This is a genomic window from Paenibacillus pedocola, assembly GCF_031599675.1.
Lineage (GTDB): Bacteria > Bacillota > Bacilli > Paenibacillales > Paenibacillaceae > Paenibacillus_AQ > Paenibacillus_AQ pedocola.
The window spans coordinates 1,902,221-1,959,891 of the sequence record NZ_CP134223.1; the positions used below are offsets into that span (position 1 = coordinate 1,902,221).

Annotated in this window: 45 protein-coding genes, 1 tRNA gene and 1 other annotated feature (2 of these 47 running past the window's edge); of the genes, 38 read left to right on the forward strand and 8 right to left on the reverse strand. The window is 50.2% G+C overall.

Features of this window, described 5'->3' with window-relative positions:
* Positions 1 to 641 carry the 5' portion of an ABC transporter ATP-binding protein gene (locus tag QU597_RS08185; protein ID WP_310832190.1) on the reverse strand. It extends 247 nt beyond the left edge of the window, so the window shows 641 of its 888 coding nt (coding positions 1-641); it begins with the start codon at positions 639 to 641; its stop codon lies off the left edge, out of view.
* 189 nt (positions 642 to 830) lie between these two features.
* On the opposite strand from QU597_RS08185, the gene QU597_RS08190 reads away from it, so the two are divergent.
* Positions 831 to 1,409 carry a TetR/AcrR family transcriptional regulator gene (locus QU597_RS08190; RefSeq protein ID WP_310832191.1) on the forward strand — a complete coding sequence of 193 codons (579 nt, stop codon included), beginning with the start codon at positions 831 to 833 and terminating at the stop codon, positions 1,407 to 1,409.
* A 164-nt stretch (positions 1,410 to 1,573) separates the two neighbouring features.
* Here QU597_RS08190 and QU597_RS08195 read toward each other — a convergent pair whose 3' ends face one another.
* A complete protein-coding gene (locus QU597_RS08195) occupies positions 1,574 to 2,029 on the reverse strand; it encodes a CBS domain-containing protein (RefSeq protein ID WP_310832192.1) in 456 nt (151 codons plus the stop codon).
* Positions 2,030 to 2,201: 172 nt separating this feature from the next.
* On the opposite strand from QU597_RS08195, the gene QU597_RS08200 reads away from it, so the two are divergent.
* The 9 genes from QU597_RS08200 (at position 2,202) to QU597_RS08240 (ending at position 10,449) form a co-directional block, all read left to right on the forward strand.
* Positions 2,202 to 2,633, forward strand: a complete 432-nt coding sequence (locus QU597_RS08200) for a MarR family winged helix-turn-helix transcriptional regulator (protein ID WP_310832194.1) — start codon at positions 2,202 to 2,204, stop codon at positions 2,631 to 2,633.
* Positions 2,634 to 2,669: 36 nt separating this feature from the next.
* Positions 2,670 to 3,188, forward strand: coding sequence for a MarR family winged helix-turn-helix transcriptional regulator (locus QU597_RS08205; protein ID WP_310832195.1), 519 nt, complete (start codon positions 2,670 to 2,672; stop codon positions 3,186 to 3,188).
* 169 nt (positions 3,189 to 3,357) lie between these two features.
* On the forward strand, positions 3,358 to 5,415 hold the full coding sequence (locus tag QU597_RS08210) for an alkaline phosphatase family protein (protein WP_310832196.1): 2,058 nt from the start codon (positions 3,358 to 3,360) through the stop codon (positions 5,413 to 5,415).
* 7 nt (positions 5,416 to 5,422) lie between these two features.
* Positions 5,423 to 5,767: a thioredoxin family protein gene (locus QU597_RS08215; RefSeq protein ID WP_310832197.1), complete on the forward strand. Its 345-nt coding sequence runs from the start codon at positions 5,423 to 5,425 to the stop codon at positions 5,765 to 5,767.
* A 100-nt stretch (positions 5,768 to 5,867) separates the two neighbouring features.
* Positions 5,868 to 6,776 carry a LysR family transcriptional regulator gene (locus tag QU597_RS08220; protein ID WP_310832198.1) on the forward strand — a complete coding sequence of 303 codons (909 nt, stop codon included), beginning with the start codon at positions 5,868 to 5,870 and terminating at the stop codon, positions 6,774 to 6,776.
* A 117-nt stretch (positions 6,777 to 6,893) separates the two neighbouring features.
* Positions 6,894 to 7,739: an ABC transporter permease subunit gene (locus QU597_RS08225; protein WP_310832199.1), complete on the forward strand. Its 846-nt coding sequence runs from the start codon at positions 6,894 to 6,896 to the stop codon at positions 7,737 to 7,739.
* 31 nt (positions 7,740 to 7,770) lie between these two features.
* Entirely contained in the window at positions 7,771 to 8,898 is a 1,128-nt protein-coding gene (locus QU597_RS08230) for a taurine ABC transporter substrate-binding protein (protein ID WP_310832200.1), read from the forward strand.
* A gap of 31 nt (positions 8,899 to 8,929) precedes the next feature.
* Entirely contained in the window at positions 8,930 to 9,838 is a 909-nt protein-coding gene (locus tag QU597_RS08235; RefSeq protein ID WP_310832201.1) for an ABC transporter ATP-binding protein, read from the forward strand.
* A gap of 140 nt (positions 9,839 to 9,978) precedes the next feature.
* Positions 9,979 to 10,449 carry a GNAT family N-acetyltransferase gene (locus QU597_RS08240; RefSeq protein WP_310832202.1) on the forward strand — a complete coding sequence of 157 codons (471 nt, stop codon included), beginning with the start codon at positions 9,979 to 9,981 and terminating at the stop codon, positions 10,447 to 10,449.
* Positions 10,450 to 10,526: 77 nt separating this feature from the next.
* On the opposite strand, the gene QU597_RS08245 is transcribed toward QU597_RS08240, so the two are convergent.
* Positions 10,527 to 11,045, reverse strand: coding sequence for a hypothetical protein (locus QU597_RS08245; RefSeq protein WP_310832203.1), 519 nt, complete (start codon positions 11,043 to 11,045; stop codon positions 10,527 to 10,529).
* A gap of 144 nt (positions 11,046 to 11,189) precedes the next feature.
* Positions 11,190 to 11,414 (forward strand) — a binding site (T-box leader).
* Positions 11,415 to 11,531: 117 nt separating this feature from the next.
* Here QU597_RS08245 and tyrS point away from each other — a divergent pair.
* From tyrS to QU597_RS08265, 4 genes are all read left to right on the forward strand, one after another.
* A complete protein-coding gene (gene tyrS, locus QU597_RS08250) occupies positions 11,532 to 12,794 on the forward strand; it encodes a tyrosine--tRNA ligase (protein WP_310833259.1) in 1,263 nt (420 codons plus the stop codon).
* Positions 12,795 to 12,974: 180 nt separating this feature from the next.
* Positions 12,975 to 14,012 (forward strand): helix-turn-helix domain-containing protein, encoded by a 1,038-nt coding sequence (locus QU597_RS08255; protein ID WP_310832204.1) that lies wholly within the window; start codon positions 12,975 to 12,977, stop codon positions 14,010 to 14,012.
* A gap of 6 nt (positions 14,013 to 14,018) precedes the next feature.
* Positions 14,019 to 15,278, forward strand: a complete 1,260-nt coding sequence (locus QU597_RS08260) for an FAD-dependent oxidoreductase (protein ID WP_310832205.1) — start codon at positions 14,019 to 14,021, stop codon at positions 15,276 to 15,278.
* A 300-nt stretch (positions 15,279 to 15,578) separates the two neighbouring features.
* Positions 15,579 to 16,493: a DUF5692 family protein gene (locus QU597_RS08265; protein ID WP_310832206.1), complete on the forward strand. Its 915-nt coding sequence runs from the start codon at positions 15,579 to 15,581 to the stop codon at positions 16,491 to 16,493.
* Positions 16,494 to 16,579: 86 nt separating this feature from the next.
* Here the strand turns inward: QU597_RS08265 and QU597_RS08270 are convergent, their stop codons facing one another.
* Both QU597_RS08270 and QU597_RS08275 read right to left on the reverse strand, forming a co-directional pair.
* A complete protein-coding gene (locus tag QU597_RS08270) occupies positions 16,580 to 16,867 on the reverse strand; it encodes a hypothetical protein (protein WP_310832207.1) in 288 nt (95 codons plus the stop codon).
* A gap of 68 nt (positions 16,868 to 16,935) precedes the next feature.
* On the reverse strand, positions 16,936 to 17,793 hold the full coding sequence (locus QU597_RS08275) for a CPBP family intramembrane glutamic endopeptidase (protein WP_310832208.1): 858 nt from the start codon (positions 17,791 to 17,793) through the stop codon (positions 16,936 to 16,938).
* A 257-nt stretch (positions 17,794 to 18,050) separates the two neighbouring features.
* Here QU597_RS08275 and QU597_RS08280 point away from each other — a divergent pair, with 257 nt between their 5' ends.
* From QU597_RS08280 to QU597_RS08295, 4 genes are all read left to right on the forward strand, one after another.
* Entirely contained in the window at positions 18,051 to 18,773 is a 723-nt protein-coding gene (locus QU597_RS08280) for a GntR family transcriptional regulator (protein ID WP_310832209.1), read from the forward strand.
* A 289-nt stretch (positions 18,774 to 19,062) separates the two neighbouring features.
* Positions 19,063 to 21,450 carry a phosphoketolase family protein gene (locus tag QU597_RS08285; protein WP_206103862.1) on the forward strand — a complete coding sequence of 796 codons (2,388 nt, stop codon included), beginning with the start codon at positions 19,063 to 19,065 and terminating at the stop codon, positions 21,448 to 21,450.
* 143 nt (positions 21,451 to 21,593) lie between these two features.
* A complete protein-coding gene (locus tag QU597_RS08290; RefSeq protein WP_310832210.1) occupies positions 21,594 to 23,474 on the forward strand; it encodes a serine hydrolase domain-containing protein in 1,881 nt (626 codons plus the stop codon).
* A 237-nt stretch (positions 23,475 to 23,711) separates the two neighbouring features.
* Complete coding sequence (locus QU597_RS08295; RefSeq protein ID WP_310832211.1) at positions 23,712 to 27,725, forward strand: glycoside hydrolase family 10 protein; 4,014 nt, start codon at positions 23,712 to 23,714, stop codon at positions 27,723 to 27,725.
* Between the two features lie 264 nt (positions 27,726 to 27,989).
* Here the strand turns inward: QU597_RS08295 and QU597_RS08300 are convergent, their stop codons facing one another.
* Positions 27,990 to 28,835: an SDR family oxidoreductase gene (locus QU597_RS08300; RefSeq protein WP_310832212.1), complete on the reverse strand. Its 846-nt coding sequence runs from the start codon at positions 28,833 to 28,835 to the stop codon at positions 27,990 to 27,992.
* An 88-nt stretch (positions 28,836 to 28,923) separates the two neighbouring features.
* On the opposite strand from QU597_RS08300, the gene QU597_RS08305 reads away from it, so the two are divergent.
* Positions 28,924 to 29,343, forward strand: a complete 420-nt coding sequence (locus QU597_RS08305) for a MerR family transcriptional regulator (protein WP_310832213.1) — start codon at positions 28,924 to 28,926, stop codon at positions 29,341 to 29,343.
* 518 nt (positions 29,344 to 29,861) lie between these two features.
* On the opposite strand, the gene QU597_RS08310 is transcribed toward QU597_RS08305, so the two are convergent.
* Complete coding sequence (locus QU597_RS08310; protein ID WP_310832214.1) at positions 29,862 to 30,443, reverse strand: TetR/AcrR family transcriptional regulator; 582 nt, start codon at positions 30,441 to 30,443, stop codon at positions 29,862 to 29,864.
* A gap of 432 nt (positions 30,444 to 30,875) precedes the next feature.
* Here QU597_RS08310 and QU597_RS08315 point away from each other — a divergent pair, with 432 nt between their 5' ends.
* Positions 30,876 to 32,066, forward strand: a complete 1,191-nt coding sequence (locus tag QU597_RS08315) for an MFS transporter (RefSeq protein ID WP_370656256.1) — start codon at positions 30,876 to 30,878, stop codon at positions 32,064 to 32,066.
* A gap of 525 nt (positions 32,067 to 32,591) precedes the next feature.
* Here QU597_RS08315 and QU597_RS08320 read toward each other — a convergent pair.
* A tRNA-Pro gene (locus QU597_RS08320) sits at positions 32,592 to 32,665 on the reverse strand.
* Positions 32,666 to 33,152: 487 nt separating this feature from the next.
* Between QU597_RS08320 and alaS the strand changes: the two genes are divergently transcribed.
* The 18 genes from alaS to QU597_RS08410 all read left to right on the forward strand — a co-directional run.
* Entirely contained in the window at positions 33,153 to 35,786 is a 2,634-nt protein-coding gene (alaS, locus tag QU597_RS08325) for an alanine--tRNA ligase (RefSeq protein ID WP_310833261.1), read from the forward strand.
* Positions 35,787 to 36,135: 349 nt separating this feature from the next.
* On the forward strand, positions 36,136 to 36,411 hold the full coding sequence (locus QU597_RS08330) for an IreB family regulatory phosphoprotein (RefSeq protein ID WP_189032318.1): 276 nt from the start codon (positions 36,136 to 36,138) through the stop codon (positions 36,409 to 36,411).
* Positions 36,408 to 36,824 carry a Holliday junction resolvase RuvX gene (ruvX, locus tag QU597_RS08335; protein WP_310832215.1) on the forward strand — a complete coding sequence of 139 codons (417 nt, stop codon included), beginning with the start codon at positions 36,408 to 36,410 and terminating at the stop codon, positions 36,822 to 36,824. Before QU597_RS08330 ends, ruvX begins: the two co-directional genes overlap by 4 nt.
* 15 nt (positions 36,825 to 36,839) lie before the next feature.
* On the forward strand, positions 36,840 to 37,148 hold the full coding sequence (locus QU597_RS08340) for a DUF1292 domain-containing protein (RefSeq protein ID WP_038588104.1): 309 nt from the start codon (positions 36,840 to 36,842) through the stop codon (positions 37,146 to 37,148).
* Complete coding sequence (locus QU597_RS08345; RefSeq protein WP_054939602.1) at positions 37,141 to 37,449, forward strand: DUF1292 domain-containing protein; 309 nt, start codon at positions 37,141 to 37,143, stop codon at positions 37,447 to 37,449. The genes QU597_RS08340 and QU597_RS08345 overlap by 8 nt, the downstream gene beginning before the upstream one ends.
* A 156-nt stretch (positions 37,450 to 37,605) precedes the next feature.
* On the forward strand, positions 37,606 to 38,655 hold the full coding sequence (gene mltG, locus QU597_RS08350) for an endolytic transglycosylase MltG (protein ID WP_310832216.1): 1,050 nt from the start codon (positions 37,606 to 37,608) through the stop codon (positions 38,653 to 38,655).
* 57 nt (positions 38,656 to 38,712) lie between these two features.
* The gene (locus tag QU597_RS08355) at positions 38,713 to 39,645 is read left to right on the forward strand and encodes a peptidase U32 family protein (RefSeq protein ID WP_236333924.1); all 933 of its coding nucleotides are present in this window, start codon (positions 38,713 to 38,715) and stop codon (positions 39,643 to 39,645) included.
* Between the two features lie 276 nt (positions 39,646 to 39,921).
* On the forward strand, positions 39,922 to 41,256 hold the full coding sequence (locus QU597_RS08360) for a peptidase U32 family protein (protein WP_310832217.1): 1,335 nt from the start codon (positions 39,922 to 39,924) through the stop codon (positions 41,254 to 41,256).
* Between the two features lie 258 nt (positions 41,257 to 41,514).
* Positions 41,515 to 43,737, forward strand: a complete 2,223-nt coding sequence (locus tag QU597_RS08365; RefSeq protein ID WP_310832218.1) for a methyl-accepting chemotaxis protein — start codon at positions 41,515 to 41,517, stop codon at positions 43,735 to 43,737.
* A gap of 191 nt (positions 43,738 to 43,928) precedes the next feature.
* On the forward strand, positions 43,929 to 45,827 hold the full coding sequence (locus QU597_RS08370; RefSeq protein WP_310832219.1) for a cache domain-containing sensor histidine kinase: 1,899 nt from the start codon (positions 43,929 to 43,931) through the stop codon (positions 45,825 to 45,827).
* A gap of 2 nt (positions 45,828 to 45,829) precedes the next feature.
* Positions 45,830 to 47,134 (forward strand): ABC transporter substrate-binding protein, encoded by a 1,305-nt coding sequence (locus QU597_RS08375; RefSeq protein WP_310833262.1) that lies wholly within the window; start codon positions 45,830 to 45,832, stop codon positions 47,132 to 47,134.
* Positions 47,135 to 47,176: 42 nt separating this feature from the next.
* Positions 47,177 to 48,241: a LacI family DNA-binding transcriptional regulator gene (locus QU597_RS08380; RefSeq protein ID WP_310832220.1), complete on the forward strand. Its 1,065-nt coding sequence runs from the start codon at positions 47,177 to 47,179 to the stop codon at positions 48,239 to 48,241.
* A gap of 53 nt (positions 48,242 to 48,294) precedes the next feature.
* Positions 48,295 to 48,621 carry a hypothetical protein gene (locus QU597_RS08385; protein ID WP_310832221.1) on the forward strand — a complete coding sequence of 109 codons (327 nt, stop codon included), beginning with the start codon at positions 48,295 to 48,297 and terminating at the stop codon, positions 48,619 to 48,621.
* Between the two features lie 21 nt (positions 48,622 to 48,642).
* Positions 48,643 to 49,005: a DUF6547 family protein gene (locus QU597_RS08390; RefSeq protein WP_310832222.1), complete on the forward strand. Its 363-nt coding sequence runs from the start codon at positions 48,643 to 48,645 to the stop codon at positions 49,003 to 49,005.
* 371 nt (positions 49,006 to 49,376) lie between these two features.
* The gene (locus QU597_RS08395) at positions 49,377 to 53,480 is read left to right on the forward strand and encodes a X2-like carbohydrate binding domain-containing protein (RefSeq protein WP_310832223.1); all 4,104 of its coding nucleotides are present in this window, start codon (positions 49,377 to 49,379) and stop codon (positions 53,478 to 53,480) included.
* Positions 53,481 to 53,833: 353 nt separating this feature from the next.
* Positions 53,834 to 56,116 (forward strand): helix-turn-helix domain-containing protein, encoded by a 2,283-nt coding sequence (locus QU597_RS08400; RefSeq protein ID WP_310832224.1) that lies wholly within the window; start codon positions 53,834 to 53,836, stop codon positions 56,114 to 56,116.
* 318 nt (positions 56,117 to 56,434) lie between these two features.
* Positions 56,435 to 57,316, forward strand: a complete 882-nt coding sequence (locus tag QU597_RS08405; protein ID WP_310832225.1) for an ABC transporter permease — start codon at positions 56,435 to 56,437, stop codon at positions 57,314 to 57,316.
* Positions 57,317 to 57,330: 14 nt separating this feature from the next.
* Positions 57,331 to 57,671 carry the start of a carbohydrate ABC transporter permease gene (locus tag QU597_RS08410; RefSeq protein WP_310832226.1) on the forward strand. Its footprint extends 577 nt past the window's final position, so 341 of the gene's 918 nt are visible here — the first part of the coding sequence; it begins with the start codon at positions 57,331 to 57,333; its stop codon lies off the right edge, out of view.

Consider the following 57,671-nt stretch of genomic DNA (forward strand, 5'->3'; position numbering starts at 1 on the left):
AGCTCATGAATATTGTTAATTGCGATAATTTTCCCGTCCTTGATAATGGCCGCCCGGTCACAGGTACGTTCGATCTCCTGAAAGCTGTGGGACGACATCAGGAAGGTGGTGCCTGCGGCTTTTTCCTCCAGTACGAGTTCAATGAAGATCTTCTGCATCAGCGGGTCCAGCCCTGAGGTAGGTTCATCCAGAATGATTACGTCGGGGCTATGCATGAACGCGGCAACAATGCCGACCTTCTGCTTCATGCCTTTAGACATTTTGCGGATTGGAGTGGCGGCATCAAACTGCAGCCGGTCGATCAGCGCATTACGTTTAGCGGTATTCTTCACACCTTGCATGGAGGCCATGAAATCAAGAAAGCCCTTGCCGGTCATGCCGTCAATGAAGTTAATCTCGCCCGGCAGGTATCCGGTGTGCTTCTGTACGGTTCCCTGACCGCTCCAGGCATCCAGCCCGTTAATCGTGACCGAACCCCGGTCCGGTTTCATGAATCCCATAATATGCCGGATGGTGGTCGATTTTCCCGCCCCGTTGGGCCCCAGGAAACCGAACACCTCGCCCCTTGCTACTGTGAATGATACATCTTCAATCCCCCGGCCGTTTGAAAACCGTTTGGTTAAACCCTCTACCTTCAGCATGCTGCACCCCCGTGCGAATAATGAAATATTATTGGTTATATATTTCATATGTTATAATAGTCCCGGGATTACACGAAGTCAATATAATTATGAACTCATATATATATTATATTTCATTATTTTCGTAGCAGTACATTAAAGCGTCAAGTTAGGGTGAAGAATATGAACGGCTTTGAGAAGAGAAGGGCAATGATCAAGGGGCAAATCATGAAGACAACCATGGACATGCTCCAGACCTGGGAACCGAAGCGGCTGCGGATTGCAGACATTGCTAAGGCAGCCGGGGTGTCGCAGGTGACGATATATAATTATTTTGGCAGCAAGGAGGAGCTGATCAAGGAATCGTTCAAGGATTTTGTACAGCGCTCGATTACGGAATTTGAGGCGGAAATGCTCAAGCAGCAATCGCTGAAGGAGCTGATCGGCTACATGGTTTTTAAGGAGAAGGAGACGTACCGCGGACTTGCCCCGGCTGTGATCAAGGAGCTGATGGTGGATGATCCGCAGATGTCTGCCTACATTCAGGAGCAGTATAACAAAAGAATCATTCCGCTGATGGTTAAAATGGTGGAGGACGGCAAGGCGCATGGTGAAATTTCCGGTAAGGTGTCGGTGGAGGCGGTTCTGCTGCTGATTCAGGTGTATATGAAGAGTTCCGGGGAGATGCTGGATGCGGTGGGAAAACATGAAGACAGGGAGCAGATTCTGGAGGAGCTGCTGCATCTGTTCTTTTACGGGCTTTGCGGGCAGGAGCTTCCGAATGGATAGCTAATGGTTTGAATTGAGTAAGCATAAGCTGTCTTCAGATTTCTACCGATTATAGCGGACATAATCAAGAAATCTGAAGACGGGCAGCGGCCGGAAGTCCAAACTTCTCTGTAGTTACGGCCATGCTAAATATAACAATCGCAATTTGTATCTAAATACAATAACTATAACAGCGATTTAAACGAATGGCGGATGACGTCACCCCGGCTGATAATGCCCATGAGGACACGGTTTCGTTCAACAGGTACTTTTTTGATCTGCTTCTTGCCCAGAATGGCGGCAATCCGTTCGATATCCTCGTCCCAGGGAACCGTGATGACTTTCTTTTTGGCGATGGCCATTACATTAAGATTCAGCAGCCGCCGGGTCCGTTCCTCGAATTCATCCTCATCGCCCTTGATCACATTCACTTGAAAAAAAGAGTCGACAATGAGGTCATCATGTTTGCCGATATAGCGCATAATGTCCCCATCGCTTAAATAAGCAACAATTTCATTGCGGTCGTTAATGACCGGCATGCCGCTGATCCGGTGCTCGATGCATTTTTCGATAAAGGTCCGTACAGTGTCATATTCCTTGACCTTATAGACCTGTCTGATCATGAATTCATGCGCTTTCATAAGGTTCCCCCAAGTAAGAATAGACTAGCTTTTGTAAAAATAACTTGTATAATGAAAGTATATACTTGTATTATACAAGTTGCATGTGCGAAGTCAATGACCGCTGCATCTTACAACTAATTTAAGCTGTTATTCATAGAGAAAAGAGTGGAAAGAAAGGTTGCTGCACACCATGGACAAACGCCCGTTAGAAACGATTGAACTGGAGATGGCCATTCTCAGCCGCCGGCTGACTTCGATCAGCACCTACAAAAAATACGGTATCCTGGACCACTCTGCCTATCTGCTGCTGCATCAGATTGCCTCGAACGGCTCCGCCGGGGTGAAGGCGCTGGCCGATGAGTTTCACCTTGATATTTCCACGATCAGCAGGCAGGCCTCGGCACTTGAGCAGAAGGGGTATGTGATCCGTGTACCAGATCCTTTGGACGGCAGGGCCTATTCGCTGCAAATCTCTGAGTTAGGATCGGACATGCTGAAGAAGGACACGGACATACGGCAGGACAAAATCGGACAGCTGCTCGAGGACTGGAGCGAAGAGGAACGCGAACAATTCGGTCAGCTGCTGCAGAAACTGAATGAAGCAATTTTCCGGGTGATGTAATCGTAATTGTCTGACTTTTATAACCGGAGGTGTCTTATGAATCCCCAGGATCTTCAAGAAGAAAAGCTGCTTATCGCATTCGAGAACATCAAACGCCTGGCCACACGCACCAAATGGAATGATTCTATTCCCCATGGGGAATTTCTCATGATGTTCGTCATCCATGTCATGATGAAGAAGGAACGGTTAGAACCGGATGCGCCGGAATACCCGGGGGTGATGGTCTCCAAATTAAGCGAGCTGCTGCAAATCAGCAGACCCACCGCTTCACAGGCTGTCAGCTCTCTGGAAGAGAAGGGTTATGTCGAGCGCGCCATGTCCGAAACAGACCGGCGGGTGATCTATATCAGCCTGACGGAGCAGGGGCGGCTGGTTTTTGAACAAAAAATGGAACGGTATTCCTGTATCCTGAACGAGATTATTGAAAAGGTTGGCCGGGAAGAGGTCGACCAGCTGATTGCCACTTGCGAGCGTCTGCGGACTGTAATGGATGAAGTAAGATTGCGGTTGGCGGATGAGCTTATCCCGGAGCATGAGGCAGCAGTGTCATATTAAGTTTACATTTCGGACTAATGAATAAGATACGGGGATAGACGCTGCTTATACTGGTATAAGCAGCGTCTATTTAACATTTGTACCTGCGTCTGTCTATAATGGCTTCAGAGATCAATTCCGAGTTGTCTCATTGGAATATCTACAATATTATGGACGGAGTGAAGTTATAATGGCAGGCAGCAATGGCACAGCAAAAAAAGTAATGCTGCTGGGACTTGACGGGGCAGACCCGTCAGTGATCCGGCGATATGTAGCGGAGGGCAAGCTTCCTAATTTCAAAAGAGCCATTGAAGCCGGTTCGACGACAAGTGATTTGGGCATGCAAAGTGTGCTTCCAGCCATCACTCCACCGAACTGGGCGTCGATTGCCACCGGAGCCTATCCGGCCACCCACGGCATCACCTGCTTCTGGAACCATACACTGGGCAATGAGCTGGACGTGCTGGATTATGGTTTTGACTCTGGCCTGCTGAAGGCCGAGACCATCTGGCAAGCTTATGCCCGGGCGGGCAAGAAGAGCATTATTTTTAATTACCCGACCTCCTGGCCGGCGCAGGTGGAGGATGCGATTTATGTCGACGGGACCAGCATCTATACCAATCTGCGCGGTTATATTGATTATGAGAAAGTGTACGAAGGCAGAGCAGGCGACTTTGAGCTGATCGAGATCCCGCATGTGGTCGATAATACGGGAGCCAACTGCCGGTTTGAAGGCGAAGAAACAACCCAGAAAGCGGAGATCAGTAAGGAGACGTATGAGGGGTACGGCTATACACAGCCCGGACTGGTAACTACGGCGCAGGATGGAGAATTATCAGCGGATATCCCGACTGCGGATCAGATCCTGACCCCCCTGAAGCCTGCTGCCGGCTGGAATTCTGCTCCGGCTGGTGCGCGTGAGTTCGTACTGCCGGTGAACAATGGCCAAGCCAGACGCTGGGGTCTGCTTGTAGCCGATAACGGTACAACGTATAACCGGATTCGTATTTATGCTTCCAAAACGGCGGAAACAGCGCTGGGAGAAGCCGTTTTGGGAGAATGGAGCGGCTGGATTTACGACAGCTATACGATTAACGGAGCCAGCATTCCGGTAGCCTACAAAATCCGTGTGCTGGAGCTGGATCCTGCGGGAAACAGCTTTAAATTCTATTCTTCCTACGTGCTGGATCTGAAAACCGGGAGATACTTTCATCCGCAGCCTATCGGAGAGGAACTGTACAGTAAGGTTGGCCCGATGCTGCAGCCTTCCAATTACAGCCGTCTGAATCCGCAGGCTGATCTTGTGCTGCTGGAATCCATCGGTGAAATGTACAGCTGGCATGAGGATGCCATTAATTATTTGCTTGATAACAAGGAATGGGATCTTTTCTATACTCATATGCACGGAATCGACATGTTCAATCATTTCTACCTCGATCATACGCTGCCAGCTGCGTCGCCGGAATACAAACGCTACGAGGAGATCATTTATAAGATTTATGAGATCAGCGACCGCTTCATCGGCGCACTGCTCGACCGCCTGGATGATGAGACGGCGGTGTTCATTGTTTCGGATCATGCCGGAGTTGCGAAGAATCCGGAGACAGACCATCCGCTGATCGGCGATATGTGGGGGATCAATGTCGGCATTATGGGGGAACTCGGGTATACCCGGATTAAAGAGACCGGGGGAGGTCTCGAGATTGACTGGAGTAATACGGTTGCTGTCGCCCAGCGGGCTACATACATCTATTTAAATGTTAAAGGCCGCGACCCACAAGGGATCGTAGATCCTGCAGATTATGATAGGCTGGTGCAGAAAATTATTGATGACCTCTACAGCTACCGCGATCCGAAAACAGGCAGAAGAGTCATCAGCTTCGCCCTGAACCGAAATGATATGGAGCTTGTGGGGTTAGGGGGAGAGAATGTAGGTGATATCTTCTATATCCTGGAGCCGGACTTTACCCGATGCCACGGCAACGGTCTCAGCAATCACACGCTGATGGGGTATTCCATGCAGGCCTTATTTATTGCCCTCGGTGCCGGTGTGAAGGCAGGAAAAGTCATTGACCGCAAAGTTAAAGTCGTCGATATTGTACCGACAATCTGCCATCTGACCGGCTCCCCGGTGCCGAACGATGTGGAGGGCGGAATCATCTATCAAATTTTAACAGAAGAGCAGGATGAAGCTGGGCAGTATGGAGAGGCTGCTGCGGAGCCGGTCACGGCGGGGACGGGCGGCTGAGCAGAGGATGCGTACAGAAATTCCGCGTAAGCCGATTCCCCATATTACGGACCGTGAATTTGATGATTTGACCTTCGGCAGTGAAGAACCCGTGCTTGTGTTCTTCGGTTCCCGGCGCTGCAAAATCTGCCGGGAGCTCTTTCCGGTGGCCGAGGCGGTAGCTTACGATTTCAGCGGCCGTATGCAGGTATACGGTGTGGACGCCGATAAATACCGTTCTCTGTTTCACAGGCTAAGGCTGAAGGGCATCCCTCATCTTGTACTGTTTCTAGGCGGCGAAGTAAAGGCAAGGATCGGCGGCTTTCATCCTCAGCAGGTACTCGTCGAGAAATTGGAGGAATGGGTGCCGTAAGAGTGGATGATGTAACCATTGTCAGCGATCTTTTTCCTAGTAGTCACATTGGATTTATGATTATATAATGAGGCTAGCAGGAAGAAAGAGGGAGACGATTATGCGGCTGGAACAGCTCTATCATATTGTGGCGATCGCCCAGACGGGATCGATATCGACGGCTGCCGAGCGCTCCTATATTTCACAGCCGGCGCTTAGTTCTTCTGTATCCAAGCTGGAGGTTGAGCTCGGAGTGCCTCTGTTCAAACGGAGTAATCAGGGCGTGCATCCTACGGAGATCGGGCAGGCCGTTATCGCCAAAGCAATGGAAGCCATCGATCTGCTGGAGGATATCAAAGCGCTTGCCGAGGAGAACACTCATGCAATGACCGGGAGTATCCATCTTGCGGTAGAGCCGTTCATCAGCAACACCATCATGGTTAATACACTGACTACGTTTAAATACAGGCATCCCAATGTGAATGTGCTGATGAAGGTTGGAGAGTCCAACAATAATCTGCGTGATATTGCAGCGGGTAAAGCGGATTTCGGAGTTGTAATGAAAAGCTGCGGCCAGGCGGAGGACAAGGATCTCTGCGTCAAGGAGCTGTTCAGGGACCGCCTGGTGCTGCTGGTCAGCCGGGATTCGCTGCTTGCTGCCAGCGGGACAATTACAATTCAGGAAGCGATGGCCCAGCCGCTGGTTCTGTACAATACCGAATTTGCCACGGACTGCTGGATTTCCGAGCTGCTGCAGAGCCACGGTGAATTCAATGTAGCTTACCGGCTGGACAGCTTCCCGATGCTGGAAAAGGTCATCTCCTTGAATTTATGCGCGGCTTTCGCCCCGAAATTTATGAGCGATTATTTTTTGAACAAGGGCAGCATTGTCCCGCTGGAGATTACCGGTGCCGGACTGGATATATCGATTGCTCTAGCCTGGACTAAGCGGCATCATCTGTCGCTGATTGAGAAAGAAATGATGGAGACGATCAAATCGCTCTGTGCGATGTGCGAGTTTCTTGGTTAAGGAGCCTACCGGACCACCGGAGGCCTGCTGTTTCAGAGGGAGGGCGGAATCTGCCCTTCATGCTGAAGTGCAGGCCTTTTTATTTGCCGCTTAAACAATGAAAGAGGAGATGCTGAGATGCAGAGCAACACCAGAGAAGCAGTGCCGCCGAATAGCGGCGTGATCCGCAGTAAGCCGGCTTCCAAGCGGAGAATATCAAAGGAATGGCTGTACCGGGGGATTTCCGTGGGCTCATTGCTGGCCGCACTGCTGCTTTGGTGGTCTGCCAGCACCCTGGAGTGGGTGAATCCCCTGTTTCTGCCTAAACCGCAGACGGTCTGGTCTGCTTTCGTGGATGTGCTGCAGGACGGCTATAAAGGCCAGACCCTGCTGAATCACATCGGGACGAGTATGAGAAGACTGTTTCTGGCGCTGGCGGCCGCTTTTATAACCGCTGTTCCCCTAGGGATCTTATGCGGACGCTATCGTGTACTTCGGGCGGTGGTAGACCCGTTCATCGAATTCTACCGTCCGCTGCCGCCGCTGGCCTATTATACGCTGCTGATTCTGTGGTTCGGAATTACAGATGTCTCTAAGGTGCTGCTGTTATTTCTGGGGGCGTTTGCCCCTTTGTTCATCACGGCAGTGTTCAGCGTGCAGCGGCTCAGCGCCGACCGGATTAACGGTGCCCGGTCGCTTGGGGCACGGGGCTGGAAATTGTACGTCTTTGTTATCTTTCCATCGGTGCTTCCGGAGCTTCTAACGGGTCTGCGCACGGCAGTCGGTGTAAGTTACTCCACACTTGTGGCCGCTGAAATGGTGGCCGCAGTGTCCGGAATCGGCTGGCTGGTGCTGGATGCGAGCAAGTTTTTGCGGAGTGACATTATGTATCTCGGCATTATCATTATGGCGTTGATCGCCATTGCAATTGATCTTATCATCCGCAGCCTGATCCGGCGTGTATCGCCGTGGACGGAGCAATAAAACTATTTATTCAAAAGGGAGATTAGAGAAGATGAGACCATTTCGCACTTTATTCAGGCTAGGCCCGTTGCTCGCAATTCTGATGGTACTGCTGGTGTTATCCGCTTGCGGTAATAGTAATAATCAGGTCAACGGAAAGAGTGCGCCGGAGGCTGCGGCCACGGAAGAAGCAGTAAGCACAGCAGCCGCAGACACGGCTACAGCGGAGCCTTCCGCCGCTGCAGAGGAACTGCCCAAGGAAATACGCATTGGCTACCAGGTTTCCCCGAACGGCGAATTGCTGGCCAAATCGCTTGGGCTGCTGGAGAAGAAATATCCTGATGTCAAAATTTCCTGGCTGAAATTTGACTCCGGCCGTGATGTGAACGTGGCGATTGCCAGCGGCGGGATCGACTTCGGCCTGCTTGGTACACCTCCCGGGGCCTCCGGTATCGCTCAAGGATTACCGGACCAGGTCTATTACATCCATGATGTTATCGGCCAGAGTGAAGCGCTGGTCGTGAAGAGTGATGCCGGCATATCCTCCCTCGCGGATTTGAAAGGGCACACAATCGCCACCACCTTCGGCTCAACTTCCCATTTCAGTCTGCTGTCTGCTCTGAAGCAGAAGAATATTGATCCTGGCACGATTACCATCCTTGACATGCAGGCTCCCGATATTGTTGCTGCTTGGCAAAGAGGCGATATCGATGGTGCTTACACCTGGCAGCCGAGCCAGTCGAAGCTGGTGGAGGACGGCGGTAAGGTGATTATCAGCTCGGCTGAAGTTGCGGCGAAAGGCGGTATCACCGGGGAGTTCGGCGTAGTGCATAATGATTTTATCGCCAAATATCCAAATGCGGTCAAAGGCTATATCTCAGTTCTGGATGAGGCGGTCAAAGCCTACCGCGAGCATCCCGAGGATTCGGCAGCGGCAATGTCCGGTGAACTGGGTCTGACACCGGAGGCTACCTTGAAGGCAATGAATGAAATCATTGTGCTGGATGCATCGCAGCAGACTGCGCCGGAGTATATGGGAACACCGGATCAGCCGGGAGCCTTCGGGCAATTGCTGAAGGACACCGGGGATTTCCTGGTGGAACAGAAGTCGATTACGGAATCACCGGATTTATCCGTATACCAGAAAGCGCTGCGCAATGACCTGTATCCCGTTCAATAAGTAAACTGCATTAATGGAAGGAGTGGCCCGAATGATCTATGAAGAGAAGCTGGAGGGTATGGGTTCTATAAGTACCAGTGCAGGCGCCGGGGTTTTCCGGGGGGATAGAATTTCCGTTCAGCAGGATGCCTTCGCAAGTTCCAATGCTGAGCCGGACAGCGGAAAGGGGATTCTGCTGGGAGGGATCGGCCTGGCTTACGGCAGAGGTGCTGAAGAACGCCAGGTGCTGCAGGACATCAACCTGACGCTGTCACCTGGAGAATTTGTTGTTGTGCTCGGTCCGTCCGGCTGCGGCAAAACCTCACTCCTGAATATTCTCGCAGGTTATTTGCGGCCTACCCAAGGGACAATATCGATTAACGGCAAACGTCATACCCGCCCTGATTCGGAGGTCGGCGTGGTCTTCCAGCAGGCGAACCTGTTTCCCTGGCTGTCACTGGCCCGCAATATCGAGTTCGGGCTGCGGATGAAGAATTTGCCTAAGGCCCGGCGCAAGGAACGGGTGGCCTATTTTCTGGAGCTGATGGGGCTGACTTCTTCGGCGAAGCTGCTGCCCCACCAGCTGTCCGGGGGGATGAAGCAGCGGGCGGCGATTGCCCGTACTCTGGCCACTGAACCGGAAATTGTTCTGCTTGATGAACCGTTCAGTGCACTCGACGCCTTAACCCGCGAGAATATGCAGCGTCATTTGAGGGAGATTTGGCGCAAGACGGGCAAGTGCATGTTTTTCATCACCCACGATGTGGATGAAGCGCTGCTCCTGTCCAGCCGGCTGATTGTCATGCACCCCGATCCCGGCAGAGTCGTAGAGGATTTCGCGAATCCGCTGACAGCGGGCGGAGAAGAACGGACCTTCGACGAACTTCGTACAAGTAGAGAGTACAGCGGACTCCGGCAGCACCTGCTGGCCCGGATGGAACCAGGCACAGCTGATCGCTAGAGAATAACCAATGTTTGAGCCAAGTTGGCTGTGTCTCTTTCGGACACAGCCGTCTTTTTTTTCAGACACACCGTACATCACAGTTTACAGCTGGCAAATCATATATGATATGTGCAATGCATCGGAAATGGGGCTGATATATGCTTAGAATTGCGGAAGCGGGAACAGAGGATCTGAAAGTGATGTGTGCGCTGCTTGGTGAACTGTTCGCGCTGGAACAGGATTTTGCAGATGCCGTCAATGAAGACAAGCAGAGGACCGGTCTGGAATTGATCCTGGAACACCCGGACAAAGGGCAGCTGCTGCTGCTCAAGCGGCAGGAAAAGGTTGTCGGGATGGTGAATCTGGTGTATTCATTCAGCACCTTTGAGGGTGGTCCGGTAATCATGCTGGAAGACTTTATTGTGGCTGCGGAGGAGCGGAGCAAGGGCAGCGGCAGGTTTTTTATGGACCGGATCGTCGAATATGCCAAGCAAAACGGCTTCCTGCGGATTACCCTGCTTGCGGACGCCGGGAATATGCGGGCACTGCATTTCTACGAAGCCGCGGGCTATCAGTACTCGAATATGAAATGTCTGCGGCTTGGACTGGGAGCAGCCGACGTAAGCTGAGACAAACGCGAATGAGCCTTTGGAGTCACCTCCAAGGCTCGTTTGCTGTCCAATGGATGATCAGGGATTCATAACGCTCATTCTTCCGAATAGGGTTTCATTTCAATCTCTGTCTTGCTGCTGTTTACAACGGTTCTTCCGTTTTCTTCTCCGAAGCTTAGCCGTTCTGTACCCAGGTATTGACTGCCTGTAGAATCCGTATAGCGGTAGGTAATCAGAGCTTCTTCCGCGTCTGATTCTGCGATATAGCTGACTACCCATGGGCTGGACCAGCGGATTACCGTATTATTGGCATCCCCGGTCGCAGCCTTCTGCTGCTGCCGAAACTCTTTTTGCATACTGCTGCTCATGATTTCCAGGCGTAGCTTGCCGTCCCTGGTTTTCCATGCCTCTGCCCACTGGAGCGCCAGCTTATATGTTTGCTCATTCTGAACAGCGTCATCTGCTGTTTCGGCTGTGTAAATGAAGGGTGTTGTCCCAAACATCTTATTCCCATCCGGTGAGGAGTCTGCAGAGGCTCTAATGACAGCTGTCATCCCGGTGACAAGTGCAATCACAAGCAGTATTCCCGCAATGGGACTGGTTTTTAGTTTCATCGCCGCAATCCTCCTCTCTTCAAGCGGATGATCTTGTTGATAAGTATCCTACCCTGATTGGACGGTATTATCAACCTTTGTTAAGTAAGGGCGCTGCATTGACAACGATTTTGGAATTGGCTATACTTTCTGTAATCTTATAGTTGGTATACGTTGAATGAGCGCAGTAGCAGCTTAGTCCCTGTCCCAGAAAGCCGGGGGGTGATGGAACCCGGTACATACGAGGGCTGCGAAATACACTCTGGAGTATCTTGGGTAATGCCAAGCGGAGCTAAGCGAACGATAACTCGCTGATAGTGGTACGGACACGCTTATTCCTGGTGTTCGTGCAATTTGGGTGGTAACACGGTTAATCCAATCGTCCCTGTGTCTGAACAGACAAGGGGCGATTTTTTTATGGGATTTTTGGATACCCGGACCCGCACTGCTCTGCGCTCAGAACGTAGATCACACAAGAACCGACAACTTACAAAGGGGCTGTACATGTTGAATATTATTGATGAACTGGAATGGCGCGATGCCATTAACCAGCAGACGGATGCGGAAGGACTGCGTGAATTAACGAATAGCAAGGCGGTCTCGCTGTATTGCGGTGTTGACCCGACCGGCGACAGCATGCATATCGGGCATCTGATTCCGTTCATGGTGCTTAGACGTTTTCAGCTGGCCGGTCATCGTCCGGTGATCCTGATCGGCGGAGCAACCGGAACCATCGGCGATCCGAGCGGGCGCCAGAGCGAACGCTCCCTGCAGACGCTGGAACAGGTGCAGGAAAATGTGGATGCGCTGACCGCACAGATGAAGAAGCTTTTCATCTCGGATGATAACGCTAACCAGGTGCGTCTGGTCAACAACTACGACTGGACTAAGGATATTAACGTTATTGAGTTCCTGCGCGACTTCGGCAAAAACTTCAGCATCAATACGATGCTGGCCAAAGATGTCGTCTCCAGCCGCCTGGACAGCGGAATTTCGTTCACCGAATTCTCGTACCAAATCCTGCAGTCGATCGACTACCTGCACCTGTACAAGCATGAGGATGTGCAGCTGCAAATCGGCGGCTCCGACCAGTGGGGCAACATTACAAGCGGTCTGGACCTGATCCGTAAAAAAGAAGGCAACGAAGCTAAAGCCTTCGGCCTTACCATCCCGCTGATGCTGAAAGCGGACGGCACCAAGTTCGGCAAAACCGCCGGCGGAGCCGTGTGGCTCGATCCGAAGAAAACAACCCCTTACGAGTTCTACCAGTTCTGGGCGAACACGGATGACCGGGATGTAGTGAAATACCTCAAGTACTTCACCTTCCTGAGTAAAGAGGAAATCGAAGCTCTCGCGGCAAAGGTCGAAGCCGAGCCGCATAAACGGGAAGCACAAAAGGCCCTGGCTGAAGAGATGACCCGGTTTGTTCACGGCGAGGAGCTGCTGGAGCAGGCCAAACGCATTACCGCAGCCCTGTTCAGCGGCGATATCCGCTCGCTGACTGCTGATGAAATTGAGGAAGGCTTCAAGGAAATGCCGACCTACACCGCCTCCAAGGAAGCGAAGAATATCGTGGACTGGCTGGTAGACCTCGGCATAGAGCCGTCCAAACGCCAGGCGCGTGAAGACATTACCAAGGGTGCAATTTCCATCAACGGTGAGCGTGTAAGCGAGCTGGAGGTTGAGATTACCGCTGAACATGCTATCGGCGGGAAATTCATCATTGTCCGCAAAGGTAAGAAAAATTACAGTCTGGTGAAACTGACATAAATTTGTAGTCTGCCATAACTCAGCAAGGAGGGTGTTCCGAAGGCCATGAACGGCTGCCGGGACTCCCTCCTTTTCTTTTGCGTAAGATTAGGGAAAACAATCTAAATAATCATTAATTATATAAATTAAGCTGTTCAAAAGGCTGGGTACGTATAAAATAAAGACTGGGGGGTGAATGAATTGAATGCTAAAACTAAATATCATATCCTCATGCAAGGAACCACCAGCAAAAATGTAAGTGAAACCTGCAAGGAGTTCGGCATTTCCCGGACGATCTATTATAAGTGGCAAAATGCCTACAAGAAGCATGGGATGGATGGGCTTACGGAGAGAGAAAAAAAACCGGTCATGCCAAACAAAGTGGACAAGCGTACGGAAAGGCTGATTTTAAAGTATATTGCCAAATTTCCTGAGGATGGTCCGAAGCGGATCTATTATGAATTGCAGGACGAGGGGGAGAAGGTAGGGGAATCCGGGATATACAATGTGTTGCGGCGGCACGGACTTAGCAAGAGGGCGCAGCGGGAAGCCTATGCCAAAGAAATCAAGGAGAAGAAATGGCCGGGTGACACAGCTGCTAAAGCTCCAAGGAGCAAGGTAAGGGAACAACTGCTGGACTATAAGCTGAAGGATCCGGACAATGCCCACCCCGGTTATATCTGCATGCAGAGTATTTATTATATGGGAGAGTTCCCGCGAATCGGAAAGGTATATCAATATGTGATTTATGATGTTTACTCTACGATAGGACTGGTCAAGCTCTATAACCGGAAAGCTACCATACACTTCATCGATTTTATGCATCTCAAGGTCATACCCTTAATGAAGTCACTGCATTTTGAGATCGACAATCTGGTGACGCACAAAAGCCGCGAATTCACCACAAACTGGGATAGAGGCAAACATAAATATACCGACTTTTTACATAAGAACAATATTAATCAAGTGGCTGTCACTGCGCAAAATGCAGAGATATTTCAACCTTTGCAGCAATTTGTTGCAGTGTTGACGCAGGAATTTTACCAGCAGGCCTGGGGAGATCCTACGATCAATTCTTTTGAAATATTAGAAAACCGCTTACAAGCATACTTGAATTACTATAACTTCAACAGAAAGATTACAGACGGTCCTAATAAAGGAAAAATACCATCCGATGCAGCACTTGAATGTACGGGACAGCAGGAGACCTTGCCACTATGGTTATTTACAAGGAGATAACGGAAGATGGACAACATGAAGCGCGAAGACAAAATAGGCATCATTGGAGCAGGGATTTCCGGGGTATCTGCTGCTTATCATTTGGCTAAAAAGGGCTATACCCATATCACCATCCTTGAGAAATCAGACCGTGTGGGAGGAAAGTGCTTTTCCATTGAGTACAAAGGGAAAACATATGAAATGGGGGCGCTGTTCGGACTTCCCTCCTATGCCCATACGAAGAACCTGATGATGGAATATGACCTCATGGACAAGGGGCCTTTACTGGAGCGGGGATTTTTCAATACGAACGGAAGGCAGACCTCGCAGATTCCTCTGGATCAGGTACAGGCTTTTGCGCAGGAATTCAAGCGGTTGCCGGAGATTTCCAAACGCTACGAGCGGTTAAATGAACCGGGCCTTCTCCATTTGCCGGAGGACCTGTGCCAGCCCTTTTCCTTATGGTGTGATGAGAACGAATTATTTGTCATTAAGCAGGTCTATATGCATTACTTCAGTACCTTTGGGTTTGGCAGTATCTATGATGTGCCTGCGGCCTATGTTCTGAAATTTTTAAGCTTTGATAATCTGCTCTCCTTTATTGAAGTTACGCATATGATCACCTGGCCTAAAGGGGTTACTGAACTCATAAGACGTATGGCAGACCAGGTAGAGGACCTGCGTCTGACCTGCGAAGTGCTCCATATGGACTGTGAACCAAACGGCAAGGTGCGGGTGGAAACCAGTCAGTCTGCGCTCTATTTTGACAAAGTGATTTATACGGCTTCCTTGCAGCATATTAGTGAAATCGTTGATTTACCTGCGGCAGATAAAAGGATGTTGGAGCATATTACCTATGAGCGGTTTCGTGTATACGCTTATAGGGTTGAAGGAATCCCTGAGCTTTCAGGTTATATTCCCGGCAATATGCGCCCTGAGTCTAAGGGACAGATGATGGCCTGGTATTACCGGTGGGCAGATATGGGGACTACGGATTTGATCACTATTTATGTAGTTGAGAATGAAGAGATGACCGATCAGGAGATGCGCGAGGCTGTGGAAATGAAGCTTAGGGATCTCGGCGGAACCAACATTCGTTTCTATATGATGAAAAGATGGGAGCATTTTCCCCATGTGGAATCTGCTGCGCTCCGTGCAGGCTTTTATGAGCAGCTTGACCTGATGCAGGGGAGAGACCAGATATATTACGCCGGAGAAATCATGAACTTCCCCACACTTGAGAACTGTATCGTATATACGAAATACCTGGTCGACCGATTTTTTTGAACCATACGGCTAAACACTGGCCTTGCTCACAAAGCACTTTGTGGGCAAGTTTTTTTTTTTTTTTTACTTTCGGGATAGGTTTACAGCATGTAGTGCTAAAGATATAGAATCTATTAAAATCGCCTGCCGGCGTTGATGTCTTAGGGAATCCCGGGCAAAACCGTTGTGTAAACCTAACATGAAAGGAGACTTGTAAAACGTTGATTTATCAATGTTTTGTAAAGTTTGATGGAACCTGACACTTTGATTATTCTTGAGCTAAGTCACACATTGAATACATAATATAAGGAGGAGTAAGTCATGTTTTTATTCGAATCTATCCCCTGGTACTCTGCACTGATGTGGTTCGGGGTACTTGGAGGATTAATGCTCGTCAATGAAATTGCCCGCAAGAGCAAATGGGTTTCACTATTTTTGTTTTTAGCTGTACCTATTGTTCTGACCCTTGCAGTATGGCCGAACACGGCAGGCAAAGATTCCAGTGTGGGCACTTGGTTTCATTGGGTAAAAGTATACTCTGCGCTGGCAGGCTGTTTGGGCTTCATGGCGATCCGGTTTGTTAAGGGCTGGAGCAGTAATAAATACATATTGATGTTTCCAGCCATTATTTTGGCCGTTAACATTCTGGAAGCGGTTATCCGCGATTTCCAGGTATATAGCCTGGATGGCATGGTTGACGGAGTGATGATGGTGGGTGGTCCCTGGAACATTATGAACGGGATTGCAGGTATTTTGAACATTATTACGATTTCCGGCTGGATGGGCATTGTGATTAGTAAAGACAAGAGTAAGGATATGCTGTGGCCGGATCAGCTCTGGTTCTGGATTATCGCGTATGACCTCTGGAATTTTGCTTATGTATATAATGCTGTCTCTGACCATTCCTTCTATGCAGGCGCTGCACTGCTGATCTCATGCACAATCCCGGCGTTCTTCTTCAAAAAAGGTGCCTGGTTACAGCATCGTGCTCAGACCTTGGCGATTTGGATGATGTTTACAATGTCGTTCCCGACCTTTGTCGGAGAGTCAAAGTTCTCCGTACAATCTTCCCACAGTGAAACGGCGTTATGGGTTATGAGTGCATTGTCGTTGGCTGCTAACATAGCCGTGATTATTTATCACTGCTATAAAATCTTCAAACATAAACGTAATCCGCTTAAAGAAGAGGTATATACAGATCTGGCGGCTTACAAAGCTATCGCAGACATGAACTAAGGGAAGTATATTCCCGCATAAAAAAGATGTTCCGGGCCACCTTTGGCCGGAACATCTTTTTGGTTATCTGGAGATCGAAGCTCAGCTTAATCTTCCAGCTTCGCGAGTTCGTCCTCGAGTCCGGCTAAAGTGGCCTGGATGCCTTCAATCAAAGCTTGCTGCTTCGCTGATTGTTCCCTGAGCAGCAGCTCTTCCGGGGTAACGGAACCCGGGTCATACCCCGGAGAAGCTGTCAGCCTGCTTAAATCCGCTTCATGAACCTTCATAAGCCCTTGTGCTTCCTTCAATTCCTCTGCGGCAAGGCCAATCTGGTATTCCAGATACGTGAAATCAGATGCAGCCGCTGCATGGGTTGAACGCTGTGAATAGGTCATCCTGCACCTCCGTTCCTGTCTTGGTATGTTTATGATACAAGCTTTCCGGGACAGGCTCAAGCTTGGAGCTATATATCAATCGCCGCCCGGTGTGAACGCCGCTGTTTTATTTTTAACAGGAGCATTAGACAAACCATGGTTATAATACTGCTTAAAATAATGGCATTCGAATAATCGTTGTACCATAACATAAGCTGCTCATTCATTAGGGAGTGGATACCAACAACAAAAAACAAATTTTTGGTTAGCAGATAGAGCAGACAGAATATGATTCCGAAAATGACAAGCTGGATAAAGTCGTACACAAACTCCATCCCGGCATAGCCGGAATAGATCCGGTTAGGAATATGCATGAGTGCAAAGATGGCCTGTGAAATGAACATGGCCGCAGCTACGCGGGACGAATGACGCTTTATTTTGCTGCATAAAAGGAATACCTGAACAAATAAAAAGCCCCGGAATATGATTTCCTCCAGCAGTGCATTGCCAAAAAGCTGTCCCAATAACCCGCCTAGCACTACACTCGGAAACTCCGTTATCTGATCATTGAAGGTTATGCTGGAGCCTGTTGAGAGGTTGACGCCCAAATTGACAAGCTGAATCGCGATCCAAAACAGCAGAAATCCTGTTAACCCAGGCAGCAGTTTCTCCTTCCTGAGACCCAATTCCCTTGGCGTAACTTTGGCGATGGCAACCAGGAAGATAATCACCTCCACGAAAAGACCGATAAGATTAGCGCTTAACGTTCCGCCGATCCAGCCGTTTGTAAGATTGGAAAGCGGACGGTAGTAGCCGTGTTCAAAGTAAATAAGGTTAACGGATAGTGAATAGATAATTTCAATAATAATCATCCCGGCGATAAAAGGGACAGGTACGGGCCTTGCTTCAAAAATGGATGTAGAAGTCCTTAGTTTATGTTGCATCATTGGCCGTAATCCTCCTTGATTAGGTACTGGGCCAATACTCTTTATTCTTGCATAATACATTTATTACCAATAGGGGCCCGGAACCACTATATCCCTAGGCAGGAGAAATCTCCATTACAAAGATCATAGACCTGAGCGATTATAAAATCAGGTATGCCTGCGAAACGTAAGGCCAATCTGTATAATCTAGGCGATGATTATGATATAGTTAACATTAGGCTTTATGAAGTGATAGAAGACCTGAAAGGGAGTACTTCATGACACAATTTGTCTACAAACAGATTATTGATGATCTAAAAATGAAAATATTCGCGGGAGAATTCGCCGATATGAGATTGCCGGATGAACGCAGCCTCAGCGAGACCTATCAGGTAAGCCGCAGCTCCATCAAGCGTGCGCTGACCAAAATGGAGAGCGTCGGCATTATTTTCAAAAAACGCGGTTCAGGTACGTTCATCAATCCCCTGTACATAAAAAACGAATCGATCTTTAATTACGAAGGCTCGAATTTGGGTGTTACCGACAATTTTCAGATGCACGGCAAGAAGCCGAAAGTCAAAGTGCTGAATTTCGAGGTGATTCCACCCACCAAGGAGCTGCAGCGTGATTTGTTCCTCGGGCCCCATGATTTTGTCTACAAAATCGTCCGTCTGCGCCTGTTTGACGACGAGCCCTTTATGATTGAGACGGGTTATATTCCGATCAAAATCGTCCAGGATCTCAATCAGACGATTATTGAAGGATCAATCTTCAATTATCTGGAGGATTCGCGCAATCTTGCCGTGACCAAGTCGTTTTTATCCATCTTTGCCGAGCCCTCCGAGCCGGAGGACCAGGAGCTGCTGCATTTAAGCGTAAATGAACCCGTGGGGATCATGGAAGGGATATTCTTTTTGGACAACGGCACCCCCTTTGAATTCTCACACATGCGGTTCCATTACAAATATCTCAAGTTCAATACTTTTGTATCTGTGCATTAAGAATAAGACCGGGAAATTTCCCGGTCTTATTTTTTTTGTTTTGAGGAGGCAATGAATACAGTGTTTAAAAGTTTATCTAAATAATTTTGTGTAATATATTGGAAAAATTTATAGAAATAAAGCTGTTTTCCTGTGTTATGGGCCCGATTTTCATACTATGTTCAAAATTTCACAAAATTGGACCGTATCACTTGTCAAAAAGGTTGTATTTATTTTTTGCAGAGGTATGATGTACGTGTAGAGAAAAGAGATTGGTATTGTATTCATAATTAAACAGGGAGTGGATAAAATGGGATTATCGACCTTGAATGTTGATTACTCATCAAAAACGTATCTGGAGAAGCTGGATGCTTACTGGCGTGCAACGAACTATATTTCGGTAGGCCAGCTATATTTGAAAGACAATCCGTTGCTGAGAGAGCCTCTTAAAGACGCTGACGTCAAAATTAAACCGATCGGGCACTGGGGTACTATTCCCGGCCAGAACTTCATCTATGCCCATTTGAATCGTGTAATTACTAAATATGACTTGAATATGTTCTATGTTGAAGGCCCGGGCCATGGCGGCCAGGTTATGGTTTCCAACTCCTATCTGGATGGCAGCTACACCGAAATCTATCCGGAAATTACCCAGGACATCCCTGGTCTGAAGAAACTGTTCAAACAATTCTCGTTCCCGGGCGGCGTTGCTTCCCATGCTGCACCCGAAACTCCGGGATCGATTCATGAAGGCGGCGAGCTTGGATATTCCTTATCCCACGGCGTTGGCGCTATTCTGGATAATCCGGACCTGATCTCGGCAGTTGTTGTCGGAGACGGTGAAGCAGAAACCGGACCGCTGGCAGCTTCCTGGTTCTCCAACCGCTTCATCAACCCGGTTACCGATGGCGCTGTGTTGCCGATTCTGCACTTGAACGGCTTCAAGATCAGCAACCCGACGATTCTGTCCCGTCAATCGAAAGAAGAAATTACCGCCTACTTCACAGGCATGGGCTGGGAACCGTTCTTCGTTGAAGGCGAAGATCCTGAACATATGCACCCTGAAATGGCGAAGGCTCTGGATGCCATCGTTGAAAGAATCGCAGCGATCCAGAAAAATGCGCGCGAAAATAACGACCTTACCCGTCCGGTATGGCCGATGCTCGTCTTCCGTTCCCCTAAGGGCTGGACTGGACCTGCGCAGTGGGATGGCGTGCCTAACACAGGTTCGTTCCGTGCCCATCAGGTGCCGATTCCGGTAGACCAGAAGAATATGAAGCATGCACCGGCTCTGCTGGACTGGATGCACAGCTACAGACCGGAAGAATTATTCGATGAGAACGGCCGTTTGAACGCAGAGCTTGCCGAAATCCTTCCAAAAGGCGACAGACGTATGGGCATGAATCCTGTGACTAACGCCGGCCACCTGATCAAAGACCTGAACCTGCCGGACTTTGCCGACTATGCACTGGATAACTCTGTTCCAGGTAAAGTTGTAGCACAGGATATGGCCGTTCTGGGTAAATATCTGAAAGAAGTGGTTCTGCGCAATGAGCCTAACCGTAACTTCCGCATTTTCGGACCGGATGAAACGATGTCCAACCGTCTTGGACCTGTGTTCGAAGTGACCAAACGCCAATGGCTGGATCAGGTTATTGAACCTAACGATGAATTCCTGGCTTCTTATGGCCGTGTTATTGACTCCCAATTGTCGGAGCATCAGGCAGAAGGTCTGCTTGAAGGTTATGTGCTGACTGGACGTCACGGGTTCTTTGCAAGTTATGAAGCCTTCCTGCGTGTTGTTGATTCCATGATTACCCAGCACTTCAAATGGCTGCGCAAGGCAACCGATCAGGGCTGGCGTGCAGATATCCCTTCATTGAATGTTGTAGCAACTTCTACTGTGTTCCAGCAGGATCACAACGGCTACACTCACCAGGATCCGGGTCTCTTAGGCCACCTGGCTGACAAAAAGCCTGAATTCATCCGTGAATATCTGCCAGCAGATGCGAACTCCCTATTGGCTGTATTCGACACCGTACTGAACGACCGTCAGAAGATCAATCTGATTGTCTCCTCCAAGCACCCGCGTCCGCAGTGGTTTAGTGCCGCAGAAGCGCAGGAGCTGGTTGATAAAGGACTGAAGATCATTGACTGGGCAAGCACCGATAACGGCGGCGAACCGGATGTTGTCTTTGCTTCCGCAGGTACAGAACCGACCATTGAGGCTTTGGCTGCAATCTCCATCCTGAATGAGAAATTGCCTGAGCTGAAGATCCGTTATATCAACGTAGTCGATCTGCTCAAGCTGAGAAGCCAGAAGCTCGATCCGCGCGGCTTATCCGACGAAGAGTTTGATCAATTTTTCACAAAAGACAAACCGGTGATCTTCGCATTCCATGGCTATGAAGGGCTGATCAAAGACCTGTTCTTCGACCGCCACAACCATAATCTGCATGTACACGGCTACCGTGAGAACGGCGATATCACGACTCCGTTCGATATGCGCGTACTGAATCAGATGGACCGTTTCGACCTGACGAAGGAAGCTGTTCTGAGCCTGCCGCAAGCTGATCAGTACACTGCTATCGCAGCTGAGATGGATGCAATGGTTAAGAAACATTATGAATTTATCCGCGAAGAGGGTATTGATCTTCCGGAAGTTGAGAACTGGGTCTGGAAAGGCCTGAATAAATAATTGTAAGATAAGTGCCTGCTCCTGAATGATGGGGGCAGGCTTTTTTTAATTTTCTCAGGCTCAGATGGAGGGGTTCGGTATCACTTTGTGGAAAATATATGTAAATATCTGAAAGCATTCGTATCCGTGGAGGGAATTTGCAAGTGAGAGAATACAACCGATATAAAGGGCTCAAACAGCTATCAGTCAGTGTACTCGCTGTTATTCTGCTGCTGTTACTGGCTGTTCCGGCCCGCGCCGCTGAAGGGGGAAACGATACGGCTCCTTCCGGCACTCTGCTGTCTTCACTTGCTTCGGTTATCGATACCTATGCAGCTGACCGCCGGCAGACGACTGCCGCTGTATCTGTTGCCGTTGTTAATGATGGCAGGATCGTCTTCAATCAGGCATATGGATTCGCGGATATTGAACATGAGACAGCAGCTGATACAGACACTGTGTTTGAGTGGGGATCGTGCTCCAAGCTGCTGGTCTGGACCAGTGTGATGCAGCTGGTAGAGCAGGGGAAACTGGATTTGCAGCAGGATATCCGTGAATATCTGCCTGAAGGTTTCTTCAAAAAACTGAAGGTTAATAAGCCGATTACGCTACTGAACCTGATGCATCATAATGCTGGCTGGCAGGACCGGGCTACGGATTTGTTCTATTTTGCAGAGGAGGATCTCCCTGAGTTAGGAGAGGCGCTGGCCCTCTTTGAACCCCGGCAGGTCTATGAACCGGGTAAGGTAGTAGCCTATTCCAATTATGGTGCGGCTTTGGCTGCCTATCTTGTGGAACTGCAGAGCGGCCAGTCATTCTATATCTATGTGAAAGAGCATATTTTCGATGTGCTGGGGATGGAACATACCTCCATTCATCCGGCCCAGCGGGATAATGAAGCGGTCGATGCCGCGAGAAACAAGATTCAAGGCTATACCACAAAGCTGAAGCTGATCAAGAAGAATAGAGGATACATCGGTATATATCCGGCAGGAAGTGCGATTGGAACCGCTGGGGATGCCGCAAAATTTCTGGCCGCACTAATGCCGGCCGCAGGTGATTATACCCCATTATTCCAAAGCAATACGGTGTTAAGGGAGATGCTGTCCCCGAGCCTGAATTATGACGGAACGGATATTCCGAGAATTGCCCATGGTTTTTTTGAGGTGAATCACACGGTTCCTGCTTTGGAGCATGGGGGGAATACCCTGGGCTTTTCCAGTAAATTTACAATAGATCCGGCTTCCGGGTTCGGAATGGTCGTGATGACCAATCAGTACAATGAATGGGAATACTGCGCAGGCCTTACCGATAAGGTGTTTGGCACCTACAAACCCCAGGCTTCTAGCGTAGACCTTCCGGATAGTGTGCAGGTAGAGGGGGAATATCAGTCCGCCCGGAGGGTGGTTCACGGATTCACCAAATTGCTGGGATATCTCAGTACAATGAAGATTGTTTCGATTAACAGGAATGTCATTGACTTTAATGATATGCCCTATAAACAGATTGAGCCTTATGTGTATGTTCCGGTGCGGCAATCGGGCTTCGCCTATTTTGTACGGGATGCTCAAGGAGCAGTCGTGAAGGTTTCAAATCCGTATTTTGATTCCTTTCCGCTTACAGGCTTGGCTGCCCAAAGAACCGGGATATCTGTGATAGCTGCGGGTCTCGGAGCGTTATTGATCATGTTTGCGATGATTAGCGGATTCGTCCGGTGGATCATCTCCAGATTCAGGAGAGCAGCTAAGCCGTCATCCGGTTTTAACCAATACTATTTATGGATGAACATTGCCGGACTTGCTTTTATAGTGAATAACATTATCCTTGGGTATCGTACTCTGAACTACACTACCTATTCTGCCATTCGCATTCATCTTATCGGGAACATCGTCTATGTGGTACTTGCTGCAGGATATATAATGCTGCTTCTGATGAAACTGCGGAGTACAGAAGCGGGTAAAGCAAGCAAGATCATATACATACTGTCCGGTGTCCCGGCACTGTTATTCAGTGCTGTTATCATCGGCTGGGATTTGTTCTATTAAGCACTTAAGTCTGATGAATCCCCAGCCAGTTGCCAGAACGAATGGTGACTGGCTGTTTGTATGCCCGGGGTATCCCCCCCCTGAAATGATATATAAAAAGTACGGTAATACCTTTAATTCTGAGAAAGACGCTCTTTTTGGATTATGCTACGATTTGCATTGAGAAAGGGGGCTGTGTTCCTGAATTTGTAAGCGCTTAATTGTTGACCCAAAATGTATAACAGAGGAGTGCAATGCATGAGTAGAATGGTTAAAAAAATTTTCTCAGCAGTATTAGCGGCCAGTCTGCTACTTCCGTTAGGCAGGATTGCTCCGGTTGCCCGGGCAGCTGAAACGGGCCAGGAAGAGACCAGAACGGTTTACCATGAAACCTTTGCGGGTGGGGCAGGAAAAGCAGTCAACTCAGGAGGGGCAAGTCTTGCGGCAGTCACCGGCAAAGTTTTTGACGGCAATGCCGATGGTGCGGCTTTATACGTAAATAACAGAGTGAATAACTGGGATGCGGCGGATTTCAAGTACAGCGATCTCGGTCTCGAAAACGGGAAAACGTACACAGTAACTGCCATAGTGTATGTTGATGCCAATGTGACTTTACCTGCAACTGCAAAGGCTTCGCTTCAAACTGTGAACAGCTATGGGAATTATACAGAAGCGGCTTATGAATCCGGCAAAGCCGTTACCCTAACCAAGGAATTTACGGTGGACACCAGCAAAGATCAGGCCATGCGTATTAATTCCAATGAGGCCGGAGCGGCTGTGCCGTTCTATATTGGAGACATTCTTTTTACCGAGCAGGTAATCACGGATGTTGGAGAAGAGCCGGCAAGAGAACCGGCATTACCGTTCACCACAATTACCTTTGAAGATCAGACTGCAGGCGGCTTCATAGGCAGAGCTGGAACTGAAACGCTGAGTATCACGAATGAAGACAATCACACTGGAGAGGGCTCCTATGCGCTGAAGGTGGAAGGCAGAACCTCAACCTGGCACGGACCTTCACTGCGTGTAGAGAAGTATGTAGATAAGGGCAGTGAATATAAAATTTCAGCCTGGGTGAAGCTGATTGACCCGGCAAGCTCGCAGCTCCAGCTGTCTACGCAGGTGGGTAACGGAAGCAGTGCCAATTATGTGGCGCTTTCCCCTAAGACCATCAATGCCGCAGACGGCTGGGTGAAATTTGAGGGAAGCTACCGCTATAACAGTGTGGGCGGCGAATATCTTACGATCTATATTGAAAGTTCAAATAATGCAGCAGCCTCCTTTTATATCGACGATATCAGCTTTGAGCCGACCGGCACTGGCCCTGTTGCCATCCAAAAGGATCTGGTTCCTGTAAAAGCGGCTTATCAGAACGATTTTCTGATCGGCAATGCAATTACCGCGGAGGATCTGGAAGGGGTCCGGCTGGAGCTGCTCAAAATGCATCACAACGTTGCTACCGCCGGCAATGCCATGAAACCGGATGCGCTACAGCCGACAAAGGGGAATTTTACTTTTGACGCCGCGGATGCCATGGTTGACAAGGTGCTGGCTGAAGGTATGCAGATGCACGGGCATGTGCTGGTGTGGCATCAGCAGTCTCCGGCGTGGATGAATACAGCCACAGATGCCGAAGGGAATACGACTGCACTGGGGCGGGACGAGGCGCTCGTTAATTTGCGGACCCATATCCAAACGGTCATGGAGCATTTCGGGGATAAGGTAATCTCCTGGGATGTTGTGAACGAAGCCATGAACGATAATCCGCCAAATCCGGCCGATTGGGAAACCTCGCTGCGCCAGTCTCCTTGGAAGAATGCAATTGGAGCAGACTATGTCGAGCAAGCCTTCCTGGCAGCCAGAGAAGTGCTGGACGCTCACCCGGATTGGAATATTAAGCTGTATTATAACGATTACAACGAAGACAACCAGAATAAAGCACAGGCTATCTATAACATGGTCAAAACGATCAATGATAGGTATGCGCTTACTCATCCCGGCAAGCTCCTCATCGACGGTGTCGGCATGCAGTCGCACTACAGCATTAATACCAATCCCGACAATGTGAAATTGTCTCTGGAAAAGTTTATTTCCCTTGGTGTAGAGGTAAGCATCACTGAGCTCGATATTCAGGCCGGAAGCAACTATCAGCTGTCTGACAAGCTCGCGGATGCCCAGGGTTATTTGTACGCACAATTAATGGATTTGTATAAAGCTCATTCTGCCAATATTGCCAGAATTACGTTCTGGGGTATGGATGACAATACGAGCTGGAGAGCCTCTTCCAATCCGCTGTTGTTCGATAAGAGTCTCCAGGCCAAACCGGCTTACTACGGAGTTATCGATCCTGCTAAATTTATGGCAGAGCACCAGCCGGATACTACCGATGCCAATGTCTCCACTGCAGTCTATGGCTCGCCAAAAGTGGATGGAACGGTTGATGCGTTATGGAACAATGCATCCGAGCTATCGGTTAACCGTTATCAGCTCGCATGGCAGGGAGCAACGGGAGTTGCTAAGACGCTCTGGGATGATCAGAACCTGTATGTGCTGATTCAAGTCAGCGATGCACAGCTTGATAAAGGCAGTCCCAATGCATGGGAGCAGGATTCCGTTGAAATTTTCCTGGATCAGAATAATGCCAAAACCTCGTTCTATCAGGAGGATGACGGGCAGTTCCGGGTCAATTATGACAATGAAACGACTTTCAATCCGCCGGGTATAGCCGCAGGCTTCGAATCGGCAACCAAGGTATCCGGAACAAACTACACGGTTGAAGTTAAGCTTCCGCTTAACAAAATTTCGGCAGCTAATGATAAGAAGCTCGGCTTCGACATCCAGATCAATGACGCCAAGGACGGGGCACGGCAAAGCGTTGCTGCATGGAATGATACAACCGGCAACGGTTATCAGGATACTTCTATTTACGGCGTGCTTACCCTCTCGGGTAAAAATGTTAGTTCGGAACCAACACCGACACCAACACCGGTAGCGACACCTACGCCAACACCAACACAAACACAAACACCAACGCCAACACCGACAACTGCAGCGTTACCCGGCGGCAGCAGTAGCGCATCTACTCCACAGCCAGTAACCGTTGAGAGCAAAGACGGGATCGTTACAATCAAACCAGCGGTGAAGACGGAAGGCGGGGCAGCAAAGGCAGCGGTTTCGGGCGATCATATGAAAAAGGCGCTTGAACAGGCTGTTCCGGCAGCAGACGGTAAAAAACACATCGTGATTGACCTGCCGAAGCAGACAGGCGCAGCCTCTTATGAAGTTCAACTGCCCGCTCAAAATGTAAAGGGGCAGCAAAACCTCGTGCTGCTGATCAAGACAGACCTAGGAACGATGGAGCTTCCAAGCAACATGCTGTCCGGTGTTACAGCGGACACTGAGGTTGTATCCGTCCGTATACAGCAAGCTTCCACAGATAATCTTGATGCGGCAGCCCGCAGTGTCATTGGCCAAGGTCCGGTAATTGGACTGAGCCTGACTGCCGGTGGCAAAGCCATAGCCTTGAGCAGTCCGAATATGTCATTAAAGATCTCCATTCCTTATACCCCGGCAGCAGCCCAGCTTGGCAATAAGGGTTCACTTGTGGCAGGTCAGATCGACAGCAAGGGAAGTTTGACAGCGATTCCGAACAGCCGATATGACGCAGCAAGCGGATCGCTAGTATTCCGTGCCGCGCAATCCGGTATCTTTGCGGTAGCCTATAAGCCGGTAAGCTTCTCAGACCTGGGGAATCTGTTATGGGCTCAAGACGCGATCAGCGCCATGGCCGCCCGGGGAATTGTTCAGGGTACTGTTGAGAACAGCTTCTCCCCTGCTTCTTCTGTAAAGCGTGCAGATTTCATCACGCTGCTTGTAAGAGCACTTGAGCTAAAGGGTACAGGGCAAGCTGCTGCGGGCTTCACCGATATCCCGGCAGATGCTTATTACAGCAATGAACTGGTCATCGCGCAGCAGCTGGGCATCGTAAACGGCTATGCAGACAACAGCTTCAAGCCGGGCAGCGGGATCAGCCGTCAGGAAATGATGGTAATCGCAGCGCGCGCACTTGCGGCAGCAGGGAAAGAAACCTCTGGCAGCGGAAGTCTGAACGCTTACGCGGATGCAGCGGAGGTATCAGATTATGCTGTGGACAGCGTGTCTTTGTTGGTTAAATCGGGTATTGTCACCGGTAAGAACGGCAAGCTGGCACCGGAAGACACAGTTACCCGTGCGGAAGCGGCTGTGATTGTGTACCGGATTTGGGGATTGTAAGCACTAGCCAAATTGTTCTGTCTTATAAAAAAGAAGGCCCTTACAAAGGGTCTTCTTTTTTTCTTAATGCGTCATCATGTGGGCTGCGGAATCCACTTTTAAATGATAGGTTTTAGTAAATTCCTTCCGCTTGCCCTGAAATTAAGTTTTTTTCCTAGCACCAGCAGGACGGTATACCCGTTTTTTTTTCATTAATGGTGATACTCCTTGTGCTTACGGATTAATGCGGTGAAGCCATATTTATTAAGGGTTTAGCCCCGTCTTTTATGCAAAATAATGCCCTTGTTCGAGGTCGGCGAGCAGTCCGGGCTGCACCGGCTTCCAGCCCAGCAGGTCCCGTGTTACCGTGCTTGCCTGCTCAGTGTTATACAAGCTTGCGAGATCGAGTGCCGCAATAGCGCCGAGAAAGCCGAAATGGTCGGCGGCTTCTTCAGTTGTTATGCTGACCGCCGGTACGTTTAAATGGCGCCCGATGACCCCGGCGATTTCGCGAAGCGGAATACCTTGATCGCCTGCGCCAAGCAGCCGCGAGCCCGCCGGGGCAGATTCCAGCGCCAGTCGGTACAGAACTGCCGCATCTTGGCGGTGCACTGCCGGCCAGCGGTTACTTCCATCGCCGATGTAGGCGGCGAAGCCCTTTGCCCGGGCGATATTGATCATCATCGGCACGAAGCCTCTATCGCCTTCGCCATGCACGGAAGGGGATAGGGAGACGATGGCTGCCCGGATTCCCCGCTCTGCCATTGCGAGTACTGCTTGGTCAACCGCAGTTCCGTTGGCGTGAGCTGTAGTAATGAACGGCTTCCCGGAGTCTTCGAGCGCCGCCCCTATGGCCTGAACGGCCCCCATATCCAGAGCCAGCGCACCGTCGAAGTCGGAAAAATCATTAGTGAATGCCAGATGAATCACACCGTCCGCAGCTTCGGCGGCGCCCCGCAAAGTATCGAGATCGTCCAGTGTGCCGTAGACCGCTTCGGCTCCCGCCGCATTTAAACCCGCTGCCTTCTCCTCAAAACGGCAAAGGCCCGTCACTGTGTGGCCCGCGCTGATCAGTTCCCGGACGACCGCGGAACCGATATACCCTGTTGCTCCTGTAACAAAAACATGCATATTCATTTCCTCCTTCAGTAATTGACTGCTTGAATAGTTTAAGCATAAACTATGAAGTGAACTCTAGGGCAAGCGGTCTTAAGGAGAAATGATGATGAAAATTCAGGAACTGGCGGACAAGATGGGATTAACGATCCACACGATCCGCTTTTATGAAAAGGAAGGCTTGCTGGATAACCGGCATGTCCGGCGGGAGAGCAACAATTACCGCAACTATTCGGAAGAGGCAGTCGCGCGGATAAAGCTCATCAAGAAGTTCCAGTCCATCGGCTGCTCACTGGCTGAACTGAAAGAAACTCTGCAGGACCACGACACCAATGCGCGCAGCAACATGCAGATCATAGAGTGGATTCACGGCAAGAAACAGGAGATTGAACACAAGAAGGAAGAATACGATCAAATGCTGGCCACCCTTAACTGGATGCTTGAATACCGGACTCTGCTCATCAACGATCCGCAAAAAGCAGAGGAGATGCTTAAGGCATGGCATGCCCGGTCATCTGAGTGAGTTAGTTTGAAACAATGAAAAACAGCGGGCGACCATTGCTTAGGTTTGTATTAGGGTCAATTTGTATGACAGATCAGGCGAGAGGGATATGCATGGGGGCAATTAACGGAGGCACATATCCTCTCGTTTTCCTATTGGGAAATTATTGTAATATGGTGAATTAAACCATAAATGACGGTTATATTTTTCGGTGAGAGGAGCGTAACGGCACGGAAGGGGCTGAGTTGAGTAGAGGTGGTGCATGAAATAGAAGAAGAGGCCTGACTAGCTTGGTAGCAGCTAATACGGGCCTTCTTATTACGAAAAATGACAAGCTTTGCAGCTAGAATTACTCAAACTCCAGTATGCTATGAATGTCCATGCCCTTTAATCATTTGGAGTAATCTTAACAACACACTGGAGTAAATCGAGTCCCACCGATGCACAAAGGTAAAGTTGGACAAGTTTTTTATGGCAAAATCTAAAGTGACTCTACATAGATAATAACACCATGGCTCTCTGGCACTGAAATATTCAAATTACTTAAGCAATGTAAGTATCACTTCTAGAGTATTATCAACAAAGGATCGTTCCGGACGAGACTTCATCATCACAGTTAGTCCAATTAAAGATACAACAAGTGCCTGTGCTAAAGCCTTCGCGTTCACCCCGATTTCAAGTTCACCTGATTGGATACCTCGTTCAATTGTTTCCTGGAATATGACCGTAAGGTACATCTGATGTTCCCTTGTAAGGATTTCAAACTTTTCATCATGAGGCGCAAGTTCGACCATCGTATTGATGCAAAAACATCCCCGGCTGGAACTCTCTCTATACTCGTTTGCAACAATACCTTCAAAAAAAGTGCGAAATGCTGCTTTTACAGAGAGATTGTTTTGAAGTCTGGTTCGGACATGGGAAGCATGGAACTTCGTATATTTGCGTAACGCAGCTTCGAACAATTCCTTTTTGTCTCCAAAAGTTGAGTATATACTTGGTCGTTGAATTCCCATTCTGGAAGTTAAATCACTTAATGAGGTAGCTTCATATCCTTTCTCCCAAAACAGTTGCATAGCTGTATCTAATGCTTTTTCAACATCAAATTCACGGATTCTTCCCATATTCAATACCTCTTCTCATCATGCAGATTCTATTATTCCAGTTCTCATAGCACCTTCATTGCTTCTATGGACCTTTTGAATATATATTACCGATCAGTATTTTATTATTCTATTATTTGAAGTTATCCTTGTCAAATTCCTATTATTCTTAAAGTGATTTATTCCTTTATGATTACAGTGAAAAGGTTTCTTATTAGGTATAAAAAACTGAATTTGTCTAGATTATTCTTGACAGAAAGAGTTCTCACGAGTTACATTCGTTAAAATTATATCATACCGAACGGTATTTTAAAATGATTGAATGGCAAATAAAATTGAAGAAGACGAGGTGTGTAAAGATTGGACAAGATCAAAGGAACAATAGCAGTCAATGCTGATATAGAGGTGAATCCGGTACAGGGTATCCCATCCGATTCAGCTCCCGTATCTTCCATTTCAGCTCCCGTATCTTCCATAACTCGATATGTGACACTATTGTTTGCCGTTGCCTGCGGGATGTCTGTTGCCAACATCTATTTCGCTCAACCGTTACTTGACGCTCTGTCGAGTGAATTCGGTATCGACTATTCAACCATTGGCATTGTCATTACTATTACTCAGGTTTTTTATGCATTGGGACTGTTGCTGCTAGTGCCACTTGGGGATTTGCTGAATCAGCGTCGGCTGATCATCGGTCAGATGCTATTATCCGTGACTGCTCTATTAATAGTTGGCACTGCCTCCTCCAGCACGGTGCTTTTTGCAGGCATGGCTGTAGTAGGACTGCTTGCTGTTGTGACACAGACACTCGTGGCTTCTGCAGCGACGATGGCTGCCCCGGCTGAACGCGGGCGTGTACTTGGATTGGTAACAAGCGGAGTCGTGATCGGCATACTTCTTGCCAGATCTATTGCAGGAATATTAACGGATCTTGCGGGTTGGCGTTCAGTCTATCTGGTTTCTGCCGTGTTGATGCTTCTTATGGTTTGTGCACTATTTCGGGCATTGCCAAATTTTGAGCGTGAGAAGGAGCTGCTGTCCTATCCGCAGCTGCTTAAGTCGGTGCTCTTGCTGTTCGCACAAGAACGGATATTACGCATCCGGGCTACACTGTGTCTGCTGATTTTCACCGCCTTCAGTATTCTGTGGACTTCATTAGTACTACCTCTTAGCTCAGCACCATTATCTCTTTCTCATACTGCAATTGGAGCTTTTGGTCTTGCGGGGGTTGCCGGAGCATTAGCGGCGGCACGAGCGGGGCGGCTAGCCGACCAGGGGTTAGGACAGAGGACAACCGGCGTAGCCTTGATCCTATTGTTGATATCATGGCTGCTAATCGGCTATACCGAACACTCGCTACTCGCATTGGTCGTTGGCATTGTCCTCCTTGACTTGGCGGTGCAAGCCGTGCATGTCACCAATCAAAGTATGATCCTAACTTTGCGTCCTGAGGCGCGAAGTCGGCTCACCGCCGGTTACATGGTTTTCTACTCTATTGGCAGTGCTACTGGTTCAATTACTTCTACCTATATATACGCATATTTTGGCTGGAACGGGGTATGTTTGTTAGGTGCATCTGTTAGCGCCTTCGCCCTTCTTTTTTGGGCAATGACCAGACGAATTACGGTTACCGCTTTAAATTAACCGTATCACCAATAGCCGTTATAGTGTGTAAGATGAACTGCCGGTTATAGGAGTAAAATCGAAAAAGTGGAAAATATGATATATGGTATAAATCAAGGATAAAGGCACAATATCACTATTTTATATCTAATAGCAGCAATGGCCAGGAGGACGGCAATACAGTTTCAACCAATGTATGTGGACGGGGAATTATTTCTGCCGGAGATTGATTTACATATAACATCAGACCAAACGCTTGGAATTATAACCGATTTGAAGCGAAAGCAGCTTTTAATGAATCAATTAGCAGATCATTCCCAATATTATTTAATTCAAGCTGAGCAAAGCGAATATATGAGGTTAAGCAGGAGCGCCGTCAATTTAAACGAATTCTTCCAATTTGGAGGATGCCCCTATTTCTTGTGATGCCAATTACCGGTTGAATGAGTCGATATGTTCATATTACTTATTGTGTTATTTCTGTAAACGTAAAAAAGCCTGGAGCTTCAAGGTCGAAAACCCTCGCGGCTTTAGGCTTTTTTGTAATCGAGACGACAGGATTCGAACCTGCGGCCTCTTACTCCCGAAGCAAGCGCTCTACCAAGCTGAGCTACGTCTCGACGTTCTAAACAATCAGAATTATACGCCTGGATGTAACCGCTGTAAATATTCTTTTTGCGGCAAATTTGCGGCAGTTTAATAACGGGAAACCTCGTGATTTCCGGCCAAAGATTGACAGAGGCGTTACTGCTGGCTATACTTGAAATGTTAAAATGTACATCGGAAAAAACGTTGATGAAATGGAGTACGCCGGGGCATGGCTCCCTCAGAGAACGGGTTCCGTTACGAAATGCTTCGTAATGGCTGTGAGAACCCGGAAGACAGACCGGCGGAAAGCTGATTTCGGAGTGCGGGGAAATCCCGCCGGGGGCGCCCGTTAACAGCCGCGACAAGGCGATCGTCTGCAGTTGTCCGTGTTCATTCACGGGTCAAGGCGATAACCAGGGTGGTACCGCGATAATAATCGTCCCTGAATTTATTCAGGGGCGTTTTTGTGTTTCCCGGCATAATTATGCCGCACTAATGATAAGACGGGGGCTGTACATGATGAAAGCAAGTGAAATCCGTTCCAAATGGTTGCAGTTTTTTGAGAGCAAAGGCCACAAAATCGAGCCAAGCGCCTCGCTTGTTCCGCACAACGATCCATCCCTTCTGTGGATTAATGCCGGTATGGCGCCCCTCAAGGCGTACTTCGACGGACGGGAGATTCCTGAGAATCCCCGCCTGACAAACTCACAGAAATGTATCCGTACCAATGATATTGAGAATGTCGGCAAGACACGCCGCCACCATACGTTCTTCGAGATGCTGGGCAACTTCTCCATCGGCGATTATTTCAAGGAAGAAGCGATTACCTGGGCCTGGGAGTTCCTGACCGGCAAGGAATGGATCGGCTTCGACGGGGACCGCATTTCCGTTACGGTGTACGCCGAGGATGAAGAAGCATTCAAGCTGTGGAATGAAAAAGTTGGCCTGCCTGCTGAGCGCATCATCAAGCTGGGCGACGAGAACTTCTGGGATATCGGCGAAGGCCCTTGCGGTCCTTGCTCGGAAATATTCTATGACCGCGGCGAAGCTTACGGCAGCGACATGAGTGATCCTGAAATGTATCCGGGCGGCGAGAATGAACGCTGGCTGGAAGTGTGGAACCTCGTATTCTCCCAGTTCAACCATAACAAAGACGGCAGCTATACGCCGCTTCCTAATAAGAACATTGATACCGGTGCAGGTCTTGAGCGTCTGGCATCCATTCTGCAGGATGTGGATTCCAACTTCGATACAGACTTGTTCCAGCCGGTAATCCAGAAAACTGCCGGTCTGGCCGGAGTGAAATACAAAGACAATCTGGAGCAGGATATCGCACTGAAGGTCATTGCCGACCATATCCGTACCGTTACCTTTGCAGTTGGTGACGGGGTGCTTCCTTCTAATGAAGGCCGTGGCTATATTATCCGCCGGTTGCTGCGCCGTGCTGTCCGTTACGGCAAAACCTTAGGACTTGACCGTCCATTCCTGCACGAGCTGACTGAAACTGTCGGCGAAGTGATGGGCGTGTACTACCCGTCCGTTGTGGAGAACCGCGAATATATCGCCAAAATCATCCGTACAGAAGAGGAACGTTTCCACGAGACACTGTCCGACGGACTTGCCATTCTTGGTGAAATTTCGGCCAAAGCTAAAGCTGACGGACTGGGTACTATTGCAGGTGCTGATGCGTTCAAGCTCTATGACACCTACGGCTTCCCGTTTGACCTGACAGAAGACTTTGCTTCCGAGCAGGGACTTACTGTAGACCGCGAAGGCTTCGATGCAGCGATGCAGGAGCAGCGCGACCGGGCCAGAGCAGCCCGCCAGGACAACGCCAGCATGAAAATCCAGGGCGGCGCACTGGCCGAACTGACGGTTAAAAGCGAATTTGTTGGATATACTGACGTGGTAACAGAGTCTAAAATACTGGCAATTGTGGTTGACGGCGCACTTGTTGATGTCGTCAGCGAAGGCGCTGAATGCCAGGTTGTGCTTGAAGCTACGCCTTTCTATGCAGAGAGCGGCGGCCAGGTCAGCGACACCGGTCTTTTGACTGGCGGTTCCGTAACTGCTAAGGTCACAGGCCTGTTCAAGGCTCCGCACGGCCAGCATGTTCACCTGGTGACTGTTGAAGCCGGAGACCTGAAGGTCGGCGATAGCATCCGGGCAGAAGTAAACCGTGAGCAGCGTGAAGATATTGTGAAGAACCATACCGCAACTCACCTGCTGCACAAAGCGCTTAAGGAAGTACTAGGCGGTCATGTTAATCAGGCCGGCTCTTTAGTAGAAGGTGCACGCCTGCGCTTTGACTTCTCACATTTCGGCGCAATTACGCCGGAAGAGCTGAGCGACATTGAGCACCGGGTTAATGCGCAGATCTGGCGCGGACTGGACGTAGTCATTGAGAACAAGCCGATTGACGAAGCCAAAGCTATGGGTGCTATGGCACTCTTCGGCGAGAAATACGGCAACATCGTCCGTGTAGTTCAAGTCGGTGATTACAGCCTTGAGCTGTGCGGCGGGATTCATGTTGGGAACACCTCGCAGATCGGTATCTTCAAGCTGGTAAGTGAAAGCGGCATTGGCTCCGGGGTTCGCCGGATTGAGGCGGTAACCGGACGTTATGCGTACCAGTTTACAGAAAGCCAGCTGGATCTGCTGAAGCAATCGGCCGGGCTGCTCAAATCTTCGCTGAACGATGTGCCGAAGCGTATTGAAGCGCTGCATGCCCAGGTTCGTGAGATCTCCCGTGAGAACGAATCGCTGCAATCGAAGCTGAGTGCAACCTTTGCCGCTGAGCTGACCGGCAGTGTGAAGACGGTGGGCGGCGGAACACAGCTGCTTGCAGTTGCTGTCCAGGCAGGCAATATGGATGCACTGCGCTCCACAGCGGATGAGTTGAAAGCCAAGCTTCCGGATGCTGTACTTGTACTGGGCGCAGCGATGGATGATAAGGTTAACTTTGTAGTATCAGTGCCGCAGGAGCTGGTCAAAAAAGGCTTCCATGCCGGCAAGCTGGTCAAAGAAGTTGCAGCAGTATGCGGCGGCGGCGGCGGCGGACGGCCGGATATGGCCCAAGCAGGCGGCAAAGACGCTTCCAAGCTGGCTGAGGCTCTCGCCAAAGCCGAGGAGCTAGTTGCTGCCCAGGCTTAATTATAGTAGGGCACTTTCTGAATGCGCAGCTAAACCTTCAATAAAGCAGGTATGTAAAAACAGCCCAGCGGTACTGAGAGCCTCATATCAGTGCCGCTGCTTTATTGAAAATAAGACAAGCTAAATGTATTTTTGCGAATATTCGTCTTGGGAGAGGTTCCGCAATAGCTCAAAAACCAAAAATATCTATATTTTTGTAGATGAAATGCCAAAAAAAGCGTTATTTTAGTGGCAGGATTTCCAAGGCGGGGCATGAATATGTTATAGTGAAGGCAGCAAGTAAGCTGTACAGCAGCAACTTTGCGAAGCCGCCCTCTGGGGGTGATTTTGCAGAAGGAAGGTGTCACAGATGGACTCCATGGACAAAACGGTTAAATTCAATGTGAAGGGTGACGAAAAGGAAGCTTCTTCCCAGGAAATTCTGCTCGCCGTATACGACGCGCTGGTGGAGAAAGAATACCATCCGATCAACCAGATCGTGGGGTATCTTCTTTCCGGAGATCCGGCTTACATTCCGCGCCACAACAATGCGAGAAGTTTGGTCCGGAGAAAAGAACGTGATGAGCTGATCGAGGAACTGGTTCGTTTCTACCTGGCTAATCATCGGGTGGATCATCCGAAATGAAGAAGCTGGGTCTGGATTACGGCGACCGTAGAATCGGAGTCGCCACAAGCGATATTTTCGGGTGGACAGCCCAAGCTCTGGAAACCATTGAACGCCGCGGGAACGGCAATGAGTTCGAACGGATCCGTGAACTGGTCAAGGAGTACGAAATCGGGGAAATTGTGGTTGGTCTGCCGAAGAATATGAATGGCTCTGTAGGACCCCGCGGTGAAATCTGTATTGAGTTTGCCGATCAGTTGCGGGAGCAATTGGAAATACCCGTACACCTTTGGGATGAGCGTCTGACGACAGTATCCGCTGAGCGGGTGCTGATTGAAGGGGACGTCAGCCGGAAGAAACGCAAAGGGATTGTAGACAAAATGGCTGCAGCCCTGATTTTGCAAAATTTTTTGGATGCTAACAGTAAAAGGTGAGGGGTGCGTGCTATTATGACAAACGAGCAGATTGGCCAAGAAGAAGAACCGGAAATTATCTATATTCCCGATGAGGAAGGTAATGAAGAGGAATTTGAGGTCATCATGAAGTTTGAAGTTGACGGTTCGGATGCAAAGTATATGATGGTGGTACCGCTCGATTCCGAGGATGAAGAGAGTGATGAGGTGTATGCGTTCCGCTATGAGGAAGACGGCGACGATCTGCAGCTTTTCATGATCGAGAACGACGAAGAGTGGGCGATTGTTGAAGAAACCTTCAATACTCTGGTAGACGAGCTGGATGGAGGAGCAGAGAATGACTGATTTTTCCGCCGAACAAGCGGTATGGACATCGAAGCTCAAGGAAGTATATGGAGAGACTGTAGAACTGGAAGATGAGCAGGGTAAATCTTCCGTTTACGATATTATTGCCGAGTTTGAGGTTGGCGACCGCGCGTATGCGGTACTGGCTGGCTCCGGAAGAGAAGCAGAGCAGGAAATTCTGCGGATCGTGGTATCGCCTAACGGTGTGCCCGAGCTGGAAAGTATCGTTGACGATGAGGAGTGGGAAGATGTCTCTGAGCTGTACGACGAGCTGACTCTCCCTGCTGACGACAAGGAATAAGTGTTTTCACAAATATGCAACATCTATGCTTGGCAAGGAAGAGGGCGGAGTTATTCCGCGCTCTTTTTGCTTGAAATAGAAGCAATTATAAAAAAATATGTTGAATTTGAGACAATACAATTTTATACTTTATAGTCGGAAAGTGAGGAGTGACATTTGAAAGCCGCAATCCGCGCTGTGCTGATCGTAATCCTTTTGCTGGCCTTAGCAGGAGGGGGAGGCGCATGGTATATTTGGAATGGAATGCAGCCGGTAGAGCCTGCAGGCCCGGCAGTAACGTTTACGATAGAGAAGGGGATGGGCAGTTCGGAAATCGCTGATCTGCTCGAGGAAAACGGCATTATCCGTAATGGGCTATTATTCAAGGGATATTTGAAATGGGTCAAGGAAGGCTCAAGCTTCAAAGCAGGTACATATACTGCAAGCCCTGGAGATACCTATGACCAGCTGATTGCAAGGCTGAATGCCGGAGATGTAGTAAAGGAAGAAACAGTCGTCTTTACAATTCCTGAAGGATTCACCGCGGCTCAAGTGGCTGATAAACTCGCAGAGGCCTGGAATCAGAAAGCTGAGGTCTTCCTTAAAGTCATAGATTCAGGAGCAGGACTCGCCGCAGCCGACCGGCTGGGGATTCCGGTAAATGCAGAGCTTCGCCATCGGCTTGAGGGATATCTGTTCCCCGAAACGTATGAGCTCGTCAAAGACAGTACGCCCCAGGAAATTGTCGAAGCGATGCTGGAGCAGCTGGAGAAGAAGCTGGACAGCATTCCGGACTGGAAAACAAAGCTGGATAAGCGCGGTTTATCCCTGCATGAGCTGTTGACAGTCGCTTCACTCGTAGAGCGTGAGGTTGTAGTGGACGAGGAGCGTCCGCTGGTGGCCGGTGTTATTTATAACAGGCTGAACAAAGGGCAGAAGCTCGAGATTGATGCAACCGTCCAGTATCTGCTGGACAAGCAAAAAGAACGGCTGCTGAACAAGGATCTCAAGGTTGACAGCCCATACAATACGTATAAGAATACTGGATTGCCGCCAGGGCCGATTGCCAGCCCGGGTCTTGCTTCCATTCAGGCTGCTCTTGAGCCTAAAGCATCAGAATATTACTTCTATGTGACTAAAAAAGACGGTTCCCAGGGTCATCTGTTCGGTAAGACCTATAAGGAACATTTAGCCAATATCCAAAAAAGTGAACAAAGTTCGCCGTAACCTATTAAAATAGAGTTTGATGCGGTTTCGTTTACCGCAAGTGCAGGAGGGTACAACATGATGAACAAACCGGAGCTGCTGGCCACAGCAGCATCCCTGGAAGAAGCGCGCGCGCTGCTGAATGCCGGTGCGGATGCGCTGCTGATCGGCGATGACCGTTTCGGCATGCGGCTGGCCGGCCATTTTTCGCTGGAAGAAACGGCAGCTGTTATAGAATTGGCCCATGGTATGGGCCGGAAAGTCTACGCCGGCCTGGGCGGACTCATGTCCAACCGGCTGCTGGATGAGCTTCCCGCCTATGTGAAAGCTATCGGTGAGCTTGGAATTGACGGGATCGAATTCGGCGATCCGGCAGTTCTGGCTGCTGTAAAGTCTGAGGCACCGGGCATGAGGCTGCACTGGAATGCCGAGATGACCTCAACGAATTACTTTACGGCCAATTATTGGGGCCGCAAAGGTGCTTCGCGGGTTGTTCTGGCCCGTGAGCTGAACATGGACGAAATTACCGAGATGGTGCCGCTGCTGGAGGTAGAAGCCCAGGTGCAGGTACATGGCATGACGAATATTTATCATTCCAAGCGCGGCCTCGTTGCAAGCTATATGGCCCACCAGGGCCGTCCGGTAGAGGATGGAAACCTCGGCAAGGAACGCGGTTTATTCCTGATTGAGGCAGAGCGCCGGGATGAGAAATTCCCGATTTATGAGGACATCAATGGTACACATATTATGAGCTCCGACGATATCTGTATCCTTGAGGATCTGCATATCCTGCTTGCGGCAGGAGTGCACAGCCTGAAGATTGAAGGGCTGCTGAAACCAATTGCCTATAACGTGGCAGTCGTGAAGGCCTACCGTCATGCCGTGGATCTCTATGCCGCGGACCCGCAGGGCTATGCTTTTGACGAGGCCTGGATGGATGGAATCCGTGCGCTGCAGGACCCTGAGCGTGACCTGTCGTTCGGCTTCTTCTACAAAGAGCAAGTCTATTAATCTGTTAAGGAAATAAAATAAGGCAATGATTTGCTTCTTTAAAATGAACTTGTAGCTTACCTTAAGGATAAAGTAACGGAGGAAAGGTTTGGAACTGCAGGAGCGAAAGCGTCCGCCTTTGTCTCCGGATTTCAACCGCGAACAGCGGTAAAATTCAAGAAATCTGGAGACAACAGCGGCCGGAAGTCCAAATGCTTTCCGCAGTTACGGTCATATCCTAAAGGTTAGATTTCTGGTTTGTTTTAACAAAAGCAAAGATATGGAGGGGAGAACATAATGGGAACCATGACCAAGCCCCAGTTTAAGGGCAAACGTTACCGTCTGGACAAACCGGAGCTCCTTGCTCCGGCGGGTAACCTGGAAAAATTGAAATTCGCCGTGCACTATGGTGCGGATGCAGTCTATATCGGAGGACAGAAATACGGTCTGCGCTCCGGAGCAGATAACTTCAGCTTCGAGGAAATGCGCGAAGGTGTGGAATTCGCCAAGAAATACGGCGCTAAAGTGTTTGTTGCTACCAATATCTATGCTCACAATGAAGATATCGCCGGGATTGAAGAATACCTGCGTAACCTATACGAAGCCGGAATCGCCGCTATTATTGTGGCCGACCCGGCCATTGTCGATACTGCACGCCGGCTGGTACCGGGACTTGAGGTGCATCTCAGCACCCAGCAGTCCACCCTCAACTGGCAGGCAGTATCCTTCTGGAAAGAGGAAGGCCTGCCGCGTGTCGTTCTGGGCCGCGAGACCAGTCTGGAAGAGATCGCTGAGATTAAGCAGCATGTCGATATCGAAATCGAAAGCTTCATCCACGGGGCTATGTGCTCCTCGTATTCCGGACGCTGTGTATTATCCAACCACTTTACGGACCGCGACTCCAACCGCGGCGGCTGCTGCCAGTCCTGCCGCTGGAAATATGATCTGTTCCAGGATGACCGTCCGGAAGGAGCCTGGGTGTCCGAAGAGGAACAGGCTGAGGCTGCTACTGCTGCACCGCAGCGCCTTCAGCCGGGGATAACCCAGTTGCCGCTGCATCAGCCCCAGGATAATCCGTTCTCCATGGGCTCCAAGGACTTGTGCATGCTGGAAAGCATCCCCGATCTGATTGAAGCCGGCATTGACAGCTTTAAGATCGAGGGCCGGATGAAGTCAATCCACTACGTGGCGACTGTCGTGAATGCTTACCGCAAGGCCATTGATGCCTATATGGCCGATCCGGAGCATTACGAGCTTAAGCCGGAATGGCTGGAAGAATTGCAGAAGGCGGCCAACCGTCCGCTGAACACCGGATTTTTCTACGATACACCGGATCATGAGGATCATATCTATGAGCCTGAGGAAAAGGCGGCGCCTTATGATTTTGCAGGGCTAGTTCTGGAGTATGATGCTGAGAGCGGCATGGCGCTGATCCAGCAGCGTAACAACTTTAAGCCGGGGCAGGAAGTGGAATTCTTCGGACCGGATAACACATTCTTTAAACAGATTGTAGGGGAACTATGGGATGAGGCAGGGAACAAGCTTGATGTGGCCCGTCACCCGCTTCAGCGCGTGCGCATGAAGGTCGATCACCCTGTAGCTTATTTTGATATGATGCGGAAAAGAAAGTAACAGAACAATACAATGGAAAGGGATGCACCTGTAGGGTGCGTCCCTTTTTAATTTCAGACAAAAAAAGGAAAATGACTAAAATATATAAAGATTCTCAGGTAATTTCTTAAGAACCCTAAGCAAATAGTCGGAGAAAACCGATATAGATAACATATAGCGAACGCTTACATACGACTTCTATTCTAACTGGCAGGTGATGATATGGGGGCTCCCGAGCAGGAGAACAGAGATAAAAAGCAAAAGGGGAGAAGGGTAAAAGTGAGAAAGAATAGCAAGAAACCGGTGGATAAACAACAAGTAGAACCAAGCCGTACAGATGTAGACCAGTCAACTGGCAAAGGCAAAGGTAAACTCCAGAGTATAGGTAAGATAAGGGATATGGGCTTCAAAGGAGTGCTGAATAGTTCAGTAAGCCAGGTCAAGAAAGTCGATCCGATTAAGTCCGTAGGCGTCAAGCTGTTTCTGATTTTCCTGTCTTCCATTGTTGCTGTCGTGCTGCTCCTGGGTCTATTGTCTTACTCCAAGGCTAAGAATACAATTAAAGATAATGTCTCGGAAGCGAACCGGCAGACGATTATCCAGACCTCGGATAAGCTGGATATTACGCTCAAACAATATGAGAATATGGCGCTTCAGCTGTATTTTGATACACAAATGCAAAGTGACCTGTCGGATCTGCTATCCGCCAAGTCCAATTATGATAAATTCGTTGCTACAGATTCGATCAGTAAGAAGCTGTCGAGTCAGACGACCACGGATTCCAATATTGTGGCGATCTCCCTGATTCCGCAATCGGCAGATGAGGCTGTCATCACGAGCGGAAATTCCGGTCTCAAGATGGATGGGATCAGAGATCAGGAGTGGTTCAAAAAGGTTACGGCCAGCAATACAGAGTACAAGTCCTATTATTCGGATGAAACTGCCGCACCGCAGAACTATTGGTTCTCAACATCTGTTGAAGGTGACGGCGGCAAAAATGTCGCTATGGTAAGATCGCTCAAGACTATGGGCTCGGCTACAGGTTATGTTATCATGCTTGAGCTCAAGAACACCTTATTGGAGGAGGCCTTCAAAAGCGTATCGCTTGGGGACGGCTCGCGGGTTCAGCTCGTTGATCCAAACGGTACTGTTATTGCATCCTCGGTTCCTGCTGAAGATGGTGTAGCTTCAGAATTCGGCTTCATCAAGGACAGCAAGAACAAGAACAACAGCCAGGAAGCTAAGGATTCAAACGGCAAAGATGTGCTGGCTGTATTCAGTACATTAACCAAGGCTGACTGGAAGCTGACAGGTGTTGTCCCAACAGGAGAACTAGTGAAAGCAGCTAAGCCGATTCTGTTTACAACTTATATGGCTGCTCTTGCATCCGCTCTGCTTGCGGTGTTACTCGGCTTCTGGATGGTTCAGATGATCGCCAAGCCGGTGGCCCGCCTGAAGGATCTGATGGTGGAAGGTGCGAAAGGCGATTTGAGCGTACGAACAGAGTTTACTTCAAAAGATGAAATTGGCCAGCTGTCCGCTTCGTTCAATATGATGATGGAACGGATTACCGAGCTGGTTGCACAAACGACAGATACCGCACGTGAAGTCCTGGAGACCGCCGGCGAGCTTGGCGATGCCTCCCGTAAAACGGCTGTATCTGCGAAGGAGATTGCCGCAGCTACCGAAGAGATTGCCGGCGGTGCAGGAAGTTTGGCACTGGAAGCTGAGCGTGGCAATGAATTGACCGACTTGATCGGTACTCAAATGCAAAACGTCATTGCTGCCAATGCCGAGATGGATGAAGCGGCACGCGGTGTCGGGGAAGCCAGCGGACTCGGAGCGAAACAGATGGAAGACCTGCTCAAACAGACAGGCCGTACCGGAGAAATGACCTCCGCATTAGTAGATCGCGTCAACAACCTGAAAGACACCGTGTACTCGGTAATGAAGGTTCTTGATGTTATGAAAAATATTACGCAGCAGACCAATATTCTGTCACTGAATGCTACTATTGAAGCAGCAAGAGCGGGCGAAGCGGGACGCGGCTTTATGGTCGTCGCGGATGAAGTCCGGCAGCTGGCAGACCAGTCCAAGCAGTCGATTGCGCTGGTAGCAGGAATTATTGATAAGATCGTGACAGAAATGAATGAAACGGTGAACGTTCTGTCTGAAGTGGCACCGCTCTTCAAACAACAGATGACTTCTGTAAAAAGCACCAGTGATATCTTTGTTTCTGTACAGGCTCAAATGGAGGATTTCATTGCCAGTCTGGAGTCCGTAACAGGCGCCATTGGCAGCCTCAGCCATTCACAGGGTGTATTGTCTGATGCGATGGGCAATGTAAGTGCAGTCGCTCAGCAATCGTCTGCGACTTCTGAAGAAGTGGCTTCACTCAGCAACGAGCAGCAGAACGTGAGTGATCAGCTCGTATCTCTGTCCGGCAAGCTGGAGGTTGCTTCGAACCAGTTGAAAGACAAGCTGGCGATGTTCACAATCTAATAATCTATCAGTTAGGTGTAGTTATAGTTTTGACTCAGGCCGCTTCTTCCCCCGGGAAGAAGCGGCCTGTTAATTATAGGTATTGGACTTTTTCTTGTGAAACTTGGAGCTAACAAGTATAATTATTTTGTTAGGTAATTGTTATGCTGGCTGAAAAAGTTAGGTAAAGCTGATTGAAGGAGAAGGACCGGATGAAAGTAAAGTACAAGCACAACTGGTGGTCCTTTATTGGGGACATGGGCATGGAACGAAAGCTGCTCCTAGTCTTCCTGGTTATTATTACACTGCCGCTTTCGGTTATCAGTGTGATCAGCTTCAAGAGCTATACACAGTCGATCCAAGGTAACACGGTTGCTTATTCGGAGAAGCTAATCGATCAAATGATGGATGGGGTCGACGACTACATAGAAGACATGAAGCGAATTTCTTCGATGCCTGCGTATGTAAACGATATCAAACAGAATCTGATCCGCTCCAACCGCTATTATGCACAGAAGAAGCTGACTGAAGGAGATACAGACCGGAGCAGTGTTGCACCAGGTGATTTTGATCTGCTTCTGTCCATCCAGAGAGGGATCGAAGGCAATATTTCCTTCATCAACAATATTAAACGGGGGACGAACTCTGTCTATATTTTTGATGCCTACGGCAATGGCTATTATTCAGCTAAGGATGGCGGTGTGCGGCTTGATCTGGATCAGAGCTACAAATTCTGGAGCCAGCAGGTGAAGGATTCGAGCGGTGAGGCGCTGCTGTTCGGCACTCAGGCCTATACCACCAATCTGCAGAGTACCCGTTATGCTTATACGGTTGTCCGCAAAATTGTCGACGGCCTCTGGAACCCGATCGGACTGATTGCGGTAGAAGCCAATGTCAGCAACTTGGAGTTCCAGGTGGCGGAGCTGGATGAGGTAACTCATGGCAAGTCCCTGATCGTAGATGAAGCGGGCAAGGTCATTTATGACAGTGACCAGAAGCTGTTAACAATGGATATTTCCCATACTTCACTGTTCCGCAGTGCCAAGGGAGCCGCCGGAAGCTTTTATGATACGGTGTCGGGTAAGGAACGCCTGAACATTTACTCGAGTTCCTCGAAGACAAACTGGAAGGTAATTATCTCCATTCCGGTCGATGAATTGACCCGTGATGTGAAGCTGACCCGCAACGCAACCTTGGCGGCGACACTGATTATTATCGTACTCGCATTGATTATCTCCATTATTCTGTCCTTTGCCCTGACCAAACCGCTGACACAAATGATTCAGCTGATGAAAAAAGTGCAGAACGGTGATCTGGATGTCAACTTCCGCGTGAAACGCCGGGATGAAATAGGCCTGCTCGGTCATCAGTTCAACCGTATGCTCGCGCGCATCCGCCAGCTGATCGAGGATATTTACCGGATAGAGGAGCAGAAGAAGGAAGCGGAGCTGCATGCGCTGCAGAGCCAGATCAATCCGCATTTCATTTACAACACACTGGAGTCTATCCGCATGACTGCGGAAATCAACGATGATGTAGAAGCAGCTGACATGATTTCGATTCTGGGCAAGCTGCTGCGTTACAGTACCAGCGATTTGTCCGGCCATACAACAATGAAGCAGGAGCTGATGTATGTCCGCAATTATGTTGAACTCTTAGGCTGCCGCTATCCGGGGCGGTTTGTGCTGCAAATTGATGTTCCCTGGGAGCTGGATGACTACTCGATTATCAAGCTGGTGTTCCAGCCGATTATTGAGAATGCCGCCTATCACGGGCTGGATGACAGCAAGGAACATATGCATCTCAGTATCAGCTGTGAGATTACTGAGCACAAGCTGCTGTTTCATATCCGCGACGACGGCTGCGGGATGGACCGGGTTACCCTGGACAAGCTGAATGACAATCTGAAGCTTGAGACACCTCCGAAGAAAAGCATAAACGGAGGCATCGGGATGAAGAATGTGCATCAGCGGGTCCAGTTGAACTATGGAGCGGCCTATGGCATAGAGGTGTTCAGCGAACCCGGAAAGGGCACAGATGTAATTCTGTCCCTGCCGCTTCCGGGACCGCAAGCCAGCAAGCCGGAGACAGAAAGGAGCAATCTGTTTTGAAAATGACAAAAGCATACTGGACACTGCAAACGATGCTTCTGCTCCTGTTTCTGCTCCTGCTGTCTGCGGGCTGTGAGAACCGGAGCAGCAGGCAGGAGCCTTCGGCAACGCCGGCTGCGGATAATGAACAGAGTAGTCTGTCAGGTAATATCCTTATGCTGACCAACCGGATCGATCTTATTGAGAACGGCACGATGCAAGGATACGCGGACCAGTTTATAAAGAAGTATCCGAAGGCCAGTGTTGAATTCGAGGGTTTATCCAATTATGCCACCGACATTCTGGTGCGTCTCTCTACCAAGGATGCCGGTGATGTGCTGCTGCTGCCGGTCAATCTGCCTGCGAAGGAACTGAGTTATTTTTTTGAGCCGCTGAGTGCAGAAATGTCTGCCCATGAGCGGTTCACTACCTTCGCTACTTATGCCGGCAAAAGATATGGCTTATCTACAGGGACAACCACCAGCGGGATCGTTTACAATAAGAAGGCGTTTAAACAGGCGGGGATCACCGAGATCCCTCAGACGCTGGATGATTTCTACGCCATCTGCGCCAAGCTGAAGCAGGCGGGTATTATACCGCTGTATATGAATTATGGTGCGGTCTGGCCGCTGCGGGAATGGGGCAACAATATGGTCAACTATATGACCGGCAATCCCGATTATATGAATAACATGGTTCATGAGAACAGCCCCTGGCAGCTGGATAATGAGTGGGGGCAGTCGGTGGGGATTGCCAGAGCCCTGATTGCCAGAGGCTACGTGGAGGAAGAGCTGTTCTCCAACAGCTGGGAGATCTCCAAAACCAAGCTGGCGAAAGGTGAGGCGGGTATGTACCTGACCGGAAACTGGACGATCAGCCAGATTCTGGACGCCGGAGCTGCTCCGGAGGATATCGGTTTTTTCCCGTTTCCTTATGATAATGGGGCCTCGCACTATGCGCCTCTTAACCCTGACTGGTTCATTGGAGTCAGCAAATTCAGCAAAAACAAAGAATTATCGATGGCCTGGGTGAATTTCCTGGTTAAAGAAACCTCCTATACCTCAGAGGGATTCCTTCCGGCAGATGATCATGCAGAGCCTTCGATGGAACAGTACCGTGAATTCCTTTCCTATCATCCGCAGCTGGTTGAAGCCACTGTGCAGACGGATGCTTTTATAGATATGGCCAACCGCTCGAAACTGTCGTTTGCCTCAGGGGACTATATCCAGGAGCTGATTGCCGCACCTGATTTACAGAAGGCTTTTGATGAGTTAAATGAGAAATGGTTAGAAGCCCGGGGAGGGCAGCTGCCCTCTTCGCAGCCTTAAAGGCAGTACACTTAATCTAAGAACACATTGGAGGTTATACATATGGCTAAAAAAGTTACGATGCAGAAAATTGCCGATCATCTGGGCGTATCCAAGTTTGTCGTTTCCAAGTCTCTTTCCGGCAAGGGCGGTGTCAACGAAACAACGAGAGAGCGGGTAATCCAGGCCGCTTCGCAGCTGGGCTATTTCACCCAAAAAAATGCATACATGCAAAATATGAAGCGTTCCTCCCAGGCCGCAGGAGGGGACCGGAACAAGCAATCGGTACTGGTGCTGATGCCTAATATCCGCTCACAAACGCAGGACTCCTTATATTGGGGGAAAATTGTTGACGGGATTGCGCTTGCCCTTGATCAGGAAGGCCTTGGTATGGTTATTGTCTCTGAACACCGTGCCGATAATTTCGTGAATATCCTCAATCCGAACGGCCTGCTTGGCCTGGTAGGGGTGGGTCAGATCTCTACCTCACTGCTGCTGGAGGTGCACCGGATCGGCCTGCCGATGGTGCTGATTGACCATGAAGACCCGTTAATTCCGAGCGATACGGTGTTTGCGAACAATATTGATTCGATGGCCCGGCTAAGCAATCATCTGCTGGGTATAGGCCATACGCAGCAGCATTTAATCGCCCCGATCCGCTATTCCCGCAGCTTCAGGGACCGCTGGATCGGCTTCCGCAGCGCGCTTGAAGAGAATGGTATGAAGCCTCCCGCCGGTGACGATGAGATGCTAATGCTGGAGGATATGGATTCCGTAGTATTTCATGAAGAGTTCAAGCAGTGGCTGCTCAAACGGAAAAAAGCCAAAAACCTGCCGACCGCGCTGCTATGCGGAAATGATTTTACCGCCCTTACGGTTTGTGAGGTGCTGAGGGAGGAAGGCTTGAATGTACCGGCTGATGTCTCCGTGACGGGTTTTGACAATATTGAAGATGCAACCAGGTGTGTACCGCCGCTTACGACTGTACATGTCCCCAAAGAAGCAATGGGCCGGGCCGCAGTAGAGAAGCTGCTGAACCGTATCCACAACCCGTCTGCGCCGCTGGAAAAAATCTTGATCGCAGCCGATATTGTCCATCGGGATTCCGTGGCCGGGCCGCGGAGCTGATCTATTTATGTTTGGAATGCCACCATACTACTAATGTGAGGAGAAATCATGTAATGAGCTATGATGTGCATATTACCCGGGCAGGACACTGGACGGAGAGCGGCAGCAATCCGATTTCCCTGGAAGAAGCCAAGGCCTATTTTGCTTCTCTAGGGGAGTTTGAGTACAGCAGCGGAATTTCCCATAAAAGCCCATTCGGAACGCTCAGTATCGGGGGAGATTTCTTCAACTGGATTGATGAAGGGGAGAGCGTGCCGTTCAGCTATACGCAGGGCAGGATATCCGTGTCCAGAGCGGATGATTATGTGATTGACAAGATGAAGGAGGTCGCAGCAGGGCTGGGCGCTAAAGTGCAGGGAGATGAAGGGGAAGTTTATTAAACTAGCTATAGGAGGCTAAAGATGAAGGATCAGCCGCTAGAATTGTATAAAGCCTTTGTCGATGACTTGGTAGAGCGGTCACCAGGTCCGTATGTCCGCTGGATTATGGAGAAGGGCTGGCCTGAAACTGAGGAAAATGCACGTGTTAATAAGGTGCTGCAGGAATTAACCGTGGAGCAAAAAGAAGTGTTTGTCCTGATTGCTCAATCCTCGCGCGATGGCGGTATACATGATGTCCTTGTCTATTTATCGGAACAAATCAATCTGAATGGAATGGACATCTCCTTCGGCGGCGTAGCGTTGGCTAAGGAACCCTTTGGTACAGAACTGTATTGTGACTGGGTATACCGCCGTGAAGGAGATGACTGGCCAGATCCCGAGTAGCCCGAAAAACCGCTCTAGAAGGTATCGAGAGCAGGTACGGTAATAACCGTGCCTGCTTTTTGCATTTCTTCTTGGTTTCATCTAACTTCCTGCATGCTTTCACTACTGATAAGCGATGAAGTCTCCCGAAGCAGAAATTTGGATGCACCGCTGAGCATTTGCCCCCTGTCGCTTGCGGTGAAATGTACGTTCAGCGGCGCAGATGTACCTACCCAAGGCTTGGAAAAAACAATAATATCAACTCGTGTAGAAAGCGCTGTCACACCGTTTGCCGGCTTTGTTTTGTAAACGTTTCCCGGGAAATAACACGAATTGGCCTACGTACGAGTACGACCACTTAAAACCATAGGGGGCGGGAGTATTTGAAGCGAATGAGGAGAAAGCTGGGTTACATGCTGCTGATGTTGATGACTGTTGTCGCGCAAATTGGATTCACCGGAATCGGCTGCAATGTAGCGGAAGCGGCGGATAAAGAGCTGGCCCAGAAGCCTTATATGGGTTGGAGCAGTTACAGCATGCAGGTGTATGACGGTCCGCAAGGCAACTGGATTTCAGAGCAGAAGCTCAAAACAATGTCCGATGTCATGCATGAGAAGCTGCAATCACACGGTTATGAATATATCAATATCGACGCGGGCTGGAACGGCAGCATGGACGGATATGCCCGGCCTATTCCAAGCACGATGCTGTATCCAAACGGCTTCGAGAACCTGATCGATTACATCCATAACAACGGCCAGAAGGTCGGAATCTATCTGATTCCGGGCATGTCCAAAGAGGCGTATGAGCAGAACCTGCCAATCTACGGCACGGAGTACCATATGCAGGATATCGCTTACCTGCCTTTGCAGAAAGCCGACTATTGGGATATCGGTTATAAAATCGACTTCACCAAACCCGGTGCGCAGGAATACGTCGATTCTATCGCCGACCTGATTGCATCCTGGGGTGTTGATTTCGTCAAATTTGACAGCGTTACTCCGGGCTCCGGCTACAACAACACCTCCATCGATGCCCGCGGCGATGTCGCCGCCTGGTCCAAGGCCCTGGCCAGACACGGGATCTGGTTTGAGTTGTCCTGGGCACTCGACCACAATTATGTGGACTACTGGAAACAATACGCTAACGGCTGGCGGATTCAGTGGGACGTGGAAGCCTATAATCCCGAAGTCGGGCTGACACAGTGGGCCAATATTGCCCGCTTGTTTCCCGATGCCGCGTTGTGGTGGAGAGATGCCGGCCCCGGAGGCTGGAACGACTTCGATTCTCTGAATGTCGGCAACGGCGCCATGGACGGTTTGACCAAAGACGAGCGGCAGACCGCAATGACCTTTTGGGCGGTTTCTGCAGCCCAGCTGTATGTGGGTAACGACCTGACACGGCTGGACGATTACGGGCTGCAATTGCTTACCAACGACGAAGTCATTGCTGTCAATCAGGCGGGACGCCCCGCGCATCCGGTATCAACCGGAACGCAGCAGCAGGTCTGGTATGCCAACAACGGAGACGGCACCTATAATGTGGCGTTGTTTAACCTGGGCAGCCGCAGTGCTGAAGTGAAAGTCGACTGGAGCGATTTCGGACTGGTAGGTCCGGCGTCTGTCCGTGACCTGTGGAGCCACACGGAACTCGGCACGTTTGACACGGGCTTCAGCGGAGGTATTCTGGAGCCGCATGCCTCACGTATGCTTAAGGTAACGGCCAAAGGCGGCGTTTCCGCCGTCAATAACGATGACACCGGCATGCGTTATACCGGCACGTGGTCGCGCAGCGGCGGTAAAGAACTGACGGAAGCGGCGCAGGATCTCAGCGTCGTCATTACCGATACTTCATTAGATGTCCCGGCGGAGCCTGAACAACCGGGGAACGGCAACGGCGGAACGACCGTTACCCGCTCGGTTTACGTCAATGACAGCGACAGCCGGATTCAATATCACGGATCTAGCTGGAATAACCAGTCGGGCCGCCCGACTGGCGATTATAAATCCGATGTGCATTATACCGAGCACAATGGAGATTATTTCGAATATACCTTTACCGGAACGGGAATCGACCTTATAACCGAAAAGGATTCCTCGCAGGGCGATATTGAAATTTATCTGGATGACGATGTTACGCCGGAAACGGTCAGCACCTATAGTAATGGAGACCGAGAAGTACAGCAGGCGGTGTACAGCATATCCGGGCTGCCAAGCGGTGAGCATACGCTGAAGGGGGTCAAAGCTTCCGGTTCCTATATGCTGCTCGACGCGCTCAAGGTGACGGCGGATAAGCTGATCGTGCCGGACGGCAGCAGCTTTGACAAGGAGATCAGCAAGCAGGCTGATCTGAGTGCCGAACTGTTGCTGGGCGCCGATTCATTCCTCGGCATCCGGAACGGCGCTACCCCGCTGGTTATCGGCACCGATTATGAACGGACCGGCAGCACGGTTAAGGTTTTGAAGAATTACCTGCTGAAGCAGCCGTTCGGCGAGACCACACTGATCTTCGATTTTGAAGGCGGCGGAGGCGAACTCTGGCCGATCGAGATCAAGACGAGCGCAACGGCAAGCAGCTCGATTGTGCCGGCAACGGGCAGCTTTGACAAAGCGGCTTCACTGCAGCAGGACATTGCCGTTGCTGTGGATTTGAACGGCAATACGCTGACGGCCATCGAGAATAACGGCACGCAGTTAACAGAGGGCAATGATTACACCTTTGAAGACGGTACCGTAACCTTGAAGAAGGAGTATCTTGCCGCCCAACCGGTCGGGCAGACCGCATTGACCTTCCTGTTCAGCGCCGGTGACCCGCAGCTGCTGACGCTCCAGATTACCAATACGAACACTGTACAGTACATTGTGCTCAACAATGATGATTCATCAATCAAATACACCGGTTCCTGGTCGCGTAACAGCGGCAGAACCTTCGGTGATTACATGGACGACGTGCATTTCACGGAGCAGAACGGAGACTTCTTCGAATATACTTTCCGGGGTACCGGTATCCAGATGTATACGGAGCTGGATAACTCGATGGGCGACGTTGATATCTATGTTGATGGGCGTTTTGAGCAAACGGTCAGCACCTATAGCAGTACCCGAAAGGTGCAGCAGAACGTATTCAGTGTCTCCGGGCTGCCGGAAGGTCTGCATACACTGAAGGCAGTGAAGAAGAATGGCACCTATATGCTGCTCGATATGCTGAAGGTCGAGGTGCCGGATCTGATTAACCCGGTCACTGCAAGCTTTGATAAAAACGTCTCTGCACAAGCCGATGTAGTCGTGCTGCTGCTGCAGGAGCCGGGGATGTTCAAAGGCATTTCCAGCGGGGGCAGCCTGCTTCATGAGGGCACCGATTACACGTTGTCGGGTAACAAGGTCACCTTGAGCAAAACGTACCTTGCCAACCAGCCGACGGGTACGCGGAAGCTGACCTTCCAATTTGGCGGGGACTATCAGAACGATGTGCAGTGGACAGCTAACAACGGTGACTATGTCCAGTACGTCTTCAAGGGCACAGGTGTTCAGCTCGTTGGACCGAAGGGTCCGGTGCTCGGCGAAATGCAAATATATGTCGATGGTACGCTCAAAGATACGGTTGACGCGAACCATGTCAGCCGGCAAATTCAGCAGAACCTTTACAGTATTTCCGGGCTTGCGGACGGCTTGCACACGATTAAGGTGGTGAAAAAATCGGGCGATTTGCTGCTGATCGACCAATTGAAATATACGGTGGGCGCAAGCGGCGGTTCGCCGGGCACCCCGGATCCGGGCACCCCAAGCCCGGGTACCCCGAACCCAGGCACACCGAACCCGGGCACCCCAAACCCGGGTACCCCGAACCCGGGCAACTCGAACCCGGGCGGCACGGTTGCCACTCCTACGCCATCGGCAACACCGACGCCGTCGCCAAGCGGTAATCCGCTAAGCCCAGCGCCGTCGCCGGCAGCATCGCCGTATCTGAAGGGCTATGCGGACGGCCAGTTCAAGCCGGACCGGAATATCACGCGCGCCGAGATCGCTTCGATTCTCGCGAACGCCCTTGCTGATAAAGAGGGCGGCAGTGCAGTGGCGTTCAGCGATGTCGGCTCCGGTTCATGGGCGGCGGAAGCCATTGCCAAAGTGACGAAGCTGGGGCTGATGCAAGGGTATTCTGACGGCTCCTTCAAGCCGGACCAGCCGCTGACGAGGGCGGAGCTGGCTTCACTGATCGTTCCGCTGCTGCCTGAAACAGCCGGCCAGGGCCAAGGCTTCTCCGACATTGCCGGAAGCTGGGCGAAGGCGGCCATCCTCAAAGCCCAGGCGGCCGGCATTCTGAAAGGATATCCGGACGGCTCCTTCCGGCCGGGTCAGCCGCTTACCCGTGCAGAAACGGTGGTGGCGATGAACCGCGTGCTGGGCATCTCCGCCGCCGGCAGTGCAGCAACCAAGTTCAGCGATGTTCCGGCTACGCACTGGGCGTATGCCGACATCCAGGCCGCGACGGCTCCCTGAAGCCTGACGCGCGCTTTCATCTGAGACTTTCCCGCAGAACAAGGCTGCCGGGGACCCGGACTATCCGGGTCCCTTGGCGCCATTTTTCGAAAGGGGGCAGAAGCATAGCACCGTGAGGTGCTTTTTCGCGTCAACCGGTGGAGCGCTTTCCGGGAATTCGGGGCAGACAGAGGCGCCCGTTTGTATTAAACTTTATAAACGGGAAGAGACAAATTCAGAGACTCCCCGGAATTTCTAATAAAAGGCAGTGAACACCCCTGCGGTAATCGCTGCTTTTTATTAGGTTCCGGTATGATCCGCTCCGGCAGAGATATACAAAAATGATAGCGCTACCAAAAGGGGGAGGTCATTTTATGCATAAATACTCTAACGTCTTCCGCAGATTTTTATTCTCCTATCTCATCATTCTGATCATTCCGAGCATCGGCGGGTATATGTCCTACCGCACGTCCATTACGGTAACGCAGGCGCTATCCATCGAGAACAGCGTGACTCAGCTACAGAAAAGCCAGGATATCCTGGAGCGCCGCATGGCCGAGGTTGAGGGCTTTACGCGGCAGCTGGCGATCAATAAACAGCTCAGTGTACTGATGAACGAGCGGGACAACAGCACGAATGTCTACGGAATCTGGAATACGATGCAGAATGTGCTTACCTCCGGCCAAACAAACGATTTTCTCCAGGACTATTATATTTATCTGGCCAATTACAATCTGATCCTGACTTCGGGCTCCACTTACCGTCCCGAGTATTTTTACGAGGTGTTTCATTATAACGATCTGTCTCTGAACGAGTGGCGCAAGGAATTCCTCGAGAAAACCCACCGCAGCGAAATCCGCCCGCTGAGCCCGTTTGTGGAGCGGACTATCCAGACCTCGGTTATTACCTATATGCAATCGCTGCCGCTGGACAGCTTCAAGGACTCTTCGCCCGCCGTCGTCATTGTCAACATCGATGAAAAGGTGATCTCCAGCATGCTGACGGGCCTGACCGAGCGGTACGGCGGCTGGGTGCATGTCAGCGACGAGAACGGGAATACGATTGTTCAGCAGGGGGAGGATGCCCCGTACATCAGCAAGCTTGCGACTGATCCGGCTTTTGACAAGAACAAGGTCAGCCAGTTTTATGAAGATGATCTCGTCATTACAACCCGTTCCGGAAAAAACGGCTGGGTCTACCAGGCCGGTATTCCGCGCAGTGTGCTTCTGGAGAACGCAAACCGGATCAAATACAGATCATGGGCCATCACCGGCGGAACTTTGCTGCTCGGACTCATGGCCGGTCTAGTGCTGGCTTACCGGAACAGCGCACCGATTAACCGGCTGGTCGGCGTCATGAGGGAGCAGTTCGGCAAAGAGGAGACCCATGAGCGCGACAGCTTCGACTTCCTGAGCGGTAATATTGCCGATATGATCACGAAGAACAAACAACTGGAGAGCGAGCTGGGCCGGCAGCTGCCGCTGATCCGTGATGCCTTCCTCAAGCGGCTGATCGCCGGCGAATTCGAATCCCGGGACGAGATCATCTATGCGGCGGAGCAGGCGGACATTCAGCTCGGACCAGGCGCCGGGTATGCGGGTGTGATCCAGATCAGCGGGTATTCCGGCATGGACAGCGTTGAGATTCTGAACGAGCTGAACGCGTCGCGGCTGCTGCTCAAGCAGGCGCTGTCGGAAAGGGAGCCGGCGATATTGACGACGGATACCGGTTCGGATAAAGTCGTCGCTCTGTTTCTGGCCGGGGAAGGAAGCCCCGCGGAGGAGAAGCGGATCTCGCAGATCATGGAGAGTCTGACAGGGTATTTGTCCGAAGAATACCGGATGACGATCCACGCAGGACTCGGCGATCATTTTGCTGCAGTGAACGAGGCCAGCCGTTCTTTCGAGCAGGCGAAGCAGGCGCTGGAATACACGGTGTACGTCAATAAAAAAGGCATGTTGTGGAGCCGTGAGGCAGGAATCGAGAACACAACCTATTATTATCCGCTCGATACGGAGCAGCGCCTGATCAGCACGGTCCGCGCGGGAGAGCTGGAGGAGGCGAAGCGGATCATCAATGAAATCTTCGCCCAGAACTTCGGCCAGCGTGAGCTGTCTGTGGAGATGAAGCATCAGCTGGTCGGCGAGATGAAGGGGACCTTCCTGAAGCTGCTGGATCAGAAGACGTTCCTGGAATCGCCGCTGTTCGAGAATACCAAACGCAGGATCATCGATATCGACTTTTCCGATCCGCTGGAGAGCATCCGGGAAGAGCTGCATAGCATCATGGAGGAGATGTGCAGCTTTGTCGTAAGCAAAAAGAAAGACGCGCATATCCTGATTATCCGGCAGATGTATCAGTATACCGCGGAAATGTATGCCGATGCCGAGCTTACGCTGTACCGTGTCGCCGAGCATGTCGAGCGGCCGGAGAAATATATCTCCCAGCTGTTTAAGGAGGTCACCGGTGTCAATTATTCCGACCATCTGGTTAAGGTGCGCATGGACCAGGCCGCTATGCTGCTGAAAGAGAGCAATTATACCGTCGACGAAATCGCCGCGCGGGTCGGCTACAACAGCTCACATTCGTTCCGCCGGGCGTTCAAACGCCTGACCGGCATTTCACCGAGCACGTACAGACAGTCGCACATTGAATAACCCCCCTCACGGCTGTATCGTCCCCTTAGGACGGTGCAGCCGTTTTTTGTTGCCCGTGGACGGGCAGCAAGCTGAAAAATGGCTGTACCCCTGAGTTTTGCCCCCTCCAAAACGGGCGATCTGTACGTCAAACCGCGCAAGTGTACCTATCCAAAGCCGGCAATCATCCACTATGATGAGCTCGTGTAGAAAGCGCTATCACACATTACCGGCAGTTTATCAGGGGGGATTATTCTGGAGAAACCATTGGCTACTCACCATACGGCAGTGCCCCACAGAAGGGGCGAAGGGATTCTGGCAAGAACCGGAAGAAAAATAATGAAGCACTGGCAGCTGCATTTACTGGTTATACCGCCAATCCTGTTCTTCCTTATTTTTAAATACTATCCGATGCTGAACGCGGTGCTCGCCTTCAAGGATTACAACGTCATTAAAGGCATCTGGGGCAGTCCGTGGGTCGGTTTCAAAAACTTCCAATTGTTCTTTGAGAATCCGATGTTCTGGACCTTGCTCAAAAATACGCTGAAGCTCAGCGGCTACCTGCTGCTGGCCGGCTTTCCGATTCCGATTCTGCTGGCGCTGATGATCAACGAAATCCGCGGCGGACGGTTCAAGCGGTTCGTGCAGCTCATCTCTTTTGCACCTTATTTCATCTCGACCGTGGTGATGGTCTCCATTATCATGCTGTTCCTGGCTCCGCGCCTCGGGTTCGCCAACATCGCACTCAACTTTTTTGGAATGGACTCGATCAACTTCCTGGGTGAGCCCGGCATGTTCCGTTCCATCTATGTATGGTCGGACATCTGGCAGACGGCGGGGTACAGTGCAGTCATTTATCTGGCGGCGCTCGCCGGGATCGACCCTACGCTGTATGAAGCGGCCAAGGTCGACGGTGCCTCGCGTTTTCAGAAGATCCGCCATGTGGACCTTCCGGGCATCGTGCCTACCATCGTCATCATCCTGATCCTGAATGTGGGCAATGTAATGGCGCTTGGATTTGAGAAAGTATATCTGCTGCAAAATCCGCTGAACATCGCGAATTCCGAGATCATTGCGACCTATGTGTATTCGATCGGCCTGCTGAACGCGAACTACAGCTTCGCGACCGCTGTCGGCCTGTTCAACTCCTTGATCAACCTGGTCCTCCTCGTAACGGTCAACGGAGTCGCTAAACGCATCACCAACAACAGTATTTGGTAGGAAGGAGTTCCTGTATGGCAGCTACGGCAGCAGTTCCTAAGAAAGTCCCAAAGAAAATCAAAGAATCGGCGGGCGACCGCATTTTTCTGACTGCAATATACATCATCCTTGCACTGGTGGTCATCGCGATCATCTATCCGCTGATCTTCATCATCAGCAGCTCCATCAGCAGTCCGGCTGCAGTAACGTCGGGCAAAGTGTGGCTCTATCCCGTCGACATTTCGTTCAAAGGCTTCAGCGTTCTTTTGAAAACGCCCGAGATTACGACCGGTTATCTGAATTCCCTCTTCTATACGACCGCCGGCACGCTGATCAGTGTGACGCTGACGATCATGATAGCTTATCCGCTTTCTCG

Excerpts from the sequence above, each read along its gene's own strand:
- QU597_RS08220 (WP_310832198.1), top strand. The coding sequence starts at position 5,868 with ATGCGGCTGGAACAGCTCTATCATATTGTGGCGATCGCCCAGACGGGA.
- QU597_RS08295 (WP_310832211.1), top strand. The coding sequence starts at position 23,712 with ATGAGTAGAATGGTTAAAAAAATTTTCTCAGCAGTATTAGCGGCCAGT.
- QU597_RS08370 (WP_310832219.1), top strand. The coding sequence starts at position 43,929 with ATGAAAGTAAAGTACAAGCACAACTGGTGGTCCTTTATTGGGGACATG.
- QU597_RS08345 (WP_054939602.1), top strand. The coding sequence starts at position 37,141 with ATGACTGATTTTTCCGCCGAACAAGCGGTATGGACATCGAAGCTCAAG.
- QU597_RS08215 (WP_310832197.1), top strand. The coding sequence starts at position 5,423 with ATGCGTACAGAAATTCCGCGTAAGCCGATTCCCCATATTACGGACCGT.
- QU597_RS08265 (WP_310832206.1), top strand. The coding sequence starts at position 15,579 with ATGTTTTTATTCGAATCTATCCCCTGGTACTCTGCACTGATGTGGTTC.
- QU597_RS08405 (WP_310832225.1), top strand. The coding sequence starts at position 56,435 with ATGAAGCACTGGCAGCTGCATTTACTGGTTATACCGCCAATCCTGTTC.
- QU597_RS08390 (WP_310832222.1), top strand. The coding sequence starts at position 48,643 with ATGAAGGATCAGCCGCTAGAATTGTATAAAGCCTTTGTCGATGACTTG.
- QU597_RS08275 (WP_310832208.1), bottom strand. The coding sequence starts at position 17,793 with ATGATGCAACATAAACTAAGGACTTCTACATCCATTTTTGAAGCAAGG.
- QU597_RS08280 (WP_310832209.1), top strand. The coding sequence starts at position 18,051 with ATGACACAATTTGTCTACAAACAGATTATTGATGATCTAAAAATGAAA.
- QU597_RS08245 (WP_310832203.1), bottom strand. The coding sequence starts at position 11,045 with ATGAAACTAAAAACCAGTCCCATTGCGGGAATACTGCTTGTGATTGCA.
- QU597_RS08285 (WP_206103862.1), top strand. The coding sequence starts at position 19,063 with ATGGGATTATCGACCTTGAATGTTGATTACTCATCAAAAACGTATCTG.
- alaS (WP_310833261.1), top strand. The coding sequence starts at position 33,153 with ATGAAAGCAAGTGAAATCCGTTCCAAATGGTTGCAGTTTTTTGAGAGC.
- QU597_RS08395 (WP_310832223.1), top strand. The coding sequence starts at position 49,377 with ATGAGGAGAAAGCTGGGTTACATGCTGCTGATGTTGATGACTGTTGTC.
- QU597_RS08235 (WP_310832201.1), top strand. The coding sequence starts at position 8,930 with ATGATCTATGAAGAGAAGCTGGAGGGTATGGGTTCTATAAGTACCAGT.
- QU597_RS08310 (WP_310832214.1), bottom strand. The coding sequence starts at position 30,443 with ATGGGAAGAATCCGTGAATTTGATGTTGAAAAAGCATTAGATACAGCT.
- QU597_RS08330 (WP_189032318.1), top strand. The coding sequence starts at position 36,136 with ATGGACTCCATGGACAAAACGGTTAAATTCAATGTGAAGGGTGACGAA.
- QU597_RS08205 (WP_310832195.1), top strand. The coding sequence starts at position 2,670 with ATGAATCCCCAGGATCTTCAAGAAGAAAAGCTGCTTATCGCATTCGAG.
- QU597_RS08230 (WP_310832200.1), top strand. The coding sequence starts at position 7,771 with ATGAGACCATTTCGCACTTTATTCAGGCTAGGCCCGTTGCTCGCAATT.
- ruvX (WP_310832215.1), top strand. The coding sequence starts at position 36,408 with ATGAAGAAGCTGGGTCTGGATTACGGCGACCGTAGAATCGGAGTCGCC.
- QU597_RS08300 (WP_310832212.1), bottom strand. The coding sequence starts at position 28,835 with ATGCATGTTTTTGTTACAGGAGCAACAGGGTATATCGGTTCCGCGGTC.
- QU597_RS08380 (WP_310832220.1), top strand. The coding sequence starts at position 47,177 with ATGGCTAAAAAAGTTACGATGCAGAAAATTGCCGATCATCTGGGCGTA.
- QU597_RS08210 (WP_310832196.1), top strand. The coding sequence starts at position 3,358 with ATGGCAGGCAGCAATGGCACAGCAAAAAAAGTAATGCTGCTGGGACTT.
- QU597_RS08375 (WP_310833262.1), top strand. The coding sequence starts at position 45,830 with ATGACAAAAGCATACTGGACACTGCAAACGATGCTTCTGCTCCTGTTT.
- QU597_RS08305 (WP_310832213.1), top strand. The coding sequence starts at position 28,924 with ATGATGATGAAAATTCAGGAACTGGCGGACAAGATGGGATTAACGATC.
- QU597_RS08200 (WP_310832194.1), top strand. The coding sequence starts at position 2,202 with ATGGACAAACGCCCGTTAGAAACGATTGAACTGGAGATGGCCATTCTC.
- QU597_RS08240 (WP_310832202.1), top strand. The coding sequence starts at position 9,979 with ATGCTTAGAATTGCGGAAGCGGGAACAGAGGATCTGAAAGTGATGTGT.
- QU597_RS08355 (WP_236333924.1), top strand. The coding sequence starts at position 38,713 with ATGATGAACAAACCGGAGCTGCTGGCCACAGCAGCATCCCTGGAAGAA.
- QU597_RS08270 (WP_310832207.1), bottom strand. The coding sequence starts at position 16,867 with ATGACCTATTCACAGCGTTCAACCCATGCAGCGGCTGCATCTGATTTC.
- QU597_RS08400 (WP_310832224.1), top strand. The coding sequence starts at position 53,834 with ATGCATAAATACTCTAACGTCTTCCGCAGATTTTTATTCTCCTATCTC.
- QU597_RS08260 (WP_310832205.1), top strand. The coding sequence starts at position 14,019 with ATGGACAACATGAAGCGCGAAGACAAAATAGGCATCATTGGAGCAGGG.
- QU597_RS08190 (WP_310832191.1), top strand. The coding sequence starts at position 831 with ATGATCAAGGGGCAAATCATGAAGACAACCATGGACATGCTCCAGACC.
- QU597_RS08360 (WP_310832217.1), top strand. The coding sequence starts at position 39,922 with ATGGGAACCATGACCAAGCCCCAGTTTAAGGGCAAACGTTACCGTCTG.
- QU597_RS08385 (WP_310832221.1), top strand. The coding sequence starts at position 48,295 with ATGAGCTATGATGTGCATATTACCCGGGCAGGACACTGGACGGAGAGC.
- QU597_RS08340 (WP_038588104.1), top strand. The coding sequence starts at position 36,840 with ATGACAAACGAGCAGATTGGCCAAGAAGAAGAACCGGAAATTATCTAT.
- QU597_RS08195 (WP_310832192.1), bottom strand. The coding sequence starts at position 2,029 with ATGAAAGCGCATGAATTCATGATCAGACAGGTCTATAAGGTCAAGGAA.
- QU597_RS08225 (WP_310832199.1), top strand. The coding sequence starts at position 6,894 with ATGCAGAGCAACACCAGAGAAGCAGTGCCGCCGAATAGCGGCGTGATC.